This is a genomic window from Microcoleus sp. N9_A2 (assembly GCF_036701775.1).
In the GTDB taxonomy this organism is placed as follows: Bacteria; Cyanobacteriota; Cyanobacteriia; order Cyanobacteriales; family Microcoleaceae; genus Microcoleus.
Genome location: NZ_JAUBRH010000044.1, coordinates 1 through 57,016, shown reverse-complemented (window position 1 = coordinate 57,016; position 57,016 = coordinate 1). Strand labels below are relative to the sequence as shown.

General features: G+C 44.3%; 46 protein-coding genes and 1 pseudogene. 31 read left to right on the top strand and 16 right to left on the bottom strand.

The genetic code is table 11. The annotated features are described in order from the left end of the window. The 3 genes and pseudogenes from QUA44_RS21765 to QUA44_RS21755 form a co-directional block, all read left to right on the top strand. Positions 1-238 (top strand): annotated as a pseudogene (locus tag QUA44_RS21765) (hypothetical protein); the annotation flags it as partial. Positions 239-763: 525 nt separating this feature from the next. Beyond that, positions 764-3,016: a carotenoid oxygenase family protein gene (locus tag QUA44_RS21760; protein ID WP_333254257.1), complete on the top strand. Its 2,253-nt coding sequence runs from the start codon at positions 764-766 to the stop codon at positions 3,014-3,016. Between the two features lie 122 nt (positions 3,017-3,138). After that, positions 3,139-8,451 carry an AAA family ATPase gene (locus QUA44_RS21755; protein ID WP_333254259.1) on the top strand — a complete coding sequence of 1,771 codons (5,313 nt, stop codon included), beginning with the start codon at positions 3,139-3,141 and terminating at the stop codon, positions 8,449-8,451. Positions 8,452-8,556: 105 nt separating this feature from the next. On the opposite strand, the gene surE is transcribed toward QUA44_RS21755, so the two are convergent. After that, a complete protein-coding gene (surE, locus tag QUA44_RS21750; RefSeq protein WP_333254261.1) occupies positions 8,557-9,234 on the bottom strand; it encodes a 5'/3'-nucleotidase SurE in 678 nt (225 codons plus the stop codon). A 715-nt stretch (positions 9,235-9,949) separates the two neighbouring features. On the opposite strand from surE, the gene QUA44_RS21745 reads away from it, so the two are divergent. From QUA44_RS21745 to mscL, 3 genes are all read left to right on the top strand, one after another. After that, positions 9,950-10,684: a PEP-CTERM sorting domain-containing protein gene (locus tag QUA44_RS21745; protein ID WP_333254263.1), complete on the top strand. Its 735-nt coding sequence runs from the start codon at positions 9,950-9,952 to the stop codon at positions 10,682-10,684. 305 nt (positions 10,685-10,989) lie between these two features. Continuing rightward, positions 10,990-12,417, top strand: a complete 1,428-nt coding sequence (locus QUA44_RS21740) for a DUF3370 domain-containing protein (protein ID WP_333254265.1) — start codon at positions 10,990-10,992, stop codon at positions 12,415-12,417. Positions 12,418-13,208: 791 nt separating this feature from the next. After that, the gene (mscL, locus tag QUA44_RS21735; protein ID WP_333254268.1) at positions 13,209-13,646 is read left to right on the top strand and encodes a large conductance mechanosensitive channel protein MscL; all 438 of its coding nucleotides are present in this window, start codon (positions 13,209-13,211) and stop codon (positions 13,644-13,646) included. Positions 13,647-14,253: 607 nt separating this feature from the next. On the opposite strand, the gene QUA44_RS21730 is transcribed toward mscL, so the two are convergent. From QUA44_RS21730 to QUA44_RS21720, 3 genes are all read right to left on the bottom strand, one after another. Then, positions 14,254-15,558, bottom strand: a complete 1,305-nt coding sequence (locus tag QUA44_RS21730; RefSeq protein WP_333254343.1) for a dihydrolipoamide acetyltransferase family protein — start codon at positions 15,556-15,558, stop codon at positions 14,254-14,256. Between the two features lie 173 nt (positions 15,559-15,731). Beyond that, the gene (locus QUA44_RS21725) at positions 15,732-16,172 is read right to left on the bottom strand and encodes a YlqD family protein (RefSeq protein ID WP_006631983.1); all 441 of its coding nucleotides are present in this window, start codon (positions 16,170-16,172) and stop codon (positions 15,732-15,734) included. Between the two features lie 144 nt (positions 16,173-16,316). Next, complete coding sequence (locus QUA44_RS21720; RefSeq protein WP_333254271.1) at positions 16,317-18,266, bottom strand: long-chain fatty acid--CoA ligase; 1,950 nt, start codon at positions 18,264-18,266, stop codon at positions 16,317-16,319. Positions 18,267-18,401: 135 nt separating this feature from the next. On the opposite strand from QUA44_RS21720, the gene QUA44_RS21715 reads away from it, so the two are divergent. After that, on the top strand, positions 18,402-19,538 hold the full coding sequence (locus QUA44_RS21715; protein ID WP_333309915.1) for a leucine-rich repeat domain-containing protein: 1,137 nt from the start codon (positions 18,402-18,404) through the stop codon (positions 19,536-19,538). A 273-nt stretch (positions 19,539-19,811) separates the two neighbouring features. Here QUA44_RS21715 and QUA44_RS21710 read toward each other — a convergent pair whose 3' ends face one another. Together QUA44_RS21710 and QUA44_RS30775 are read right to left on the bottom strand one after the other, a co-directional pair. Next, positions 19,812-20,927 carry a hypothetical protein gene (locus QUA44_RS21710; protein ID WP_333309911.1) on the bottom strand — a complete coding sequence of 372 codons (1,116 nt, stop codon included), beginning with the start codon at positions 20,925-20,927 and terminating at the stop codon, positions 19,812-19,814. Between the two features lie 56 nt (positions 20,928-20,983). After that, positions 20,984-21,082: an RQC domain-containing protein gene (locus QUA44_RS30775; RefSeq protein WP_445243688.1), complete on the bottom strand. Its 99-nt coding sequence runs from the start codon at positions 21,080-21,082 to the stop codon at positions 20,984-20,986. Positions 21,083-21,919: 837 nt separating this feature from the next. On the opposite strand from QUA44_RS30775, the gene QUA44_RS21700 reads away from it, so the two are divergent. The 6 genes from QUA44_RS21700 (at position 21,920) to QUA44_RS21675 (ending at position 25,931) form a co-directional block, all read left to right on the top strand. After that, positions 21,920-22,012 (top strand): HNH endonuclease, encoded by a 93-nt coding sequence (locus tag QUA44_RS21700; RefSeq protein WP_333168740.1) that lies wholly within the window; start codon positions 21,920-21,922, stop codon positions 22,010-22,012. Between the two features lie 782 nt (positions 22,013-22,794). Continuing rightward, the gene (locus tag QUA44_RS21695; protein WP_333254280.1) at positions 22,795-23,001 is read left to right on the top strand and encodes a hypothetical protein; all 207 of its coding nucleotides are present in this window, start codon (positions 22,795-22,797) and stop codon (positions 22,999-23,001) included. 383 nt (positions 23,002-23,384) lie between these two features. Beyond that, a complete protein-coding gene (locus tag QUA44_RS21690; RefSeq protein WP_333254282.1) occupies positions 23,385-23,567 on the top strand; it encodes a CsbD family protein in 183 nt (60 codons plus the stop codon). 77 nt (positions 23,568-23,644) lie between these two features. Further along, entirely contained in the window at positions 23,645-24,088 is a 444-nt protein-coding gene (locus QUA44_RS21685) for a hypothetical protein (RefSeq protein ID WP_333254284.1), read from the top strand. 116 nt (positions 24,089-24,204) lie between these two features. Further along, a complete protein-coding gene (locus QUA44_RS21680; RefSeq protein ID WP_333254286.1) occupies positions 24,205-24,717 on the top strand; it encodes a hypothetical protein in 513 nt (170 codons plus the stop codon). 431 nt (positions 24,718-25,148) lie between these two features. Continuing rightward, positions 25,149-25,931 (top strand): DsbA family protein, encoded by a 783-nt coding sequence (locus QUA44_RS21675; RefSeq protein ID WP_333254287.1) that lies wholly within the window; start codon positions 25,149-25,151, stop codon positions 25,929-25,931. Between the two features lie 96 nt (positions 25,932-26,027). Here the strand turns inward: QUA44_RS21675 and rpe are convergent, their stop codons facing one another. Beyond that, a complete protein-coding gene (gene rpe / locus QUA44_RS21670) occupies positions 26,028-26,729 on the bottom strand; it encodes a ribulose-phosphate 3-epimerase (RefSeq protein ID WP_333254289.1) in 702 nt (233 codons plus the stop codon). Between the two features lie 240 nt (positions 26,730-26,969). Here rpe and QUA44_RS21665 point away from each other — a divergent pair, with 240 nt between their 5' ends. The 3 genes from QUA44_RS21665 to QUA44_RS21655 all read left to right on the top strand — a co-directional run bounded on the left by QUA44_RS21665 (position 26,970) and on the right by QUA44_RS21655 (position 29,513). Further along, positions 26,970-27,344, top strand: coding sequence for a hypothetical protein (locus QUA44_RS21665; protein ID WP_172192965.1), 375 nt, complete (start codon positions 26,970-26,972; stop codon positions 27,342-27,344). A 104-nt stretch (positions 27,345-27,448) separates the two neighbouring features. Then, a complete protein-coding gene (locus tag QUA44_RS21660) occupies positions 27,449-28,864 on the top strand; it encodes an LCP family protein (RefSeq protein WP_333254291.1) in 1,416 nt (471 codons plus the stop codon). Positions 28,865-29,084: 220 nt separating this feature from the next. Beyond that, complete coding sequence (locus QUA44_RS21655) at positions 29,085-29,513, top strand: DUF202 domain-containing protein (protein ID WP_333254293.1); 429 nt, start codon at positions 29,085-29,087, stop codon at positions 29,511-29,513. Positions 29,514-29,666: 153 nt separating this feature from the next. Here the strand turns inward: QUA44_RS21655 and QUA44_RS21650 are convergent, their stop codons facing one another. From QUA44_RS21650 to QUA44_RS21625, 6 genes are all read right to left on the bottom strand, one after another. Continuing rightward, positions 29,667-30,116 (bottom strand): DUF2809 domain-containing protein, encoded by a 450-nt coding sequence (locus QUA44_RS21650; protein ID WP_333254295.1) that lies wholly within the window; start codon positions 30,114-30,116, stop codon positions 29,667-29,669. A 94-nt stretch (positions 30,117-30,210) separates the two neighbouring features. Continuing rightward, positions 30,211-30,804: a hypothetical protein gene (locus QUA44_RS21645; RefSeq protein WP_333276700.1), complete on the bottom strand. Its 594-nt coding sequence runs from the start codon at positions 30,802-30,804 to the stop codon at positions 30,211-30,213. A gap of 59 nt (positions 30,805-30,863) precedes the next feature. Continuing rightward, positions 30,864-31,118, bottom strand: coding sequence for a hypothetical protein (locus tag QUA44_RS21640; RefSeq protein WP_333254299.1), 255 nt, complete (start codon positions 31,116-31,118; stop codon positions 30,864-30,866). 1 nt (position 31,119) lies between these two features. Continuing rightward, positions 31,120-32,397 carry a DUF3696 domain-containing protein gene (locus QUA44_RS21635; protein WP_333254301.1) on the bottom strand — a complete coding sequence of 426 codons (1,278 nt, stop codon included), beginning with the start codon at positions 32,395-32,397 and terminating at the stop codon, positions 31,120-31,122. Continuing rightward, positions 32,387-33,514, bottom strand: a complete 1,128-nt coding sequence (locus QUA44_RS21630) for a DUF262 domain-containing protein (RefSeq protein WP_333254303.1) — start codon at positions 33,512-33,514, stop codon at positions 32,387-32,389. The genes QUA44_RS21635 and QUA44_RS21630 overlap by 11 nt, the downstream gene beginning before the upstream one ends. 215 nt (positions 33,515-33,729) lie before the next feature. After that, positions 33,730-34,635, bottom strand: a complete 906-nt coding sequence (locus QUA44_RS21625; protein ID WP_333254305.1) for an alpha/beta fold hydrolase — start codon at positions 34,633-34,635, stop codon at positions 33,730-33,732. Between the two features lie 238 nt (positions 34,636-34,873). On the opposite strand from QUA44_RS21625, the gene speB reads away from it, so the two are divergent. The 9 genes from speB to QUA44_RS21580 all read left to right on the top strand — a co-directional run bounded on the left by speB (position 34,874) and on the right by QUA44_RS21580 (position 46,090). Next, positions 34,874-35,803 carry an agmatinase gene (gene speB / locus QUA44_RS21620; RefSeq protein ID WP_333254308.1) on the top strand — a complete coding sequence of 310 codons (930 nt, stop codon included), beginning with the start codon at positions 34,874-34,876 and terminating at the stop codon, positions 35,801-35,803. A gap of 133 nt (positions 35,804-35,936) precedes the next feature. Beyond that, positions 35,937-36,494 carry a thioredoxin family protein gene (locus QUA44_RS21615; protein ID WP_333254311.1) on the top strand — a complete coding sequence of 186 codons (558 nt, stop codon included), beginning with the start codon at positions 35,937-35,939 and terminating at the stop codon, positions 36,492-36,494. 183 nt (positions 36,495-36,677) lie between these two features. After that, positions 36,678-37,484: a molybdate ABC transporter substrate-binding protein gene (gene modA / locus QUA44_RS21610; protein ID WP_333254314.1), complete on the top strand. Its 807-nt coding sequence runs from the start codon at positions 36,678-36,680 to the stop codon at positions 37,482-37,484. Between the two features lie 70 nt (positions 37,485-37,554). Then, on the top strand, positions 37,555-39,375 hold the full coding sequence (modB, locus tag QUA44_RS21605) for a molybdate ABC transporter permease subunit (RefSeq protein ID WP_333254316.1): 1,821 nt from the start codon (positions 37,555-37,557) through the stop codon (positions 39,373-39,375). Between the two features lie 90 nt (positions 39,376-39,465). Continuing rightward, on the top strand, positions 39,466-39,864 hold the full coding sequence (gene msrB / locus QUA44_RS21600; RefSeq protein WP_333254318.1) for a peptide-methionine (R)-S-oxide reductase MsrB: 399 nt from the start codon (positions 39,466-39,468) through the stop codon (positions 39,862-39,864). 275 nt (positions 39,865-40,139) lie between these two features. Further along, the gene (gene pyrH / locus QUA44_RS21595; protein WP_333254320.1) at positions 40,140-40,868 is read left to right on the top strand and encodes a UMP kinase; all 729 of its coding nucleotides are present in this window, start codon (positions 40,140-40,142) and stop codon (positions 40,866-40,868) included. Further along, a complete protein-coding gene (frr, locus tag QUA44_RS21590) occupies positions 40,855-41,403 on the top strand; it encodes a ribosome recycling factor (protein WP_333254322.1) in 549 nt (182 codons plus the stop codon). The genes pyrH and frr overlap by 14 nt, the downstream gene beginning before the upstream one ends. Positions 41,404-42,258: 855 nt before the next feature. Then, entirely contained in the window at positions 42,259-42,714 is a 456-nt protein-coding gene (locus tag QUA44_RS21585) for an NADAR domain-containing protein (protein WP_333254324.1), read from the top strand. Between the two features lie 370 nt (positions 42,715-43,084). Continuing rightward, positions 43,085-46,090 (top strand): GAF domain-containing protein, encoded by a 3,006-nt coding sequence (locus tag QUA44_RS21580; protein WP_333254326.1) that lies wholly within the window; start codon positions 43,085-43,087, stop codon positions 46,088-46,090. Positions 46,091-46,238: 148 nt separating this feature from the next. Here QUA44_RS21580 and QUA44_RS21575 read toward each other — a convergent pair whose 3' ends face one another. Both QUA44_RS21575 and QUA44_RS21570 read right to left on the bottom strand, forming a co-directional pair. After that, positions 46,239-47,015 carry a pentapeptide repeat-containing protein gene (locus tag QUA44_RS21575; protein WP_333254328.1) on the bottom strand — a complete coding sequence of 259 codons (777 nt, stop codon included), beginning with the start codon at positions 47,013-47,015 and terminating at the stop codon, positions 46,239-46,241. Positions 47,016-47,275: 260 nt separating this feature from the next. Next, entirely contained in the window at positions 47,276-47,920 is a 645-nt protein-coding gene (locus tag QUA44_RS21570) for a pentapeptide repeat-containing protein (protein ID WP_333254329.1), read from the bottom strand. Between the two features lie 1,089 nt (positions 47,921-49,009). On the opposite strand from QUA44_RS21570, the gene QUA44_RS21565 reads away from it, so the two are divergent. After that, the gene (locus QUA44_RS21565; protein WP_333254331.1) at positions 49,010-49,447 is read left to right on the top strand and encodes a helix-turn-helix domain-containing protein; all 438 of its coding nucleotides are present in this window, start codon (positions 49,010-49,012) and stop codon (positions 49,445-49,447) included. Between the two features lie 302 nt (positions 49,448-49,749). Here the strand turns inward: QUA44_RS21565 and QUA44_RS21560 are convergent, their stop codons facing one another. Further along, a complete protein-coding gene (locus tag QUA44_RS21560) occupies positions 49,750-50,103 on the bottom strand; it encodes a metal-sensing transcriptional repressor (RefSeq protein WP_006632109.1) in 354 nt (117 codons plus the stop codon). Between the two features lie 177 nt (positions 50,104-50,280). On the opposite strand from QUA44_RS21560, the gene QUA44_RS21555 reads away from it, so the two are divergent. The 5 genes from QUA44_RS21555 to QUA44_RS21535 all read left to right on the top strand — a co-directional run bounded on the left by QUA44_RS21555 (position 50,281) and on the right by QUA44_RS21535 (position 56,960). Beyond that, positions 50,281-51,570 (top strand): HhoA/HhoB/HtrA family serine endopeptidase, encoded by a 1,290-nt coding sequence (locus QUA44_RS21555; protein ID WP_333254333.1) that lies wholly within the window; start codon positions 50,281-50,283, stop codon positions 51,568-51,570. 105 nt (positions 51,571-51,675) lie between these two features. After that, positions 51,676-52,326, top strand: coding sequence for an RNA ligase family protein (locus QUA44_RS21550; protein ID WP_333254336.1), 651 nt, complete (start codon positions 51,676-51,678; stop codon positions 52,324-52,326). Positions 52,327-52,479: 153 nt separating this feature from the next. Then, positions 52,480-54,888 carry an EF-hand domain-containing protein gene (locus tag QUA44_RS21545; protein ID WP_333254338.1) on the top strand — a complete coding sequence of 803 codons (2,409 nt, stop codon included), beginning with the start codon at positions 52,480-52,482 and terminating at the stop codon, positions 54,886-54,888. A gap of 90 nt (positions 54,889-54,978) precedes the next feature. Further along, positions 54,979-55,287 carry a hypothetical protein gene (locus QUA44_RS21540; RefSeq protein ID WP_333254340.1) on the top strand — a complete coding sequence of 103 codons (309 nt, stop codon included), beginning with the start codon at positions 54,979-54,981 and terminating at the stop codon, positions 55,285-55,287. Positions 55,288-55,850: 563 nt separating this feature from the next. Then, on the top strand, positions 55,851-56,960 hold the full coding sequence (locus QUA44_RS21535; protein ID WP_333254341.1) for a hypothetical protein: 1,110 nt from the start codon (positions 55,851-55,853) through the stop codon (positions 56,958-56,960). The last annotated feature ends 56 nt before the right edge of the window (positions 56,961-57,016 follow it).

Sequence of the window (57,016 nt, the reverse complement as noted above, 5' to 3'; positions counted from 1 at the left end):
GTTCCGTTTTGGAGAGCAGTGGAGGAGGCGACTCCTTCACTGACTTTAATCATTCTCAGAAAAGCAATCCCAAATGCCTTGTGCGATGGGATAGGGAGCTGCGTAGTTCAGCCGAGGCGGGTTAATCCGCTCAAAGTAGAACAGAAAGGGGAGGGCTAACGCCTCCCATGTCGTTGCAATAAATGACTATAGTTTTACCAGCTATGAGCATTGCCACACATTTATATCATGGCATTAATTGAACAGTTGCCCCAGAAATGTGGCGCGCCACATTTTAGCCCAGTCGCACCTTGATATGACAGCTAAAGCGACTTGTGACGCTTGCCCCAGTGCAGCATTCATGACATCAGTGTCGATGCAAACATCTAATCACATAATTTTTTCCTCAGCTCTCTCCGATGCTTGGTGTTAAAAGTAGCAGATGATACTAACTATCTGAGGCTGAACGTTGAAACTTTCGATCGTGCTAAATTATTAGCTTACGTTATCACCATAAGTACGAGAGAGCCACACGGGAGAAGAAAATATATGATATAATTATGATTCACTATTTAAGTCGAGTTGATTTTCGCTGAATCGCTTACGGTGACTAATAACGCAAGTTTCTAGTTATAAACTGCGGTGTTGCTAATTGCCAGCTTGCTAATCAAGTTTTTTACTCGAATTAGCAGCCATTAGCAGCCTGTTTGAGATAACTAGCAACTTAAGTTAAGAGCAATTAGTGCAGGTGTCATTCATCTCAAATTTAACCCCTATAAAAACTATGAACCAATCTGTAGAAAATGACGATAAGGTTGAAAAAAATAGTAGTTTCCCGCGATCGGTATTGTCAGTTAGTCGAGTAGAATTTGGGCTAAGAGAAGATAACCCAGAGGCCAAGTATTGCCCGCTAAAACTGCTAGTTAAGGACGGAAAACAACTTCCGTCAGGATTGCAAGGCCACGTATTTATTATTTCAGCCACAGGCTCTGTTGACTCCAAATCTCGCGATGATAACAAAGATATTGTATTTCCTTCCAGTGATGGTTTCACGCCATTCTACAACGGCGACGGGATGGTTTATCGCTTTGATTTTGACAATCTTGAGGAAGGAGTATTTCTCACAACTAGAATTGCTACAACCCCCTGTTACTATGCCGACGCAGCCACAAATAAATGCCAGCCTAACCTGAGATTTAAAAATCGCGGCATCATGCGAATGTCTGACCAGTTAGGGATTCGCAATCAGCTAAACACCGGATTTCTGCCCATGAAATTTCTTCAGGAAGACAACGAAAGACTGCTGATAACTTGGGATATAGGGCGTCCCTACGAAATTGATACAAAAACGCTGGAAGCAGTCACGCCCGTGGGTTGGGATCGAGATTGGAGAGCCTTTAATCCGCTATTAGCCAACCTTCCCTTACAACCGCCTTTTCCGTTTAAATTAGTTCAGACTTCAGCCCATCCTTGTTTTGACGAGAACACAGGGGAAATGTTTACTGTCAACAGCGGGCGATCGCTCTCCACTTTTATTGCTCAATTGCGTCCAGTCCTCTATTGGGCATTCGGTTTGATTGACAGCATCAGAAATCCCTCCCAGCGAGGATTTCAGAAAGCTCCCGACCAAAAAAACTTTTTCCAAAAATTAGCAGCAGCCTTTAAACAAACAATTCATTTATTATGGAGTCTGCTGCAAAGTTTTAATATATTTGCCAACTTTGTCTATGTGATTTCCTGGGATGGCAAAGAAAAGATTAATAAATGGCAGGTAACGCACCCCAATGGTTGCCCGATCGCAATTAAACAGAGTATGCACCAGATAGGATTGACTGAAGACTACGTGGTGCTGATGGACACTGCCTTTAAATTCTTACTAGAAGAAATACTTCCGGCGCCAAACGAGCCAAAATATGAAGAAATAGAAAAATGGCTGAGAAACTTAATCGATCGCCCGCAATTACCCGACAGTACGATCTACATTGTCCGCCGCACTGACCTGAAATCAGATGTCAAGAAAGTGGTAGCGCGACAGGTTGTCATTCCCCGCGAAACCACGCACTTTCTCACAGACTATAAAAATCCGAACGATCAAATCACGCTGCACTTAGCTCACGTATGCGCTTGGGATGTAGCTGAATGGATTCGCAAGATCGATTTCAGCAACTCATACAACAATGGAGACTTACCCCCTATGTTTGGGATGACAGTAGGGCCATTAGATATTAGTCGCATGGGATGCTACGTACTCGATGCTAAGGATGCCAAACAAATCAAAGTTGCCAGAAGCGATTTGACAGGAGTTTATGCAGACAACCAGCCTAACAAATATTGCCAGGATACTCAGACCAACGGTAAAGAATATTGCAAATACACTTGGGGACCAGCACTTTATGCTTACCGTGAAAATCCGCCTTCTGGACACTTTGAAAATATCTACTGGAGCTTTTTTGGATGCTGGGAAGATATTTTCACTGAAGAAGGACTCAAAATGTATCAAAACTATAAATATCGGGAAATACCAGCCGATGAAGTGCGCCATCTGACCAAAAAAGGCATCAAATCTAACTTGTTACGACTGCACATAGCAGATATGGATACCCTTGAAGCAAATGAAAATCGGTTGCAGATTCAAGACTCATACGAATTTGACACAGGTTATTTCGGCAACTCGCCGCAATTTGTCCCGCGCGCGGGCTCAACAGGCGGCTCAACAGACGGCTATATTGTATGTGTAGTTTATAATGGTACAGATGAGCAACCTGACAACGGCAATGAAATCTGGATTTTCGACGCTGCGGATTTGAAGAGCGGCCCCCTATGCAAACTCTGGCATCCACAACTTAATTTTGGGATTTCCGTACACACGACTTGGTTGTCCAAGATTGGCAAACGGACGGCTAGTTATAATATTCCGGTGAAACAAGATTACGAATATTTAGTCAAACAGCAACCTCAAGAAATTCAGGAGTTCTTTAATGAGTGGGTATATCCGAAGCGAGAACCAAAAGACAGCGGTGACTGTAGCGTTAGTTAGCTCCGCAAGTCAGATTGCTAACTCAAAAGCGATCGCTGTTTCAACTGACTAGCAGTTGGCGCGATCGCTATATTGTATTTTATATATGATGGCACTGATATCACTTCAAGATTAAGACACCTATGTTAGCAATTCGCGGATATAAAATTACTTCACAAATTTACCAAGGGTTTAATACTGTTATTTATCGAGGGATCAAAGAGTCAGACGGACAGCCAGCGATATTGAAAATCCTCAAAAATGAGTATCCTAATCTAGAAGAAATCACCCGTTTAAGACAGGAATATGAAATTTCCAAAAACCTTAATATAGAGGGTATAGTTAAACCTTTAGAATTACAAGAATTGGGAAACCGCCAATTTATCCTAATTTTGGAAGATTTTGGCGGAATTGCTCTCTCAGATAGCGAACAATTTAAGCAGCCACAAATACGAGATTTTCTAGCGATTGCGATTCAGGTAGCATCTACCCTCGCTCAGTTGCACGATCGTTGCATTATTCACAAAGATATCAAACCCCAAAACATCATCGTCAATTTGGCCAAAAATCAAGTAAAAATTACCGATTTTGGTATTGCAACCCGCCTGTCTAAAGAAAATCAATCCCTCAGCCACCCCAACTTATTAGAAGGAACTCTTGCCTATCTATCCCCAGAACAAACAGGTCGGATGAATCGGGCAATCGACTACCGAACGGATTTCTATTCTTTAGGAGTCACGTTTTATGAAATGCTAACAGGGAAACTGCCCTTTCCGACCACTGACGCCCTCGAATTAATTTACTCCCACATTGCCATTCAACCCGTACCACCAGCAAAAATTAACAGCCAGATTCCTCAAGCAATTTCTGAAATTGTGATGAAATTGATGGCTAAAACTGCTGAAGAACGCTATCAAAGTGCTGAAGGTTTGAAATTCGATCTAGAACAGTGTTTAACTCAATTAGAAACTACAGGGAAAATTGACAACTTTCAAATTGGTCAAGAAGATTTATCAAGTCAATTGCAAATTCCGCAGAAACTCTACGGTCGATTTGAACAAGTTCAGACACTCCTAGCCGCCTTCGACCGCATCAGTAATGGGACAGCGGAAATGATGCTAGTAGCTGGCTATTCAGGCATTGGGAAAACTGCTGTAGTTAATGAAGTTCACAAACCGATTGTCCGGCAGCATGGCTATTTCATTTCTGGTAAATTTGACCAATTTAAGCGCAACATTCCCTACGCTTCTCTGATAGAAGCTTTCTCGGATCTGATGCGCCAGCTATTAACTGATAGTCCGCAACAGATAGAGAATTGGAAACAAAAACTCTTAAACGCATTAGGCCAGCAAGGCCGAATTATTACAGAAGTTATTCCCGAAGTTGAACTGATCGTTGGCGAACAGCCGCCCGTGCCAGAAGTGGGAGCAACTGAAGCTCAAAATCGATTTAATCGGGTGTTTGCCAGCTTTATTCAAGTTTTTACTCAACCAGAACACCCGCTGGTTATTTTTCTAGATGATTTGCAGTGGGCTGATTTATCGTCGCTCAAGTTAATTCAACTGCTAGTGACTAACCCCGACAGCCAATATCTACTGATGATTGGTGCTTATCGAGATAATGAAGTTAGTCCGACGCATCCTTTGATGCAAACTTTGAAAAATAATCAAGAAAATTCAGCTAATTTAACAACAATTACTCTCGCACCTTTGAGTAGTACAGATGTCAATCAAATAGTTGCCGACACTCTTAGGGAAAGCCAAAAATCCCAAAGTCTATCCGCTCTGCTATTTAATAAAACTCAAGGCAATCCTTTCTTTTTAAATCAACTGCTAAAATATCTTTATGAAGAAAAGCTGTTAGCTTACAATTTTAATAGTCGCCAATGGGAGTGGGAAATAGATGAAATTCAAGCGATAGGAATTGCGGATTATAACGTTGTCGAGTTAATGGTAAAGCAGATTCAAAGGCTGCCGGAAGCAAGTCAAAAGATTTTGCAGTTAGCAGCTTGTATCGGCAGCAGATTTTATTTAGATGTTTTGGCGATCGTCAATGAAGAATCTCCTGTAGAAACGGCAAATCAACTGTGGTCTGCCCTAGAGGCAGGTTTGATTCTCCCCTTGAACGACGCCTACAAAATTCCGCTCTTTTTTGACCGCGAATTGGCACAGATGCACCTTGACGATATCGCCAGCCGTCAAACTGCATCTGTGCAAATTCCTTACAAGTTTTTGCACGATCGCGTACAGCAAGCAGCTTATTCTCTCATTGCCGAAGACCAAAAAAAATTAACTCACCTCAAAATTGGTCAACTGCTGCTGAAAAATACGACCCCATCTCAGCAAGAAGAAAACATTTTTGCGATCGTCAATCAACTGAATATCGGCAGCGAGTTCATCACCGAGCAGTCAGAAAAAAACCAACTCGCTGCCCTGAATCTCGCCGCAGGTCGGAAAGCTAAAGCAGCAACAGCCTCCGAAGCGGCTGCCAATTATTTTAATGCGGGCATGGAACTCCTGGCAGCTTCTAGCTGGCAAAGCAATTACGAACTCACGCTCAACCTCTATATAGAAGCTGTAGAAGCAGAATACTTGTGTACCAACTTCGAGAGAGCTGCTGCACTGGCAGAAATAGCGCTGCAACAGGCAACAACCCTGCTCGAAAAGGTGAAAGTTTACGAGCTAAAAGTTGAATTTTATATCGCTCAAAACCAGCTATCCAAAGCCCTTGAAACCGGACTGCAAGCGGTAGAGATGCTCGGAGTTTCCCTAACTCCTCTGCCCAGCGAGGGCAGCAGTTCCGTGCAGATGCCGAGATTAGAAGAGTTAGAAAACCTTCCCGAAATGACCGATCCCTATTTGCTAGCAGCTCTGCGAATCTTGATAACGGCAACGGCCGCTGCTTCGATCTCAGCGCCTTCAACCTTTGTTCAGATCGTTTTAACGAAGGTCAATCTTTGTGTGGAACGAGGTCATTCAGCTCTGGCAGCGATCGCTTACGCAAATTACGGCATAATTTTGTGCGGGCCGATGGCAGACTTGGACGCGGGATATTACTGCGGGCAGTTGGCGATTAAACTCCTAGATATTTTTCCTGACAACAAACTCAAATGTCGAGTTTATGCGCCCTTTTACGGTTTGATCTCCCATTGGAAAGAGCAGGCTAAGGAAAGTATTGCACCGTTAGAAGAGGCGATTCAAGCCGGTTTGGAAACGGGAGATTACCAATATGCAGGCTATTGCGTACTCCACTCTTGTACCAACCTATTCTTGAGCGGCGAACGCTTAGAAATTGTCGATGTAAACATTAGCGAATATATCAAACTTTTAAATAAAATCAAACAGGAATTCCCGCTCAATTTCATTAAGGTATGGCATCAACTGACCTTAAATTTGCAAGGATTATCATCAGATAAAATGCTGCTGCAAGGCAAAAGTTTTGATGAAGCAGCGATGCTGGTATATTTGCAGGAAACCAAAAATGCAACAACGCTGTTATTAGTTTACCAGGCCAAAGCCTTTCTCTGTTATTTATTTAAAGATTATTCCCAGGCTCTTGCCTGCATTTTGGCAGCTCACGAACACCTCAGAGGCGATAGCGGCATGATGACGTTTCCCGCTCACTACTTCTATTATTCGCTGATCCTGCTCGCTAATTACAACAGCGCTGCGCCGAGGGAGCAACAGCAATATCTGGAATTGGTAGAATCTCATCAGGAAAAAATGAAATGCTGGGCGCAAGACGCGCCGATGAACTATCAGCACAAGTACGACCTGATCGAGGCAGAAAAAGCGCGGATTTTGGGGCAAAATGAGCAAGCAATTAACTTGTACGAAAGAGCGATATCGGGAGCGATAGAGTACGAACGCCTGGAAGATGAAGCTATTGCTAAAGAACTGGCTGGAGAATTTCATTTTGCTTGCGATCGCGAACATATGAGTCAGTTCTATCTGAACGAATCCTACTACGCTTATATTCGCTGGGGAGCTACGGCAAAAGCCCAAGATTTAGAGTCAAGGTATCCAAAAATATTTGGGAGAATAACAGCTCAAAAAAATCTCGGTCTTGATTTTAATACCACGACATTAACAACAGGATCTAGCTTGGAAGGATTAGAGCTACTTTCTGTGCTTAAATTTTCCAAAATCATCTCTGGGGAAATTGTTTTAAGCGAACTGATTTTACAATTTATGAAAATTGCGCTCAATAATGCTGGCGCTCAAAAAGGATTTCTGATTTTGAATCAGTCAGAAGGTTTTGAGATCGCAGCCGCTGGGGAAGTTGAGGACAGCGATATTAAGGTGTTGTTATCTCCCCAGATTGAACTAGAGCAAGTTGTTCCCTTAAGCGTTATTTATTATGTGGAAAAGACTCTCAAAACTGTCGTTTTAAATAATGCTAAGGCTGAAGGAGCTTTTAGAACAGACCCTTATATCAGGACGCATCAACCCAAGTCAGTCTTATGTATTCCCATCATCAATCAAGGCAAAATGATGGGTTTACTTTACTTTGAAAATAATTTGGCAACTAGCGCTTTCACTCCGACGCGGCTGGAAGTTTTAAAACTGATATCTTCTCAAGCAGCAATCTCGCTAGAAAATGCCTTACTTTACCACACGCAGGAACAAAAAGTAGAAGAGCGCACTGCCCAACTCGCCCAAGCAAACCAGGAAATTAGCGGCCTCAACGACAAACTTAAAGCCGAAAACATCCGCCTCAGTGCTGAGTTAGAAGTCACGAAACGACTGCAACAAATGATCTTGCCCAAACAATCAGAACTTGATAAAATTAAAGGATTAGAAATAGCTGGATATATGCAACCTGCCGATGAAGTTGGTGGCGACTACTACGACGTGCTAACCCAAAATGATCGGGTAAAAATTAGCATCGGCGATGTTACGGGACATGGTTTAGAAAGTGGCGTATTAATGATTATGGCGCAAACCGCCGTCCGCACTCTCCAACAAATGAACGAAACCGATCCGGTGAAGTTTCTTGATGTGTTAAACCGCACCCTTTATGCCAATATCGAGCGCATTGACTCGTCTAAAAACATGACCTTGGCTTTGTTAGATTATCAAGATAGTAACCTCACCATCAGCGGTCAACATGAAGAAATAATTGTAGTCCGTACTGATGGTAACATCGAACTGATCGATACAATGGAACTCGGCTTTCCTCTGGGATTAGAGGAAGATATTTCTGGTTTTGTTTCCCAAGTTCAAGTGCATCTTAATCCCGGGGATATAGTAGTGCTTTACACAGATGGAATTACCGAAGCTATAAATATAAATCGAGTGTATTACGGCATAGAAAGATTGTGCCAAGTGGCGCAAAAAAATCGCCACAAAACGGTTGAAGAAATTCGACAAGCAGTAATTGATGATGTGCGGCAACATATTGACAAACATAAAGTTTTTGACGACATTACGTTGGTAGTCCTAAAACAGAAATAACGCAAGTTGGTAATTGGTAATTGGTAATTAATCATATCAAGTCCGGTTGCACCGGACTTGTATAGTGGGGGTGTAGTCGATCGAGAGTGCTATCGCCCAAATCTATCACAGCGATATCTCAGTCACCGCAATATTACCCCCAAAACACACGTCAACATCAGTCCCCGCCGCCCGATCGCGCGCTCCGTATTCTCCAACATAATAAAAATATTCTCCCTCCATTTTGTACTCAACCGGCAGCGGCTCAGTCGAAGGCTTGCAAAACACAATTTCCGGTTCCGCACTTCCCGGCGCTAAATGCGGAAAATTCACATTCCAGAAACACCCCGACTTTGGTTCCCGCTTCAGCAAATCCGCCAACACCCGCGATGTCCAACGAGTCGCGACATCCCAGTCTATTTCGAGCGGCCTTTTAATCCGGTGGGAAATTGCGATTCCCGGAATACCGTGCATGGCTGCTTCGCGCACAGCCGCCACCGTACCCGAAATATACACGTCAACCCCCAAATTGCCACCTGCGTTAATACCCGAAAGCACCAAATCCGGCTTCGCACAAACGTGATGAAGAGCGATTCGCACGCAATCAGCCGGTGTTCCTCCTACAGCATACTCAAATTCCGATCGGCGATCGACATGAATCGGACTGTGAGCCGTCACTTGATGCCCGCAGCCCGACAATTGCCCCTGCGGAGCCACCATAATTGTCTTGCCTTCTACAGCTTGCTTCATTGCCTGAATTCCGGGAGCGTCTATGCCATCGTCGTTGGTTAAAATTATCGTCATTGAAAATTTGTCTGTTAGTAACGTTATTGTGTCACTGGCGGGCGAGTCGAGGCAATCTCAAATTGTAGGGTGGCGCGGGGATTGTATCGGTGTCAGTCGATTTTAGATTTTAGATTTTAGATTTACTCCACAGATGAATCTCGGAGATTGAACAACAGCCTAAAATTTTTGAGCCCTCCACGCCGTACTTTAGTGGCTCAAACCCGTTATCTGCGCCCAGGAAGAGTTACTAATTCTATATTTACTTACTGTGCAACTATAGCGGTTCTCAAAAAAGTGAGGATAGCCCTATGCCATAGCCCTATGCCATAGCCCTATGCCATATCCCGGAAGCGTACCTGATATGAGAGATCGAAAGGCTATATATTTTACTTTCGCGTACATCAGGCGATCGACAAACCGATTTCTCAATTATTGTATAAATACACACTTATTTGTAAGTAATATTACGCAATTAGCCATTGTGACAGCCGATGATACCGAAAGTTGCAATAACGGATAGTTAGCCGTGGAATACCTCAGCAACAGTCATCCTAGCCTTTGCGGCACAACCAAGTTTACTAAAACTTTAAGAATAAACCTCGCACAATATTGTTTTGGTAAAGGTAGCAAAAATGTATATACAAATACCTTTACATGATAGATGATGTAAATAGACACCAGAAGAAATCAATAAAGTCAATCCCCCCAACGATATAAACGAGGTATTACTCTTATGAAAACCAACTTCGCCCAACCACTAACCGCCTGTATAGCTACCGCTGGTTTAGTTGTTGCTTCTTCATTACTAACTGCAACGCAAGCCCAAGCATTCAGTTTATCTGTGGCTCCTCAGTACGGTACGACCAACGGCATTGGCACCGGCGCTACTGCAACATTAGACTTCAACGTTGTCCAAAGTGGAGCCGATTTGCTCCTGAATTTGGGGATCACCAATACGACTGGCACTCAGGCTACAGCCGGTGGCGCAACCAACTCTTCTCTCGTTGCGGTGGCATTTGACGTATTGAGCGGCGTTAGTGCATCGGTTAAATCTACCGCAGGCAGCACTTTTACAAAGTTTTGGCAAAACGTTGATATTAGTGGCTTGCACAATGGTTTCGACTATGGCATTAGCACTCCGCGCAATAGCTTTAATGGTGGCAACGCTAATGGAGGCTTATATAAAAATCAGTCTACTTTGGTTAGCTTTTTGCTAACTGGCAGCAGTCTGAGTGCGTCTCAGGCAGAAAATGCTTTCTTGACGGGATTTCAGAATGGTACGCTCAAGGCAGGAGTTCGCTTCCAACAGGTAGATGGGTCTAATGTTGGTACCAGTGACAAAGTTATGGCCGGAGTTTCGGCTGATGCTGAGCCAGTACCCGAACCAACTACTATCGCAGGTATGGTAATGGGGTTGGGAAGTTTAGTCGCAGCCCGCCGCAAGCAGGCAAAAAAAGCTCTTGCTTAAATTTTCTCAGGGGTGCAGGCCATCCATCTGCAGAAAAGAAAAGCTCGTCCCATTTCTAGTGAATTCAGGTTAACTTCTAGTATCAACTCATAAGAGCCAGCGCAGCTATAGTGCTTCTGGCTCTTATTTTTGCTCTACATTTTGTCATTAAGTAGAACAAAAAATTTGCGATGCCAGAATTTCCACAAAAATTGACCTAACATCCCAAATTCCCCAAAAAATATCAACCAACTTGTGGTAAAGTTTTGTGTCGGTTGCTATGTCCAGGCAATCTTCTGCAAGTTCAGTTAAACGCGCTCACAGCAATGTTTTTGCCAATTTTACCCTTAGCTCAAGCAATCCCGACACCTCCGACCCAACAAGTCATCATCCAGCGAGAATTTTCGATACCGGAAAACGAACTGGATTTGCCAGCACCTCCAACAACCGGCCCGCTGAACACTGTGACGGTGCCCCAACAAGTGCGCGTTTTGCCCGGACAACTCGACAATATCCCGGTTTTCAACAGCAACAGCCCCGAAGTCGTGCAAACGGAAGGTATTTTGCTCTCCACATTTCCCCCGGAAGGAAAACAAGTACCTTCTGCACACTTAAACTTCCCCTTCAAAGGTCGATTTGATATCTTCGCCCACCACATCGCCAAAGCTAAAAATCGCGCCGAAACTCGCACCTTATTTCAAGGAATAATTGTCTACAATCCGAACTCGGAACCTGTTACTTTAAATGTCTTGCAAGGAGCGACTTATTTAACTCGGCCGGATGCGTTGTTTGTCGATTTGCCGTCGTATTTAGAAAATCGATTCGGCACGGTGTTTGCGGGGCCTGGAAGCCGGATTACGAGCGATGTGCTGCGGGGGTACAGACAAGCCATTTTGCCCGCTGCGATCGAGATTCCGGCCAATGAGAGCCGAATGCTGATGAATTTGCCGATACCTGTGGGGAATATTAGGCCTTCTTCCAACGGTCGATCGACTTTAATGCGAATGTCGAGCAGCAATTCGGTTTATGTAGCATCATTAGCAATGTTTGTTCCTAAAAGTCAAGGAGGAGTCGAGCAAGATCCGACTTTAGAACAGTGGGAAAATATTTTAAATACCAAAGGTTTAGCGGGGCCGAGAGATTTAGCACCAACTCCCAGAGGCGAAAATCCGGTGCAAAAAATTTACGGCCGCGTGGCAGGAGTAGCGGAAGGTTCCCAGTGGGAAGCTAAAATTACGGACAATTCGAGAACCGATTATTTAACTGTTCCCAAGCGCGGCGAGTCATTTTCTTACGCTCTGAGCACAACGGATACGGGTACTTTTGGCACTGGTCAAGTTCAAAGCGCTAAAATGTTAGCTCGCTATCCCGATACTGCTTACTTAGCTAATGGTAATTACGGGATTCAATACAACTTAACTTTTCCGCTTTACAACAAATCTCGCGAGTCTCAATCTGTTAGCATTAAAATGCAAACACCGATCAAAGCAAATACAGAATCGGGGGGATTGATGTTTTACGATCCTCCCGAAAATCGGATATTTTTCCGAGGTACGGTGCGGGTGATGTTTAATGATGATACGGGCAAGACTTTGACGCGCTACATTCACATCGTGCAGCGCCGGGGACAGCAGGGGGAACCTTTGGTGAATGTGAATATGAAGCCGGGGGAACGCCGTTTGGTTCAAGTAGATTTCTTGTATCCGCCGGATGCGACGCCGCCGCAAGTCTTGACTGTGCGATCGAGTAATTAGTTTGTAGTCAGTAGTCAAAGGTTTGTAGTGAGGACTTTAGTCCGCATCAAGAAAAACTAAAATGTAGTCCATTTGGCTTTTTTTACCTGCTCACGCACTTGCCCATGTAGCACTCTCATCAGCTCTTCTATCACTCCCTGTGTTCGCCACTGCAAGTAAAGCCAATATACGGCCCTTGTAAGGGGCCAATCCTTGGGTAGGTCTTACCAATTGCAGCCATTTTTTAGTTGATAGAAGATTCCATCTAAGATTTCTCTTTTTGTCCAGTTACATGGTTTTAGTTAGCTTCTTCCTGGGCAATATCTCATGTAGTATGGGTTCAATTATTTCCCATTCTGAATCCGTTAGACTGCTACAATAAGGCATGGCTGCTGCTGGATAATGCTTTTGCGGTCACGTATAACAGCGTAAAAGATGTCAAACGGGTTTTATAGAGGCTCAAAACCTTTGCACCTTGGTTGTTCGTCTCTGGCTAAATTTGGGAATTCACCAATAAACCTACTATTTTTCAAGCTGTGTAGCCTCGTTTTTCCACTGCGTACACTTTTTCAGCAAGCCCTAAGTAGAAATCATTGACAAACGTCTTCAGATGAAACCCTTGCCTGAAAAGGCTTTCAGAGATAGCGTGAAAAGTAAGGACAACATCCGTTGCACCAAAAAGTCGCGCCACTCCGTTCTTAGATTGAACCCGATCGCCTTTGACCAGTTTGTTTGGTTTAAAATATAATAAAGTTTTTCCTGAATCATGAGAAAATAAATTTTACTGGCATATCTATAGGGGAACATCCATCATGGCAAGAAGTAGTAGCGGATTTTGGAGCGATTTCTGGAAGTTTTTAGTTCAGGGAAATGTCCTTGAACTGGCAGTTGCCGTCATCATTGGTGGAGCCTTTGGAAAAATCATTGATTCTTTAGTCAAAGATATTATTACTCCCATTCTTCTTAATCCTGCTTTAACGGCTGCGGGAGCTAAAGACCTGGAAAGTTGGGCACCAGGAGGTATAAAATGGGGTGTTTTCCTGGCATCTGTAATTAGTTTTGTGATTATCGCCTTTGTTATTTTTCTATTACTCCGAAGCGTAGAATCTGCAAAAAAAAGATTAATTCGTCGGCTAGCAGCAGAAGCAGAAGCAGAAGTTGCACTTGTTGATGCTGCTACTCTCAACCAGGAAAAGATGACAGAAGTTTTAGAACGCTTAGCAAAAGCATTGGAATCGCGTGGTATTTAGAGCCTACGTAAGTAACCAAACGAAATTAATTAGATAAAGACTCTTTACGTTGTAAGGCTTTCAGGGGATATTTTGTGTGATTAATTTTGTACAACTACTTAATACTTGATTTTTAGGGGATGCAGGCAAAAGTTTAGGCTGTTATCTCCTTTTTTGCACACTCACACTAAAGATATTTCAAAAGCCTTCTTTGCGATTTCGTAACCGGCATCCTGAATCCAAAGTTTGGTGGTGATAAACAGTATTTTTCATAATTTTTCTTTTACGTGTTTCCGAATTGCGTGCTTTTTTAACGCTGAGAAATTACACGTTATTAACGTTCAATTTGGAGATGCTTTCTTTATTATCGAGGGTATGGCTGTAGGCATAGTTCAGGCCTATAGAACCCATTTGACATCTATTCCAGACTTATTACCACAACTAGGTTTGGGGCGAATCAGTAGAATTCTAAATTTAGGCTAGAATAGTTGCCCTGTAAGGATTTTACAAAAGATGTCAAATGGGTTCTATAATAATAAAAATCCTTTTTGCAATACTGAGATGTTCCCGACTGAAGTCCTGACTACGAACCTCAGAGTAAGGTTTGTAGTCAGGACTTTAGTCCTAATTAAAGTGTCAAAGATTGAGGATTTGTCTCAATCAATTTAGCTAAATCTTGCAAGAAAGATGCAGCGTCAGCACCGTAAATAATCCGGTGATCGCAAGTAATATTCACTTGCATTTGGCGCTTCACTCCCATCAAACCTTCCTCGTTAGCTACGACTTGTGGCCGCGAAGAGCCGATCGCCAAAATCGAGCCTTGATTCGGCGGCAAAATCGCATCAAACTTATCTACTCCAAACATTCCCAAATTGGAGAGAGTAAAAGTGCCCGTGCTGTATTCATCAGGCTTCAACTGCTTGGTGCGGGCGCGATCGACTAAATCCTTCCAAGTGCGGGAGAGAGAATAAATATCGAGGCGATCGGCATTTTGCAACACCGGCGTAATCAAACCGCCGCCGTCCATAGCCACCGCTACCGCCACATTAATATCAGCCCGGTGTTGAATTCCCGACTCCACATAACAAGCATTCAGCAGAGGATGTTTTTGTAAAGTTACTGCTACTGCTTTTGCCAGCAAAGCCGTCATCGTGACGCCTTTCGACTTAATTTGTTTGTAGAGTTTGTCCAGATTGTCAGTAGTAATTGTATAGCCGACGCGGAAACAGGGCACGCTCAAACTTGCTTCCATATTGCGGACTACCGCATTTTGCAGCGCGTTCATCGGTACTCTGTTACCCGAAAGCGCCACTGCTGGGACTGGTGCGGGTGCAGGTTTGGCTGCTGCGGCTGCGGGTGCTGCGGCTGCGGGTGTTGCCGGGACTGTGACTGGTTGCTGAACCGGAACAGGTTGGGCTTTACCGGCTGCAGCTTCCACGTCTTCTGCGACAATCCGGCCGTTGGGGCCGCTGCCTTTGATCGAATTCAAATCTACTTTAAATTCTTTGGCTAACTTGCGAGCACGGGGAGAAACAATGCTGCGGCCGTTTTGGCGGCTGAGGTTTTGCTGCAAACCTGCTGATGCGGTAGCTGGGGCTGGGGCTGGGGCTGGGGCTGGGGCGGCTGGGGCTGGGGCTGGGGCTGGGGCGGCTGGCGCGCCGGCTCCTTGTTTCTGAGCTTCTGCGATTTCGGCTTCTGTTTCTGCGACTAGGGCGATCGCAGCTCCCACGGTCGCAACTTCGCCGGCTGGTACAATAATTATTGCTAGATAGCCTTCGTAGAAAGACTCGACATCCATGTCGGCTTTGTCGGATTCAACCACGACTACGGTTTCGCCCTTTTCTACTTTGTCTCCGGCGGATTTGACCCAGGAAACAATTTTGCCCTCTGTCATGGTAGAGCTCAGGGCTGGCATGAAAACTTCGCGAATCATCTGTAAAAAGTCCTTGTGAGTTGGTAATTGGCGATCGGTAATTGGCGATTGATAATTGGCGATCGGCCACCGGCAATACTTATTATTATGCCAGTCTCTCGCATTCTTGATGTGTGACTGTTGACTCAAAATCAATTGCCAATTACCGATCGCCAATTACCACTTACCAATTTCTAAATATCACCTCGAATTTCTTCGACTATGCCGTCGCGGAGGAGAATTTCTACTTGCATTTTTTGAATCAAGTTTTCTCCCAGGCCGACAGTGAATGTGCCGTCAATTTGACCTTGACTCACTTCTTGTTCCAGGTCTAGCACCTGCACTTGCTGAAGCTGTTGCAGGTTTTGGTTTTTCTGTTCTAGCAGTTCGCTTTTTCTTTGATTCACCTGCACTTGAATGTTTTCTATTTGCTGCATTACTTGCGGGCCTGGGGGCTGCAGGTTTTGCTTTTGGATTTCTGAAACCATCCGCTGCCCTTGCATTTCTAACTGTTGTAGCTGAGAGTCTATTTGGTTGATTTGGGCTTGGAGTTGCTGTTGAGCTTCTTCTTTCCAGCGGGGAGTAACGACGACTTTAACGTTAATCGATCGCTTCAAGAGTAATTGTGGTTCCATAAAGTTGTTGCTTGTCAATTAGGAATTAGGCATTAGTCATTAGTTGGTAAACATGAACTAATGGCTGAGGACTGAGGACTCGGACTTGGGACTCGGGTGTTGGGATAATTTTTTCTTTTCCATTCCCCAAGTCCTGCGAATATTTCAAAACATCTCGTCAATCATATCGCGGTAGTGTTCCGTCACAACCGGGCGCTTAATTTTCAGGGTCTGGGTCAACATTCCATTTTCCATCGAAAATGGCTCCTGAATCAACCGGAACGGGCCGATCCGATCGTCCGCGCGGTATCCAGGGCGATTTTTCACCTCCCGGTTCAACTCTTGGCGGAATAAGTCTTGAATTGTCTTGCTATTCCAGTCAATTTCCTGTAATGGGGGAGTCTGAGTTTCGCCCCATTTGAGTACGGCTTCTGGATTGGGGACAATTAAGGCACCGATCGATTTCTGGTCTTGGCCTACTACGATAATTTGGTCGATGTAGGGGCTGCGGACGCAGGCATCTTCTATGGGCTGCGGTTCGATGTTTTCGCCGTTGCTGAGGACGATCGTATCTTTGGCCCGCCCGGTCAAAACTAAGTCGTTTCCCGGTGTCAGCCAGCCTAAATCGCCGGTGTCAAACCAGCCTTCGGGGTCGATCGCCTTGGCAGTCGCTTGGGGATTAAGATAATAACCTGCCATAATTTGCGGCCCCCGCGCCAATACCAAGCCGCGCTGGCCTGTGGGCAGTTGCTGTCTGGTTTCTGGGTCTACTATTTTAATTTCCGTATGGGCGATCGGCTGTCCTGCGGAACCTTTAAGATTGTGCCAAGGGCGACGGACGGTTAAAACCGGGGACGTTTCGGTTAAACCATATCCCACCAACAAGCCGATATTAGCTATTTCAAAGAAATTGTCTAAATGCGTTGCCAAAGAACCGCCGCCGCTAATGGCCCATTTTAAGCGTCCCCCTGTAGCTTCCCTGACTTTTTTGTAAACCAATTTTTCGGCGAGGGCGTGTACGGGCGACCACAGAATGCTTTTGGTGCGGGCGATTAGTTTTTCCGAAGCAGAAGCAGGTTTCAAACTGAGAGTTAATCCTTGGAAAATGCGGCGGTTCTCAATGTATTGCTGGCTGGCAGATAACAGGAAATTCACCAATTTTTGTTTCTTAGGTGGTTGTTCCCGAAACTGCTTTTGTACGGCCTCGTAAATCGATTCCCAGAGGCGCGGAACGCTGACCATGTACTGGGGTTTGTAAGTTTTAAAGTCTTGTTTGAAATAGCGAATATTGGTGTAAATTTGCGTGCATCCTTGGGAAAGCAGGAAGTATTCGACGCTGCGTTCGTAGGCGTGCCAACTGGGCAGAATACTGAGGACGCCGTCGCCGGCTTCGGGCTGGAGAATTGTGCCCAAGGTGTTGAGTTGGTGCAGCAGGTTGCCATGAGTCAGCATGACGCCTTTGGGTTTGCCGGTGGTGCCGCTGGTGTAGAGGAGAGTGGCGAGGGTTTGAGGCTTGTGGTTGGAGGGTTTGAGGGGACGGTTGGCCCCTGTAGTCATCACTTGAGAAAATTTGACTGTGCTTAGGGTTTGGCTGGTTTCCGGTTCTTCCTCGGACAGGAGGACGATGAGTTGAATGGGCAAATCAGGGAGGCGGTGTTGCAGTTTTTTCAGTAATGCCAGGTTTTCGACTACCAAGGCGGTGCTGCCGCTGTCTTGGATGATGTACAGGAGTTCTTCGGGGTCGGCGGTGGCGCCTCGAACAACATTTGCGGCCCCGGCCATCATGATACCTTGGTCGGCTATCAGCCAGCGGGGGCTGTTGTCGGCGAAGAGGGCGATGCGGGGAGGGACTGCTTCTTCGGGATTTGGTTCGATGCCTAGGGCTTGTAAGCCGGCGGCGAATTGCTGGATTTGTTGGTACAGGTCGGTGTAGGTGAATTTGATTTCGGGCTGGCTGTGGGGGTCGTGGAGGGCGACGGTTTGACCGAATTTTTGTTTGACGATCGCCCAAATTTCGGGTATCGATTGGATGGAACTGTAATCAATTAGGCGGTTGAGGTTCGCACGATCGCGATCAGTCATTTCAGATGATGTGTAAGATGGTGGGCGGTTCATAAGGTATCTTCCTGAGTTTTCGGAGATAAAATTATTGGCTATAAGTTGAATATGAGAGCTATTTTAGAACTTTATGGCAGTATCGTGACAGTTTGCCAACCTGCCATTGTCTATTTAGAAAATTAGAGAGGCAAGATGATAAAATTTATAGTTGCACAGCAACACATTAATTTATCAAGGTTGATCGTAGTTGCTTTTAGTGCGATCGGCCTAGCATCATGTGGAAATAAACTGTCTGTGAAGGCCGCAGAAGTGCGATCGGCAAACAAAACATTTGCTGATTGGTGCCGCCAAAAAGCCGATTTGAGTCCTGAAACTAAACATACTGTTGATGTGCTGTTGGAGAAAGCGGGGACTACTGATTGTGTTGAGGGCGATCGGAAACTTTCAAGTTTCACGACACTGTATCTCACCAACAATAAAATCAGCGACACCAAACCGCTAGCATCCTTGACTAACCTGACAGAGCTCTACCTCGGCAATAATCAAATCAGCGACATCAAACCGCTAGTAGCATCTTTGACCAAACTGAATCGGCTCGTCCTGTACGAGAATAAAGTTAGCGACATCAAACCGCTAGCATCCTTGACTAACCTGACTGTGATCTACCTCGACAAGAATCAAATCAGCGACATCAAACCGCTAGCATCCTTGACTAACCTGACTGTGCTCTACCTCGGCAATAATCCAATCATCGACATCAAACCGCTAGTATCCTTTACTAACCTGACTCGGCTCTACCTCGACAAGAATCAAATCAGCGACATCAAACCGCTAGCATCCTTGACTAACCTGACTGTGATCAGCCTCAATAATAATCAAATCATCGACATCGAACCACTAGCATCATTGACTAAACTGACTTCGCTCAGCCTCGACAACAGTCAAATCAGTGAGATCAAACCACTACAATCCTTGACTAACCTGACTTCGCTCAGCCTCGGCAATAATCAAATCAGCGATATCAAACCGCTAGCATCCTTGACTAACCTGACTGTGCTCAACCTCCTCAACAATCAAATCAGCGATATCAAACCGCTAGCATCCCTGACTAACCTTAACTCTCTCTACCTCGACAAGAATCAAATCAGCGATATCAAACCGCTAGCATCCCTGACTAACCTTAACTCTCTCTATCTCGACAAGAATCAAATCAGCGATATCAAACCGCTAGCATCCCTGACTAACCTGAAAAAACTCCATCTCAACGGAAATCCGATCGCTCCTGAAATTTGCCCTCTCAAACCAGAGTCTATCTGTCAATGGGAATGATAAATTCAACTTCAGTCAGGGGGAGATTGTCGGGAAGGTCGATCGTAATTTGCATGATCGATAGTACCTTTTAATTTCAATTGTCTCTGAAGTGCGATCGTTACAGATTCATTAAACTTTGATTCATGCGCTGTATTCTTCAAGATTAAAACGAGTATATCTGTCAGCACTTTAACATAGCTGGGTGCTTAGGGTACACCTTAACCCAATAAAATTGAACTCTTGTGGAACAGGCATCTTGCCTGTTCATGAATCTCATGCAATATCTCAGATTTAAGCGACATGGCGCGGTGCATCAACCATCGGCGCAGTACCAAACAAATGTCTGAGATAACTGCGACTGAGCTCTCGGTTCCAGCGCCGCAAACGCACCATCACTCGTGTGAATGTAAAAGTCAATTCCAACACCAAAGAAAGCTGTTTGAGACTAAGTGAAGTATTAAACACATCGTTACCGTGCGTGCGTTCAATCTGATGGTGTTTCAGCAAAGCAATCAGGTTTTTGGTAGAGCCTTTTAGTTGATTGAAATAACTCTGGGAGAATGCCCAGCGACTGAAACCCCAAAACTTAGCCAAATGATTGAGTTCATCCTGTAAAGGCTGGGAAATTGCCTGTTGCAACGCTCCAGTTGAGTGTACCATCAACCATAAATAAACAGAAGTAGCTCCCCACTCGGTACTCAGGCGACTAATCACGTGTTTATAGGTATCTTGCCAAGCGTCACCTGTGGATTGACAGCCATTCACAGAGTTGGGTTTTACTTGCAGTTTTTCCCCTGTAAGTTGCTGGTAAATTTTCCTAAATGTCGGGCAATGTTGGCGTTCTTCTTTTTCCCAGACACCTATCTCTAGAATGTTGCCATTGTCATCAAAAATTCCTCCCATAAACCGCGCCATTTGCGGGTAAATATGCTGTAAGTAGCACCAGCTTTCTCTACCGTAGCTGCGGATGGGAGCTTCAATTTCTGCCGCACTTGCCAATATTTGCAAAAAGATTTCTGGCTTGACACCAATAATTTGGTCGCGATTGATTCTTTGCCAATCTATGGGTTCCCAAGGGCGGGGATGCGGGGTGGAAAATTGCTGGGGTAGATCGGAAAGTCGATCGCTCAAAACTTCCAATGACATATAATGGTCGATGAGCGAGTTAATCCTGGCCCGACTTTGCAAATAGCGAGGGCTTTGATACTGATTACCAGCCAAATCAATTGTATACACCTTACCAGTAGCTTTCATTGTGTCTGCCTGTTCGTGACTTTTACAGCTATTGTGCAAAAGGCATTTGGGAAGTTGCAATGAGTAACGTGCAGGCTGCTCAATTACTAGCAGTTGCCTCGACTGAGCCGAACTCAGGTGAAACGGCCTGAAGTAGGGTGAACTAAGCAACACATGATACGGCTAAGATATGCGGCAGAGTAGGCTTCCTCTAATAAATTGTCTATACTTCAGTCTTGACTAATTCCATAAGTAGAAAGTTGGTGGTGCTGGCATTGCAAAAATTTTTGATTTTTAGAACCACGTAGCACGTCTAAGCGGTTGCACATTTAAACTGTCATACAAGCATTACCCTTGTTTTTGATTGGGCGACCCCATTTAATTATTAATTTTCCTTGATTTAAGAGGTGATGCCATAAATATTCTAGCTCTGAAATTAATATAAAAAATCGATTTACAATAATATATATTTATCGAGTGCCATACTAATTTAATTAAGTTATAGTCGGGTTGTTTTCGGGAAAATTCTAAATGAAGATTAGGCATTTATGTCTCAATTCTTTTTAGGCACTATTCTTTAGATATCTCCCAAATATTCCCCTTATGTGGGAAAAGAACCAGACATTTTTTTAAACATAAACATGAGCGAGATACTGAATTATATTGAAGAGAATCATCAAGAAACACAGCGATTACTTGGTCTACCCTATGAACAGTTACAACAATTACTCCCAAATGCCGAACGATTTTAACTTTAGCATACTTTGGACTCTCGTTAAAATGGGCTTACCCTAAATGAAAAACCCGGGTTCGATTTCTTAGGATTAAACATCAGACAATTCCCTGTTGGGCAAAACACATCAGGCAAAGTTAATGGCAAAATCCTGGAACTTCACACTATTATCACCCCCAGCAATGAAAGTCACAAAAGACACTACATAAAAGTTGCACAAGTAATAAATAAGTCGCGTGGGTTGGGAGCATCTCATATTTGTAAAAACACTTATTCTAGCTCTTTCCTTCTTCCTCTTTCCTCCTGGCTCATGACTCCCCACTCCAATTTCTAGCTTGCCTGCTTTCATTGAGATGCTCCAGTTCAAGAATGGGAGTACGCCTCGAAATACCCGTAAAAGTGTCTAAACTACTCAAGGGACAAAAATGGAAATGTGATCACTGCGATAACTACTTCAAAGATAGAGGTTGATCACGTCATCCCCAAATCGCAAAGTGGAAGGGAATCGTATGATAATTGGCAATGACTCCATCGACATTGCCACGACACAAAAACTGCTAATGATGGCAATCTCGGTAACAAATCTAGCTGCAAAAGTGCTAAACCTAAGCCAACAGTGGAAGGAAGGCTTTGGGCGTGGGAAAACGATATGTTGGTAACGACTTACTGATGACAACAGCCGTTTTATTGAGGAGCGGAATGATGGGAAACTATCACGTTCAGTTTTGGCAGTGGAGGAGGCGACTACTTCACTGACTTTAATTATCCTGAAAAAGGGAATGAAGATGCTAGGGATGGAGCGGCAAAACGATACCTCTGGGCCAGAGGTATCCGCCTCGAAAGAAGGAAAGTGTGGGGAGAAGACCCCCTCTACTATTGACGATGCACCCTGAGATAGCAAGTGGACTTCGATGAACCATGAATTAGAATCTCCGTCCGCGACGGTCGGGGAGTATGTCAAGGATGTCGAAACAGCCTCATCAAAGAACCGAGAAAAGGTACTTATGCCGATCGCGCCGCAAAAAAATTCTCCTCCCTCCTCCCCTTTCCCCAACTCATTCACTGCCCGCGCCTTGCCACTCACCAAGCAATCTCACGCACTATTCCCCTTCCCCTCTCTCCTTTGGGGCTAATCGCAGTTTCCGTAATTTATCTTAACTATAAAACTCAAAACTCAAAACTATTCCCCAGCCCCTATCTCCCTTCAGACAGAGGGAAGCCTTCGTGATTTCCCTTATTATAAATATAAGGTTAACTTCTAAGTACCCTTGTTAAAAATAAATTTTGCAAACAATAGGGGAAAAACTAATGAATACTCAAGAAAACGCGATCCACACGGACAGCGAAAATCAAGTCACGCTACCAAAATCTAGGGAAATATTGCTCGGCGAGGAAACAGAAAAAGCCCTGGGTCAGCAAAAACAAGAAGATGCTCAAACTATGCGCGCTGTCGAACAGTTGAAAGAAGAACTTCAGCACAAAATAGATGAAGAATGCCATCACAAGGTAGATTAAAACTAATAGTCTTTTTTTAGCGTGTGGGTAAAATGTGGTCTGGCCCACACTCCCCTTGGGAAGGCAGAAGGCAGAATTAAATCAAAAGATCAAAAGTATTTTTTTTTATTGCTTAAAAAAAGTCTTGGGTGTATGGGTGACCATACACCATTTTTTTTACATAAATACTTCATTACAACCAGCATAAAAGGTAAAAACCACAAAAATTAAGTAGGAAAGTGGCAGTTGCTTCAAGACCGAAAATACCTATTCCCTATTCCCTATTCCCTATTCCATTTGTTATTCATTCTTTCTTCCTAGAGGTAGAGTGCAACGCAGCTCCTAGTTACCTATGATGAGTTTAAGTAAAAAATGTCAAATTAGATACACATAGGGAGAAACCGATGAGCGTTGAAGATAGAGCAAAGGCAACTGGCAAAAACATCGAAGGCGCTGCTCAAGAAGCCCTAGGCAATGTTACTGGCGATCCGAAAGATAAAGCAGAAGGCAAAGCCAAGCAAAAACAAGCTGAAGCTGGTCACGCGATCGAAGATGTAAAAGATGAGCTCAAAAAGAAACTAGACTAAGCCTCATACTAATTGAGAGGGTCAATCAACCTGACCCTTTCAATTATTCAACTTGTTTTCAGAACGGAGGAAAAAAGGTGAGTTTATTGCAGCAGAGTCGCAAAGTAATTGCGGGCTTACTCTTGGTTTTAATGCTGGCTGTTACGACTGCCTGCGCGCCCAGCATTAAAACCCAAAAACCGACTGATGTACCTGTAGCAATTGGCGGCAGTCAGGGTTATTACGCACAGCTAGAACGTGGCAATACCCCCGCAGGTCAAGATTTTGGTCAATGGGTAACAAAGACGGCTCAGGGTCTGGTTCAGGATGCTTACGTGCGTGACAATAATAAATTGGGAGTTGTAATTACCCCGCAAGTCCGCCCGACTGAAGTGAAAGATTTGGCGAAATCTTTAGCACAAGGTTTTCACCGCAATTTCCCAAATCAGGATGTAAGTGTTTTGGTTTACGCTCCTGACAAAAAACTGATTTTGACTGCTAAGTACGACCAGCAATCAAATCAGATTGAATACAAGTCTTGACCGGGTTAGCAAGCTTAAATGATAGCCGCGTGGCGGTTTAATATTCCGTAGTTTTTTGAAGGCGAAACTAACTCAATTTAAGACTGAAATGTTGTGTAGATTGGAAGAGAGTTACCATGAGTAGCAGCGATAATTACAAGCGTCAAATCATGAACGATTTAGCTCAGGGCGATCGAGAAATGATGCCGGAGACAACTGGTGAAGATTACGAAAACTTTGACGATTTTGCTCAGAGAACTTCGCCTGCTCAGCGCAAACAATTATTCGGGCGTTCCCTGAATCACGACTCCCTCCCGCCGGCTCAGTTGGAACCGGAATTGCAAAAGGCGATCGCCCAAATTAAGCCAAACGAACGCGACGATGTAGCGCGGGAATTCTTCAAGCATTTGGGCAAGAGAGGATTGGATGATCGCCAATTGGAAAAGCAGCTAGGACTTTCTACCCACCACGCCAGCCGCATGAATGCTGACGATGTTACCAAGCTGGCCTCGTTTACCTATCACAATCACCCAGATATTTTCCGAGAAGTGCTAGCAGAACAGCCGAGTTTGATGAAGTTTTTGGGAAATCCCGTTGTTGTGGGTATCTTGGGAATAGTTGCGGCTAAATGGCTCAACAATCGCAAATAGTCTCTGATTCAGACAAGCTTAAAAGCTGATAATACGTGCAGTGCAGCAAATAAGAGGACGATCGCCGGGGCGATCGTCCTTTTATATTTTATATCTAGTCCTGTAAAATAACCGCGATCGTGTTTGTCGTTAAGACTTTAGTCCTCAGAATCTGAGCAGGACTAAAGTCCTCACTACAAACCTTTTTTATTGAGTCGTTTGAGGCAAATTTATATTATATTAAATTCTCATGATTTAAATCTTAATTATTAGGTTAGTAGGTGTTCGGGTGATTAATACCCCAGGCAAATTACCGACTACGAATTACCGATTGCCAATGGCTAATTATTGCTCAAAGCTAAAAAAAGCTGGACAGCAGTCAACAGCGGCATACCTGACACTCAGCAAAATTAAATGTAGGATTAAGTGTTGCTGTGAATCAGAAAAAAAAGATGAACGTATCCACTATTTGGCGAAAACTCCGCAGCCAGCAAGCCTTGTGCTTGGCTGCACTCCTGGCAGGTTGCCTGGTATTTATCGGTTGTTCCCCCGCGCAGTCAGCGGCTGGCAATTCAGTCGATCCCAAGTTTAAAGAGCAAGTCTTGCAGGTTATCCGCGAAAATCCGCAAGCAATTTTAGAGTCGGTACAAGCGTACCAGCAACAGCAGCAGCAGTCTCTCAAAGCAGCGCAGCAGTCATTTTTGCAGGACATGAAAACTAATCCCAAATCTGCGATCGGGGATTCTCCCAGCACGGGTTCAGCTTCGCAGCAGATTGTACTTTTAGAATTCTCTGACTTTCAATGTCCGTTTTGCGCGCGCGCTCACGATACTGTCAAGCAGTTTATGGCAAAACACCAGGACAAAGTTACTTTAGCTTACAAGCATTTACCCTTGACTTCTATTCACCCTCAAGCGCTGCCAGCAGCTAAAGCAGCTTGGGCTGCTGGGCAGCAGGGCAAATTCTGGGAATATTACAGCGCTTTGTTTGAAGGACAGAAAGAGTTAGGCGAGCCATTGTACACATCGATCGCCCAAAAGCTCAATCTAAAATTAGATAAATTTAACACCGATCGCAACAGCCCCGCCGCCGAAGCCGCTATTGCCAAAGACGTGCAACTCGCTCAACAACTAGGTATTGAAGGCACTCCCTTTTTTATTATGAACGGCACAACTTTCTCCGGGGCGGTCGAGCTTTCTGAGATGGAAAGCATTCTCGCATCTGTCTCGAAATAAGTAATTCCTGACTCTTGGAAACCGAGTATAAAAATGCGTTCCCAGCCAAAGCAGGCTGGGAACGAGAAAAACCAGAAAAACTCGAAAAATCTTTGATTAAACCGCAGCCAACTCTGGAGTCGGACGCTTGCTGTGGCGGATACCCTCGATCGCGCCTGCGTAATCCTTCGCCTTAAACACAGCAGAACCAGCGACGATCGCATTTGCGCCCGCTTCCAGAACCTGCCAAGTATTGTTCCCCTTCAAACCGCCATCTACCTCAATCCAAGGATCGAGGCCCTTGTCGTCGCACATTTTACGCAACTGGCGAATTTTCGGCAAAACAGCCGGGATAAAACTTTGACCACCAAAGCCGGGATTGACGCTCATAATCAGCACCAAATCGCACAGTTCCAGCACGTACTCGATCAACTCCAGCGGCGTCGAAGGATTCAGAACCACACCAGCCATTTTGCCCAATTCCCGAATTTGGCCGAGAGTGCGGTGCAAGTGAGGCGAAGCATTATGCTCGGCGTGAACCGAAATAATGTCAGCACCAGCCTTAGCGAAGTCCTCGACGTACTTCTCCGGCTCCACAATCATCAAGTGGACATCGATCACCTTGGTAGTAACGGGGCGAATTGCCTCAACAATCAGCGGCCCGATAGTAATATTAGGAACAAAGCGACCGTCCATCACATCTACGTGAATCCAGTCAGCCCCAGCTCGATCGACAGCCTGAATCTCTTCTCCAAGACGGCTAAAATCTGCTGATAATATGGATGGAGCAATAACGATTGATTTTTGGGATTGGGTCATGGCTAAGTCTGTTCTCCTGTCTGCTGTGCTGTATCCAGTTTATCAAAATACGAGTCTCCGGGTCGAAAAGTTGTGAATAATAGGTAGGGGCAGGTTTAGCGGAAAAATTTTGCTTCTAACAAACAAGTTTTGTGCAAAACCTGCCCTGCTCTCCGAATTTTGGTTTAGGATATAAATTTTCCGTCTAACAAATAACTTTTGTGCAAAACTAGACCTGCTGCAAATTTTGAGTAGCGAATTATGAAAAATACAGATCCCTTAGAAAATCCTGAACTCGATCGTGCAAGTCTGTTTGTATTAATGATCCCTGTCATCGGCTTTTTCCCCGCCCTGTGGACTCTTTACCGCCGTCAGGGTAGTCCCGAACGCAAAGCCATCAGCCGCTTGGCAATTGCCCTTGCTTTTAGTTGGCTCTTAGGACATATTCTTTTAGAAGCTGGAGCGATTTCTGCGGAATCTCCGACACTTCCCATGTTATTAATGAGTAGCCTGCTAACCACCAGCTATTTCATCGTTGCTCTGGGACTGATGGTTCGCCTCTGGAAGCGTCAACCGCTATGGTTGCCCGGAATTAGTCGCGTAGCCGAGCAAGTAGTAGGCAAACATTTATCATAATTTAGGGTTCTTTTAAGCCCCTACCCTATTGATTGAGTGCGTCTTCAGCTTGATACTACATATTGCCATTATCTTTTTTATTTTTGTTGTGTGTGAGGAAGCCAGTGCCAGCTCAAAAAATTCCTAATCAAGACCCTATCCAACAATCAACTGCTCAACCTGCAACCAAAAAAGCTTCCCAGCCCCATCGAGGCCGCTGGCTGGGTTTTGGTTTTGGTTTGGCTGGAGTAGCAATGCTCTCAGCCACAGCCGGAGCATTGCTAGCCGTCTCCCTTTCTACAACGCCACTTCAGCAACAAAAGTTGAGCCCTGAAGAAGCAGCAGTATTTTCTCAAGGCGACATGGCAAAGCTCAACATGAAAATGCCGGAGCTGACTCGCCCAGTTAATATTTTAGTTTTAGGACTTAAAGTTCTGAGTTCAGACATCGACGGCCATGCCGATAAGGAGCTGGGATACGAGGTCTGGCAAAACTCTTTCAAGGGGTTAACCGATACCATGCTATTGGTTAGGTTTGACCCTCAAAATAAAAAGTTAAGCGTGCTTTCCATTCCGCGAGACACCCGCACCTATGTTGAAGGCAGGGGTGTTGTGAAAATCAACGAAGCCAATTACTACGGCGGCCCGGCTTCGTCAGCCAAGTCAGTCAGCGGACTCTTAGGCGGCGTGGGAATTGACCGCTATGTCACAGTCAATATTCAAGGAATCAAAAGTTTAGTCGATGCCCTGGGTGGCATTACTATTAATGTCCCTAAAGACATGAAGTATACCGATGAAAGCCAGCATTTATATATAGATTTAAAGGCTGGCAAGCAGAAACTAAACGGCGAACAAATCGTGCAATATTTGCTTTACCGGCACGACGATTTGGGCGATATCGGGCGGGTGCAGCGCCAGCAATTGTTGATGCGGGCTTTTGTGGAACAGGAAGTTAATGTAGGTTTGCTGTCTCGACTACCGAAGATTTTATCGGTGATTCAGTCTCACCTTGACACCAATTTGAGTATAGAAGAATTGGTAGCTTTGGCTGGTTTTGCTACTCAAACCGATCGCGCTGGCGTGCAGATGTTGATGGTTCCCGGTAAATTTAGCGATTCTAAGGACTACAAGGCAAGTTTTTGGTTGCCCGACCAATATGCCATCGAAACTATGGTGGCGGAACATTTTGACTTCGGCCAAAATACTTGGCAAATTGAGAATGCTGATTCGACTTTTCTGAATGTGGCGATTCAAGATAGTACCGGAGATCCATCGGCTGTTGAAGATTTGGTCAATACTCTGACTCAAGCCGGTTATCGGAATGTTCAGGTTTATAAAGCTTGGCCCGAACCGCTGGAGGTAACTACTCTAGTAGCTCAACAGGGCGATATTAAAGGTGCTCAAGCGATTCGCCAGTTTTTGGGTTTTGGAGATGTGCTGGTTGAGAGTACCGGTTCTTTGCAGTCGGATGTGACAATCAGATTGGGTCAGGATTGGTTGGAGAAAAAGGCTCAGTCCGGCGGTGCGGCTAAGTCTTTTTAAACTGGATTATAACTGGGGTATTTGTAGGGACACAGCATTGCTGTGTCCTCTTCTTTTGTGTTGGTAGAGATGGAGGCGATCGCTTTTTTGTCGATTTACTGATACTATCTTTTTTGGTGATGATGAATCACGATCGCAAGACCGATACTGCCCTCCGCAATCACAAGTGAAACAATAATCAACAAGGGAAAGCTTAAGATATTTTATAAAGGTAGGGTTGATGAACAAGGGTGCTAAAATAGACCGACAGCGCGAACATCAGGCAAATGAACGCACCTTTCTGGCATGGTTGCGAACTTCACTCGCTTTAATTGGTTTTGGGTTTGCGATTGCTCGGTTCAGTTTATTTCTCCGTCAATTTCAAGCTACAGTAACTCAGCAAGAAGTTTCCTCTCCTCCCTTCTTCAACTCCGAAACTTTAGGGCTGAGTCTGGTCGTTTTTGGGATTGCGGTGATTGCCTTAGCAGCATGGCGTTACAATCGAGTTTTCTGGCAAATTGAGCGAAGTGATTATCGCCCAAATCGTGTGCTAGTTTGGATTCTGACGGGAGTTGTGATGATTTTAGGAACGTTAAGCATTCCGTTGTTGCTATGGCGAGATCGCGGAAATATAGCTCCCACTTCAACTCCTAAAAATTCTCAATTGTAAGTTAACCAGATCGCTTAGCTAATGTGAAAATAACCCCAACCATATCATTAAGATTTTGTGGAGCTAGATTGTCTATGGTGTTAGAGAGATGGGGAGAGGATTTGACGATTTTGGCTCTGCTCGTCGAGATATACAATTTAAATGCAGTACAACTTACAAGCGGAAGCAAGTGAAATGAAGCCATCGCACCCACAACAAACCTAAAAAACTCCCCACAAAATAAGAGATAAAATCTGACCAACTAAAGTGATTTCCCAAAATCAGCCTTCCGGGTAAAGTAGCTCGCATTGCTTGTAAAAACGGATGTGTCCACAGTTGGAGAAACTCTACTCCGCAGGTAGCTAGACACACAGCTACAGCCGCCCTAATTTGCGAAAATCGCGGCAAGATCAGAACTACCAGCAAAATCCAAAATACCTCATAAGCTATGCTCCCAAAAGAGTCGTTGAACCATTCCGGTGCAGGGCCGCGAGAAAATCTCACTATGTAACCTAAAGGGATAATCCCGATTATACTGATGAGCAGGGCAATTCGATATTTTAAGAAACGGCGATCGGGAGAAATTGGGGAAGTCATTAAATTTGAGACAGGTTTTTTGTTCACTTTAACGCTTTTGCTGTAGTACGGTTTCTACTAGCACAAGGAAGAAGGAAAATGCAATAGCGGGACTCAGACAAAAGTTATCTTGAAAATAGGCTCAAACCCAGTCGTCAAGGCAAATTAATGTCTCTTCGTCTTTTTCCTTTCTGCGACTAGGAATGTCTAATAGTTTTTTGGGATCTTGTTTACACTCATCAATCTTGCCTTTTATATCAGCTTCTCCAACATGAGATTTATCTTTATTAAACACTTCTAAGTGAGCGGATTTCCCGAAATGTAAATTATCTACATACCAATATAGGTCTGTAGCTACTTCGCGGTAGATAGCTCTGCCATGATACCTGGATGAAGTTTTTTCAAATTTGTCTTTTTCTCTTAGTATAGTTTGCTCATCTCTGGGAGGGTCATTAGAAAGTTCATCATATACTGAACAGCTTAAATTAAATGTATGTTCTAGCCAATCTTCAAGCGCAGATTTATTATCAAGACCATCTAATTTTATACAATTTACTTCATCATTATTTTTAACGATAGTAATTAAGCAACAATTAGTAATATGTGGATGAACAAGGCGAAAACTGGAATTGATAAAATTAATCAATAAATAGGTTGAACTACTGTTTTGTAATTTTCTCTCAGCTATTTCTGCTAATGATGTATCATTTACAACCTTGTACTGTTCATTAATCATCAAACAATCAAACGAGTCTGTTGAAGAATGTACTTGTTCTTTACGCCATTCTTTAGGATTTAATTTATTAAAAAAACATTCTTGAAGGCTAGTTTAAGTGATTTATCTTTAATTTGATTTAAGCTTTGATTAAAATCAGAGCCTTTTACCGCTTCATAGTTGACAAATAATTTACTATCCTTATATATCTGTTTATCTTTAATTTTTTCATTAATCAAATCAAAAATAGCTTTAAAAAATATTACTGCTTCTTTGAATTCGACATCATTAAGATACTGTCCCTCAAGGGATACTTCATTAATAAAAATTTCCATTTTAGATTCCAAAAAGACGTTCAAAATCTTTATCCATTTGGTCAAAAAATCCTTTCGGCCATTCTTCAATTCCTCCATTAGGTTGAACAGGAATTTGTACCACTGGTTGCTCTGAATTTAGCTGTAAGTATAATATATTTAAATTTTCATGGTCGATAATTTTATCAAGCACAGCTATTCGCAAGGCATTTAAAATATGATCGCTATGTGATTCAATAAAAACTTGTACGCCACAACTGCTAACCTTAGCTAGAAAGCGAGTTAGTCGCGATTGCGCTTTTGGGTGTAAATGCGCTTCTGGGTTTTCTACAATTAATATTTCACCTTTTCTAGCAATTAATCCTGAAACAATAATTGGCAAAATGCAATGGTATCCAAAGCCAACATTAGCTGGTTTATAACGATCTTTTGAAGCGTTGGTATTAAATAAAGGTTCTAAAATGTTACTTATTGATTGTGATATTTCTACTTTAGCTCCCTCAAAAACATAACTTAGCCATTCTTCTGTTTGATTAGATAATGTCTTTGCATTGTCTCCTAAGCACAACATATCATTAACTAAATGATTTCTTTTTGTATAAAGCAAATTTACGGTAAATTCGCCTTTTGCACCTACATTAGGAAACTTTTTCAAAGTGGACTTGAAATAAAATTCTTGTGGGCCAATGCGATCGGCTGAAATGTAGTGCATATGACTAAAATTGAAAGATTCATCTAAGGAATTAAAATAAAATTCCTCATCTTCTATTAAACTTGAATCATTAGGTATTAAATTAATTAATGAACAGTCGCCCAATCTTTTTGGTTCATTCTCAGTAGTTGAGTATTCATTAGTATTGTCTTTTTTTAAATACTTTCTCTGTACCGTAGTGACAGAATTGTCTAAATTAAATTTATTACACAACAAGTTAATCTCGCTGATTTTTGCTACCATATCATCATCTAAATTTTCTCTTAATAAATATTCCATACATTTATGAATAACTTTATTGGGATGAACAATTTCATGGAAATAATATTTAAGTACAATGGGTTCATCTCTTGAGATACTACTATTTCTAACATCAACAAAATTACCCAGTCTTACACAACTTCCATTCAACAGAATTTGGGTTGTCACTTCACTATGCTCAATAGATTGTCGCATTAAAAGCAAAGCTTGTAAAAGAGTAGACTTACCACGCCCATTTATGCCTGTTAACAGGTTGATCTGTGTTAAAGGAAACTGTATTTCATCTTTAAAACACTTAAAGTTTTTTAACTCTATTTTAGTTAGCATTTTCTACGTCTCCTAAAATATTTTGTGCTAGTTTAAAGCGGGTAATAACTTTAGATTTGCTACTCGTGGAATACCTTATAGCGTCAAAGTATTCGGGATTTTCAAGCAATTTAATAAAGTTATCTTGAATAGACTTCTTGTGATCTTGTAAAAACTCATCGCTCATTTTAGAGAAAAAATAACATAGAGATTCAAAAATTGCGATATTTATTCTTCCCCTATTTTTACCCGACGGCAAACGAAAATTTTTAGTGCCAAAAAAATCAAAAGTTAAATTCATTACTCGCTCAAAATCCTTTTCTAATATCTCTATTTCTCCATCATCCATTAAATTAATTTTTTTCATAGCTTTCTCTACAAAATCACTCATATCACCTTCATAATCTTTTTCATAATCAAATAGTTTAAAAGCCAAGTAACGCAAAATAACTTCTCTATCCTTCATTCTTTGGGGTGAAACACCGTTGTCTATAGCCTTTCTAAAATATTCTTTTTCTGATAACTGTTTTAGCAGCTTGGTTGATTTTCCTGAAAAAATACAGTTTCTAACTTCTTGACGTTCAAGTTGAGTTCCTCCTGTGTTAATTCTATTGAAAATATCATAGACAACTTTAACGGGAACAGAGGGCTTAATAAGGTATATGTTAAGTTTTTTATCTTCAATCCTTGTTTGATAGTCACCTGGTAGTTCTTTAAGTTCTGAAAAGGTGCAGCCATTCAACCTAGTTAATGTTTCTAAACCACTTAATTTAAATTCATTCTTAACAAATTCATATAAAGCTGTAGTCCGCTGTAGACCGTCTACAATAATTAGTTTTCCCTCTTTTGTTTGATTTAAATACCAGGGAGGAAGGGGAAAATTTAGGATAACAGATTCAATAAATTTACTTTTTTGGTCTGGTTTCCAAACTCTATTGCGTTGAAACTCTGGCTCGATAATAAGCTTGCCATTGTCATATTTCCTCAATAACTCAAAAATAGTTTGAGGCTCTTCTCTAATATCAATATCTGCTTTAGTTGGATCGTAAGGATACAATGCACCACTATCACCACTATCCTCTTCAGCAGTATCCTCATCTGTTTTGATGACATCATCTTGGAGTTCACTATCAGTCATTACTTGCTCCTTCTCCTAATATGTGTAACGTTGATGATTCCTCAATTACAATAGCCTGTAATTTCTTAACGGGACTTAAACAAATGTTAATCCCAAACCAAGCCAAAACAGACTTTAATGGATTGTATCATGCTTAGCACTGATTTTTGTTTAAGTCCCGACTTGTTCAAAAAGTCGGGTATCGGGGTCTTCTATTTTTTTACAAATAAAATGAACTAATTTTCGGTAAATGCCGATCGCTCTTTAATCCAATCGAGTAAAATAGGATTGACCAATTCCGGCGCTTCATCTTGCGGACAATGGCCTACTCCCTCCAAAGGAATAAACTTTTCTACAGCCGGAAACTTTGCCAATTCTTGCCCCAGGGCGATCGGCTCCCAAGGGTCATTTGCGCCCCAAATAATCAAAGCAGGACACTTCAAACGCGGCAACAAATCCTCCGGTAGCGGCCCTTGAGAATAGCTGATAAATGCCACAAATACATCCACAGCGCCGCTGTCTCGCGCTGGTTTTAACAAGATTTCTACAAGTTCGTCGGTGACAGCTTCCGGCTGGTGATAGGCTTGCAAAAGCACTTTTTTTACTGTTTTTGGCGTGGCTAATTGTTTAAAAAATAATTGACTTATCCACTTGACATTTAAAACTTTTTGTGCAATGGGCGCTCCAAAACTGCGATACCAAGGCATTTCGGCGCGCTTGCGATCGTGCAGCAAGCGCAGGGAACAATTGAGTAAAATTACGCCAGAAGCAATGTCGGGAAAATCAACAGCCGCTTGCATAATTGCCACGCAGCCGATCGAATTTCCCACCAAAAAAGCAGGCCCGCCCGCAACTTCCCGACAAAAATCAGCAATTAGCTGTCCCCAAGTTTCAAAAGTATAGTCAATCTCAAGTTTGGGTGCGGGTTTAGCAGAACCGCCAAAACCGATAAGATCGATCGCGTAACAGCGACAACTAGCAGCCAAAACAGGCAAATTCTTGCGCCAGTGGCCCCAAGAAGCGCCAAAACCGTGGACAAACACCACCGCAGGGCCCTGGGAACCCGCAGCCTGGTAACAAATCGGAAAGCCTTTCCACATCCAAGTTTGAGGCGCAACAGCAGTTAACGTAGAAGAAGTCATAGAAGTAAAAAAGTGAAAATTCAAGAGTTAGGAAGGACTGAAGTCCTTACTACAAACCGTATCGTAATTCGAGGCAACCACTAAAACATAAATCGCAAACCTTCCTTCTTCCCTTCTCCCTCTCTGCGCCCTCTGCGCCCTCTGCGGTTAAATCCTCTTTCTTCTTCCTTTGCACTACGAGCCGATACTATGCCACCATTAAAGATGCTGAATTTTTTGCCTTATTGAAATTTCCCCTATGCCAACGATCGCCCCAACATCTGTCGTACCGTTTCTCGGTTCCGAAATTGTACCCGACTACGACACAGCCAGAGTAGTAATCTTGCCAATTCCCTACGAAGCAACCACCACCTACCGCCGAGGCTGCGAAAACGGGCCCGCGAAACTACTAGAAGCTTCTCATCAACTCGAATGCTACGACGAAGAATTGGATTCCGAAGTTTGCTACGATGTCGGAATTTATACCGCAATGCCGATCGCCGATACCCGCAACAGGCAACCAGTTTCATCCTCAGAAATGCTGCAAGTCACCCAAGCCGCAGTGCATAAGCTAGTTACCGAAAATAAATTTGTCATCTCCCTCGGAGGCGAACACAGCATCACTGCAGGCGTTGTCGAAGGTTATCGCCAAGCATACCCAAACGAACCTTTCACAGTCGTGCAAATCGATGCCCACGGCGACTTGCGGCACGAATACGAAGGTTCAATCCACAACCACGCCTGCGTGATGCGGCGTATTGTAGATATGGGCTTACCGACACTGCAAATCGGGATTCGCGCTATCTGCAAAGAAGAAGCAGACTTGATTAAAGCAAAACAGCTAAACGTGATTCGAGCTCGCGAAATTGCTACTCAACCGGATTGGGCCGATCGGGCAATTGCCAGCATAACAACTAAGCGACTATTTTTGACGATCGACTTAGACGGCATCGATCCGACTTTAATTCCAGGGGTGGGAACACCCGAACCGGGCGGGTTAAATTGGTATTCCCTCACCGGATTTTTGCGCCGCATCTTCGAGTCCTACGAAGTAATCGGGTGTGACATTATGGAATTAGCACCTCTTGTAGATTCTGTAGTCTCCGAATTTACCGCCGCCAAATTAGCATACAAACTTATTGGATACCAAGCTCTGGCTCAAGGTTGGCTAAAGCCAGACGAGGAATAAATCGCGAAGTACGAATCACAATAGGCTGTTGGCAAGGCTAGAATTAAGCTAAAGCCAAACAACAGCCAATTTTATTCGTGCTGACAGTTTCATCTTTCATGCTGGCAAATACTGCTCTTCACCTCCTGAAAACATGAGTTTACTAATCGATACAACGGGTACTCCCATTAACGGCTACGCTCCCGATTTTGAATTGCCGGGAGTTGACGAAGAAGTTCACCATTTAGCTCGATATTTAGAAAAATTTCGGGCGATAGCGGTGATATTTATGTGCAATCATTGCCCTTACGTGCAGTTGTATCTCAATCGTATGAAAGAACTTCAAGCAGATTTTCAAGATCGAGATGTTACTTTAATCGGGATTAATGCTAATGATGCAAACCAGTATCCCGACGACAGTTTTGAGAACATGAAAATTTTTGCGGCTAACAATCAACTTAACTTCCCGTACATCCGAGATGTTGCTCAAGATGTGGCGGAAAGTTTTGGGGCTTCTAAAACGCCGGAGGTTTTTTTGTTAGACCAAGACGGCAAACTGCGCTATAAAGGTTTAATTGACGACAACGCCGACGATGCGGCGGCGGTACAGGTTTCTTATCTGCGGAGTGCGATCGACCAATTGCTCAACAGCGAACCCGTGGAACCCACTATTACAGAATCAATAGGTTGTTCTCTCAAATGGCGAGAATAGATAAGACGGCGGTTGAAACCGCGACTACACAAACGATGTCCACCTCCGTGGACTGAAGAAGATAACGTATTTTAACCGCTTGCTCTTCAACCCGCGTCGGCGGGTTTCGTCTGTATAGACGCAGTTTCAACCGCCCGGTCTTCAACCGCCCGGTCTTCTATTTCCCATAAACTTCTATTTCCCATGAACCTAAAAAGCAAACGCATTCTCAACTCGATGATCGCAGCCGTCGCGACACTGGTACTGCTGATTAGTTGGAACTTATTTCAGAGTGTTTCCCCAGCCACAGCGCAACAGCGCACGTCTTTAACTGTATCCGCCGCCATCAGTCTCTCGCAAGCATTAGGAGAAATCAAGACTGTTTATGGGAGCAGCAATCCCAATGTTACTATTACTTATAATTTTGGTGCTTCCGGTGCTCTAGAGCAGCAAATTCAGCAGGGTGCACCAGTAGATGTATTTTTCAGCGCCGCTGCTAAGCAAATGGATGCTTTGCAGCAAGCTAATTTGCTGCTGAACGAGACGCGCCGCAATTTGCTGACAAATCGCCTGGTTTTGATTGTTCCTAAAAATGGCGCTGTTTTGAGCGATTTTAAACAGTTGACAGATGCGAAAATCAAGAAAATTGCGATCGGCGAACCGAAAAGCGTACCTGTGGGCCAATACGCTCAGGAAATGCTAAATAAGCTTGGATTGTGGCAGCAACTCCAGCCAAAATTAGTGCTAGGAAATAACGTCCGCCAAGTGCTGACATTTGTCGAAAGTGGTAACGTTGATGCCGGTATAGTTTACACGACTGATGCCAAAGCATCGGACAAAGTAACTGTGCGCCTAACGGCTGCTGAAAACTTGCACTCGCCCATTGTTTATCCCCTAGCAGTTATCAAAAACAGCCGCAACCAGGCTGCGGCAAAAGCGTTTGTTGAGTTTTTTGCGGGCGATCGGGCTAAAATAGTATTTCATAAATACGGATTTGGCATAGTTCGATAATTAACTAATTATGGATTTTTTACCGCTGATGGAAGCAGATAAGCGCTGACTAACGCGGATTTATTTATAAATGGAATTTGATATTTCTCCGCTCTGGATATCTCTAAAATCCTCCGCTATTGCGACATTTATCACCTTCTTTCTGGGAATAGCCGCCGCCCGGTGGATGCTTTCAACTCGCATCAGAGGTAAAGCTTTGATTGAAGGGATTTTAATTTCTCCCTTAGTTTTGCCGCCGACAGTAGTGGGATTTTTGCTGCTGCTGCTGTTTGGGAGAAATGGGGCGATCGGTCAATTCTTGCTACAATTCGACTTAACTATAATTTTCACTTGGCAAGCCGCCGTAATTACAGCAACTGTCGTATCATTTCCCCTCATGTACAAAACTGCTTTGGGAGCTTTTGAGCAAATTGATGCCAATCTTCTCAATGCAGCCCGCACTCTGGGAGCCTCGGAGTGGCAAGTCTTTTGGCGCATTATGTTGCCGCTAGCATGGCCGGGAATTTTAGCAGGAACTATTCTCGCATTTGCTCGCGCTTTGGGTGAATTCGGCGCGACGTTGATGTTAGCGGGGAATATTCCCGGACAAACTCAAACTATCCCGATGGCAATTTATTTTGCTGTGGAAGCAGGGGATATGGGGCAAGCTGCTATTTGGGTTTTGATTATTCTTAGTCTTTCTGTGACGATGCTCACTGCTGTTAATTTTTGGACTGATTTACAAAAGAGATCGCCCAAACCGAATTCGAGCTACAGATTGCAATCAAATATTCCCAAAATAACGTCTACTTTTACCACAAAATCCCAAAAACAACAACCGAAAAGCGGACTTTGTTTAAGCATTTTTAAACCTCTTTCCAGCTTTGCCTTGGATGTCGGTTTCGATATCGGCCCGGAAGTGCTGGGAATTTTGGGCGCGTCGGGTTCCGGTAAGAGCATGACTCTGCGCTGCATCGCCGGTTTGGAAACTCCAAGGAGCGGTCAAATTTCAGTCAATGGCAGGGTTTTATTTGACTCAGCACAGGGCATTAATGTAGCTTCTAAAGACCGCCGCATCGGTTTTTTGTTTCAAAACTATGCTTTATTTCCTCACCTGACCGTTGCTCAAAATATTGCGTTTGGCTTGCAGCATTTATCTGAAAGCGAGCAAAAACTTCGGGTAAAAGAACAGCTAATTTCGGTGCAAATGTCGGGACTGGAAAACCGCTACCCGCAGGAACTTTCGGGGGGCCAACAGCAGCGGGTGGCTTTGGCGAGGGCGATCGCCCCTTCTCCAGAATTGCTGCTATTAGACGAACCGTTTTCTGCTTTGGATACTCACTTACGCAGTCAACTTGAACGGGAGTTAATGCAGACTCTGGCTAATTATCGGGGCATTACTTTGTTTGTCAGCCACAATTTAGAGGAAGTTTACCGGGTGTGCAAAAATCTGTTGGTGTTGGCCGAGGGAAGGCCGATCGCCTTTGATACCAAACAGAACATTTTCGATCGCCCTCGCAACTTCACCGTCGCCCAGTTGACGGGCTGCAAGAACTTCTGTGCAGCTAAACCGATCTCCGTAACTGTCGTCGAGGCGATCGACTGGGGCTGTACTCTGACTGTAGTCGAACCAATTCCCAAATCTCTAGTTTCTGTGGGAATTCGAGCTCATCAACTGAGTTTTGTTAGCCGGTGCGATCGTGAAAATACTTTTGCTTGTTGGCTCGCCTCGACTGTGGAAACTCCGCACCGGGTGACATTATATCTCAAATTGCACTCGCCTCCCAATCATTCCCAAGATTATCACTTGCAAGCCGAAGTTTTCAAGGAAAAGTGGAGGGCTATTAAGGACAATCCTTTTCCCTGGTATGTTCATTTCGAGCCAATTAGGTTAATATTAATGGAAGCCTGAGTTAACTAGCAATATACCGTTAACCGTCAACACTCAACAGTTAACCGTCAACACTCAACAGCTAAATACATCTTAACCAAACATCAAATTATGACTGAAAAAGTTCAAAAAACCGACGCAGAATGGCAACAACAACTCACGCCCGAACAGTTCAAAGTCGCCCGAAAGAAGGGAACGGAAAGAGCTTTTAGCGGCGAATATCACGACAGCAAAAAAACCGGAACTTATAAGTGTATTTGCTGTGGCACTGAGCTATTTGAATCAGAAACAAAGTTCGATTCCGGTACGGGTTGGCCGAGTTTCTACGCTCCCGTTAGCGAAGAAAATGTCAAGTGCGAGTCGGATAACACCTTGTTCATGCGCCGAACAGAGGTACTGTGCGCTGTTTGCGACGCTCATCTCGGTCACGTATTTAACGACGGGCCCAAACCTACCGGTCAGCGTTACTGCATGAATTCTGCTGCTCTTAATTTCGTACCCAAGGATTGATTCTTTTAGGGGCTAGCTAGAAGCCCAACCCCTACTCCCCACAAAAAATCAACCCGGTTGTGGAACAGGCATCTTGCCTGTTCACCTAGCATTCACTGAGAAAAAATCAATCCCGTTGTGGAACAGGCATCTTGCCTGTTCACCTAGCAGCCCACGCAACAAACAAATTCTCTGGCAGCACAAGCGGGATGCTTGTTCTGGGTAATTGATGTTCAAAATGCACCCGTACTGCTATCTTATTGTGGAGGCAAAAAGAGTAAAAAAATAGTGGCGGCATGGGGATGGTTTATCAGCGAGTTTTGCTGAAGCTCAGCGGTGAAGCGCTGATGGGCAGCTTGGGCTACGGCATCGATCCGATAGTCGTTCAGTCGATCGCCCAGGAAGTAGCCCAAGTCGTGTCCCAAGGCATTCAAATTGCGATCGTTGTCGGCGGCGGCAACATTTTTCGCGGCGTGAAAGCTGCTTCGGCAGGGATGGATCGGGCAACGGCTGATTATGTGGGCATGATTGCTACGGTGATGAATGCTATCACTTTGCAGGATGCCCTGGAACAAGCAGGAGTGCCAACGAGGGTGCAATCGGCGATCGCCATGCAAGAAGTAGCTGAACCCTACATCCGGCGGCGGGCAATTCGCCACCTAGAAAAAAAACGAGTAGTGATTTTTGGTGCCGGTTCTGGCAACCCTTTTTTTACTACTGATACTACAGCCGCTTTGCGGGCGGCTGAAATTGATGCAGAGGTGATTTTTAAAGCTACTAAGGTAGATGGGGTGTACGATTCCGACCCCCACCTCAACCCCAACGCGCGCAGGTATCAAACCCTCACCTATGCCCACGTCTTGAATCAAGATTTGCGGGTGATGGACAGTACAGCGATCGCCCTTTGCAAAGAAAATAATATTCCTATTATGGTATTTGACCTCTCGGTGTCGGGCAACATCTACCGAGCTGTAATGGGAGAATCTATTGGAACTCTTGTCGGAGGTTTTTGTGAAGTTAGCTGAAGCAGAAGATCATATGCAAAAGGCAGTTGAGGCTACTCAACGGTCTTTTAATACTATTCGGACGGGACGGGCCAACGCCTCCCTCCTCGATCGAGTCATGGTAGATTATTACGGAGCACCAACTCCGATCAAATCCCTTGCCAACATCGGCACGCCGGATGCGACTACGATCAACATTCAACCGTTCGATCGTACAGCGCTTACCTCCATCGAAAAAGCAATTTCCCTGTCCGATGTAGGACTCGTGCCCAACAACGACGGTTCAGTTATTCGCTTGAACATTCCGCCGCTGACGAGCGACAGACGCCAAGAATTTGTCAAAATGGCCAGTAAGTTTGCTGAAGAAGGTAAAGTTGCAATTCGCAATATCCGCCGCGATGCCGTTGACTCGATTCGCAAGCAGGAAAAAAGCAGCGATCTCTCTAAAGATGAATCGCGGGACTTGCAAGATAAAATTCAAAAGCTGACGGATAAGTACATTGCCAAAATAGAAGAAGTTCTAGCAGCGAAAGAGAAAGATATCACGACTGTCTAATAGTTTGTAGTTCATTGTTATTAGTTATTGGTTATTAGTTATTAGTGAGTTGATCCTCATGACTAATAACTAATAACTCATGACAACAGAAAACAAACAACAGACAAATGACTAAAATGTTTGATTGCATTATTGTCGGTCGATCGCCACTTCAGGGGAACTGATACAGCATATTCCATGTAGATGTAGAGAGCGAGAAACCGGGTTTCTTGAACAGAATTAGTTGATAGGCGAGAACTGTAAAGAAACCCGGTTTCTGGGTGTACTTCATAAACTTGGAATACGCTGTATGGTTTGGGTCAGTGGTTTGGATCGGGCCTTCTATCAGTTTACAGGAGCTGCGAGTCAGAGCGGGCGTCAAATTGCCGATGACTACTAAGTTGATGAGCAAAATTTTGTGCGGTGAACTGCGTTATGCCAATATCGCTAACCGCGCTCTTCCAAAGCTGATGCCGTTTTAGAACGAAGGAAGAAGAAATCATCTTAAATCCCAATTTCTTATTTTCAATTCTTAATCGTTAATTAAAATCGGAACTATATGATTTCGGCTTGCATCCGAATAATATTTTTCGGAGTGTAGCGCAAGTGTCCTCGCTCGCACTAAGTCTAAGCGCATCTAAATTTTACAGTCAAGTTTGCTGAAATTATTGTGGAGCGAACTCTAGCAGCCAGCCCAAAAATACAATTTAGATGCCCAAAAGCTTACACTCCGTTCGCTGTGGATGACGCGAGCGCGCTCATAATTCCGATGTAACGCGATTTGATATTACATCCTATTTATACTACCGGTAAGGTACACAATGCACGCCTTACATACATAGGTTATGCGTAAATCCTGTACAATCTAAAATAAATATGATAATTTATTTTTATAAAGTAGAAAAGCCTTACGGCTGCTTTTCTAATTTTTCACTACACGACATTTCTCTGCACGGTCAATATTGGTTGACTGTGGAACATTACTATCAAGCCCAAAAATTTGTCGGTAGCGCTGATGAAAGATTAGTCGCGGCGATTCAAGCCGTAGCAACTCCTCAAGAAGCCGCTAAATTAGGTCGCGATCCCAACCACCGGATTCGCGCTGATTGGGAAGCAGTGAAAATTCACATCATGCGCGAAGCAGTTTTAACTAAGTTTCTCGCTCATACAGACATTCAAGCTATTCTCCTCGCCACAGGGGATCGAGTGATTGTCGAGGATTCGCCAACGGATTACTACTGGGGGTGTGGCTGCGATCGAACCGGTCAAAATCATTTGGGTAAAATTCTGATGAGCGTGCGCCAAGAAATTAGTCAGCGCCTTGCGCGCTGATAGAAACTCAAATTCTTTCGTTAATTATCATTATATGAAGTTATACAACAAATGTCAAGTTATCCTAACAATGAAGAATTCTCATAGTGAAAGTTTAAGATTGCGAGAAATTTATAAGAGCATTAAAATAATAATTATTATTGGGTTAAGTCGCTCTGCCTGTTGAAGGCAAGGATTAAACCGGCGCGATCGCAGATTTTCCTTACGCCTGTGCGCCAGAGGCGATACACCGTCGCCTCTCAACAGTGCGCGACGGATTAATTGTACAGATCGGTTGAGTCAAAAACTCAGGGTGAGGCATTTGAGTTCGATCGCGACCACAGCACCTCAAAACTTCTTATTATCATTGTATAAGTACAAAAGGAGATTTATGCAACTCAGAGAAAATACGCAAGAATTACATCATAAACTAGACAGAGAAGTTTTGATACGGCGGATAACAGAACGCATCCGCCAATCTCTAGAATTAGAAGATATTTTAACCAGTACGGTAGCAGAAGTGCGGTCTTTTTTGAAAACAGATCGCATTATGATTTACAGGTTTAGTGCTGACGGCAGTGGAGAAGTTGTTGCAGAGTCAATTAATAACAACCATCTCCCTTCCTTGAAAGGACTGCACTTTCCAGCAGACGACATTCCCGCGCGCGCCCGGGAGATGTATGTCACTTTGCGCCAGCGGACAATAATAGATGTTAACTCAGGGACGATCGTCCTGAGTCCCCTCGATGCTGCAGACACCGGTCAACCTTTAGTAAAGGAAGAGATGCACTACAGATCGCTCGATCCTTGCCACACCGCTTACCTGATGGCAATGGGAGTGCAATCTTCCTTAGTCGTGCCGATTTTGCACCGGAGGAGCGCGTCGCAAAACAGCAACACAGATATCTGCGATGCCGCGACTTGTCTGACTCGATACGAGCCAGGAAACAATCAAAAAATTCACATCGAACTGTGGGGACTTTTAGTGTCTCACCACTGTGCCCCCCTCAATATTTCACCAGCAGATTTAGAAGTAGTTCAGCTCGTATCAGATCAATTGTCTAGCGCTATAGCCCACGCACTCCTCCTGCAGCAAACCCGCTCTCAAGCCGCCCGGGAAGCCACCGTGAGCCGCATAGCAGCCCTGTTGTACGGTCACGTCAACATTCAACTGCAACAGGGTTTAGAAGCCACCGTCACCGCTTTGGGCGGCAGCGGCGGCAGACTCTATCTCAACCCGCCGAAAATCAACGGTGAAAAGTTATCTGCTCCCAAGATTGAAGGAGGATTTCCCATTGCCCCTGCCCAAAGTGATGCTACCTTTGAACTGTTCACCACAGGAGAACAACCGACACTTCCCAACTGGGAAAAAGTTAAGGAGCTCGAAGCTCATCCCCTCTGGCAGGAATGGCTCACCAAAGGATTTAAAAATACCGAAGAACTTCCCAAGTTGCCAACAATTACTAACTCTCAGTTCCCTGTTTTGATCATTACCAACTTATACAAAGAACCTCTATTTAGAGTTTTAGTTCCTGCTTTTCAATCTACTAAAATTAGGGGTTTGCTGGTAATTCCCCTCCACTACAAACAACAAGTAGTCGGCTGTTTGACCATTTTTCGCAATGCAATTGATACCGAAAAAATGTGGGCGGGGCGCTTTGACAGCAGCGCTGCACAAATCCTTCCGAGACAATCCTTTGAAGTCTGGCGAGAAATAAAAAAAGGTCAGTCGCCCGAGTGGAAGTGCGATGAAATTGAGCAAGCTTTAGCTATAGGCAGCCAATTTTGTTCGGCAATTGGGCAGTACGTTCTTTATAAAGAAGTCCAAACCCTGAATGCCAACTTGGAGCGCCAAGTTCAAGAACGCACCGCCCAATTGCAAAAATCCTTGGACTTTGCCAAAGTATTGACGCGAGTTAGAGACCAGATTCGCAGCACCTTAGATTTAAAAATCATACTGCAAACTATTGTGCGAGAAGTCAGAGTTTTGTTGGATACCGATCGCACGGTAATCTACCAATTTGCAGCAGATAAACAGGGCGAGGTAGTTGTCGAAGCTGTTTGCGGCGAGTGGCGGTCAATTTTGGGTATCACATCTCCACAAGAATGCTTTCCCGAAGGCTCAGACTGCTTTTATCGAGCCGGACGGGTGCGAGCAATTAATGATATTTATACTGAGGATTTAACACCCTGTCACCGCGATTTTTTGGAAGATTTGCAGGTGAGAGGAAGTTTAATTGTGCCGATGAGAGGCAAAGATTCCCAATTGTGGGGGTTGCTGATTGCCCATGAGTGTTCGGGGCCGAGAGTTTGGCAAACAGCAGAACAGGAATTGGTGCAACATTTAGCGACTCAAGCTGCGATCGCCATTCACCAAGCAGAACTTTATCAAGAAAGTCTCAATGCAGCAACTGCCGATCGATTAAAAGCCGAACAGCTAGCTAAAACCCTCAAAGAACTGCACAATACCCAAGCCCAACTGATTCAAACCGAAAAAATGTCCAGTCTCGGACAACTCCTGGCCGGAGTCGCCCACGAAATCAATAACCCCGTTAACTTTATCTACGGCAATCTGTCCCACGCCAGCGAATACACCAAAGATTTACTCTGCTTGGTGGAACTCTACCGCCAGCACTACCCCAATCCCAACCCAGAAATTAGCGAGTGTTCCGAAGCAATCGACATCGAATTTCTTGCCGAAGATTTGCCAAAAATTTTGGGTTCCATGACAGTCGGAGTTGAACGCATCCGCCAGTTAGTTGTATCTTTGCGTAATTTTTCCAGAACCGATCAAGCCGAGAAAAAAGCCGTTGACATTCACGAGGGCATCGACAGTACCCTGTTGATTTTGCAGCACCGGATAAAAGCCAATTCCGATCACACCACCGTAGAAATTATTAAAGAATATGGCAAGTTGCCCTTAGTAGAATGCTATGCCAGCTCGCTCAATCAGGTATTTATGAATCTGATCGGTAATTCCCTTGACGCCCTAGAAATGGGGAAAAAAGAGCGAGTTATGGATCTTCCCTTTAAAGCCGCAAGTGCAGCGGCAACGCATTTAAGCTCCCAAATACTGCCTATTGAGTCAGGAGATATACAGGCAACCACCGAGTGTTTGATTCCTGATTTCCCATCCCCTTGCATTCGGATTCGCACTGAATTAATCGATGAAAAAACGGTAGGAATTTGCATTGCAGACAATGGTCACGGCATCCCCAAAGAGTTAATTTCTCATATATTTAATCCGTTTTTTACTACTAAACCCGTAGGTCGGGGCACGGGTTTAGGACTGTCTATCAGTTACCAAATTGTAGTTGAGAAACACCAAGGCGTACTTAAGTGTGTTTCTGTACCCGGTCATGGTACAGAGTTCTGGATCGAGATTCCCCTGAATTAGGCAACCGTCAATCGATTTTAGATTTTAGATTTTAGATTTTAGAGGCGACCCCACGAATAAATGCGGGGGCTGGAGGATTTTCGATTTTCGATTTTGGATTGATTCCACGGATAAATCACGTGGCGGGTACCACCTTTGAAATTCTTGGTCAAGGCAAGATTAGCTTCACCAGCACAGAACCGATCGAACCGAGAAGACTCATAAAGTCGCCGCGGCTGGAAGTGCGGGGTTCCGTAGGCTTTTGGCGTGCAACAATGGCTTCGCCTAACTGCTTTGACAACTCCTGACCTTGGGGATTTCCTTGATCTGCAAAGAGTTTGTTTGCTATTGCAGCGTCTTGAGTCGCGCCGGCGAAGTCTCCTAAGTCAGCGCGAGACATACTGCGCGCAAAATAAACGGCGGCTAAATCCGATTTCAGATTCAGCGCTTGATTGTAATAATCAATGGCGTTTCTGTAGTTTCCGGCTTGAGCTTCCAGCACTCCCAACCGGTAGAAGTCTTCAGCGGTGCCGATATTGGTTGGCATTCCTCTAACTCCGAGCAGTTGCGCGTTAGTTAAATTAGCGCCTTGCAAATTGGCGTCGCTGAGATAGGCACTTCTCAAGTCAGCACCGCTGAGGTTCGCACCGCTGAGGTTGGCCCCCGTCAGGTTGACGCCAAACAGGCTGGTGCCGCTGAGGTTGGCACCGCTGAGGTCAGCCCCGGTAAGGTTGGCTCGACTGAGGTTAGCCAACCTTAAGTCAGCACCTTTGAGATTGGCTCCGGTTAAATTGGCTAAAACTAAGCCTGCACTGCTGAGGTCGCAGTTGGGACACTCTCGGGTGGCTAGTAATTGTTGCGTGTGTTGGATGTTCTCGGCGGCGGCAGGAGCGATCGGGGCGATCGCGCTCAGCAGCGTTACAGCAGCGAGGATTCTGAGTTTCATTTTAACCGTCCAAAATCAAAAATATTAAATCTAAAATAGCTTTTCTCGAAGCAATTGAAAATCACCATAACACAAGTTCACCCAACAAATCTTTTGACTTGCCGTATGTAGGGGTTCTGTGCGCCATCAGCACCCTACATTGAAGTTCTCGGCCTTACCTGAGTGTCAAATAAAGATTTCGCTGCCAATAAATTAGGGTAATGAAAACCTCATTACCCTTTAGCCGCTGTTCTCGGCAACCATAAAAATTAACAAATAAATTAGTCGTGAATCGTGCCGTCGGGCATCGTTGTACCCTTAAGATATACTCCGCTCAGGTTAACTTTTGTAAGGTTTGCTCCCAACAGGTTTGCTCCGCTTAAGTCTGACGCACTTAAAATCGCTTCAGTCAAGTCTGCCCTAATTAGACTCGCCCCCATTAAGTCGGCTCCGCTAAGGTCTACTTTGCTCAAGTTTGCGCCAATTAAATCGCATTCTGTCAGCACCGCCCTACGCAAGTTTACTCCGTAAAGATTTACTCCGTGCAAGTCTGCACGGCTGAGTGTGGCCCGAGATATGTTGGCTCCAATTAAAGTTGCTTGGATCAGGGAAGCTCCGCTCAAGTCTGCTTTGCTGAGGTTCGCTCCCATCAACTCAGCTCGATTCAGGTTAGCTTCAACTAAAAGTGCTTCTGTGAGGTCGGCTCCACCTAAGTCTGCTTTGCTCAAATTAATCTTGCACAAATTGGCTTTGCCAAAGTTGACTCTGTTGAGTTTGGCTTTGCTGAGATTGGCTCCAATCAGGTCGGCTTCATACAGATTGGCTCCAATCAATTCTGCTTCGTAGAGGTAGACCTCGTGCAGGTAGACCCCGCTAAAATTTCTTTCTCCTATTGCGTATAGCTTGAGCAGTTCGTCAACGTTCATTGTGGCTTCTCTACACCTTTTAAATGAAGAATACTGTCAGCAAGCTGGTTGCACCGGATGTTCTGCAATTTTCGGTTCTGAAATATTCAGACCCAGCCTGAAAATTCCCTCAATCTGCAAGGTTTGAGTAAAAATTAGATGGTTTGGTGAGGGTGAAGGACAAAGCTGCTTTCTCTTTTCCCTTTTGTGAGAAATTAATATTTAAAAATATTAACAACAAGTTCGATCGCACTTCCTAAGTAAATCCCCAAGATTCTAGGTGGAAAGTCCGATCGAACCCATAACTTTTTGTGGGTAGTTGAGCTTACTGAGTAATACTGTGACCAAGATCACAAGCCTAGGTTAGTAGGATCACATAGAAACCCCCCTTTCGATCACAGCAGGCGGGCAAAAATAGCCGATACTTATACTGTAAGGCTGAGAAATTGACAATGCCACCCTCGTCGTGTTTTACTCAATTGGCGATAAAGCCAGTAGTTTCACTGATACTTGCCCGCTTGCTGTGAAAGTCGGTTGCAACGTCACTCGGCGCTACCCGCTCTGACCGATGAGAGTGCTGATATCTAAGGATTTTTCGCACAGCGAAAGCCAAAAATGCAGTTCGGGGACTAGGGGAATGTCTGTATAAAAATGCGATCACTGGTGTACAGACATTCCCCTGTTTGCTAGCACCTAATGGCTAAAAATCGCTTATACGTTCGCAAAAAATACCAATAAATACCAGGAAAACCATGATAAATGTTTAACAATAAGAGAATAAATGGTATTCCTTAAGAGTCACCTATTGCCGGTAATGTTACAGTCGAGCGGTTCACTGCTATCACTATTAGCAATGACGCTTGTCCATCAAATACAAAAATGATCCAGAAAGCGGGTTTTTTACCCAAAAAAATCATGGCAACCTTGCTCCAGGTTAAAATAATCCGGTTTCTGAGCGTCTGACTGCCTCCAGGAAGGAAAAAGTTTAATGAGAACGATCGCTTTTGTATTGCTTCAGGGCAAACAAAAGGTCAGCATTTAGGATAGGAGCAGCTTTTGCTCCATTGTCAAACAAAGGTATTGTAGAACGCGAATCGTGAGGTAATTGATATGGCTGGAGTATGTAAACTTAGCATCACAGAGACAATTGAAGAACTAAAAAACCTGTTAACTGAACAAAAAACAGCAAGCGGCTTTCAAAAAATTCAAGCACTTTACCTGTTCAAAATTTGTCACGTTAAGACAGTTAAAGAATTGGCAATGACGATCGGGGTAAATCGAATTACAGTGCAGCGGTGGCTGAGAAAGTACCGCTCTGAGGGACTCGAAGGACTCCTCGAAACAAAGCACAGCGGCGGCCGCAAGCCGGCTATTCCTCCTGTGGCCCGCGCTAGTTTGGCAATGCGCCTCAGCGACCCCCAGGAAGGCTTTAAAAGCTATGGAGAAATTCAAGAGTGGTTGCAGCAGGAATACAGCATTGAAGCTTCCTATAAAGCAGTTTATGCAACAGTCAGATACCACCTAAAAGCCAAGCTGACCAAAGTCTAGACAGTTCATAGCACGTTGGATTAAGCACCGATTATCTAATTGTTTGCCGTCAGCTTTGGAAGATTTTGAGGAGTTGCGTAATCCCGACAAACGTGACTAATTCTTTTTTAAGAAAACTCGCTCTCATAAACTGCGGATCATATAAATTATATGTTGTGGCAATGGGGGTGAAGGGGAGAAGGTTTGACGCTTTTCCCGTGTTTGTGAAAGATGCTTTAAAAATTAGCCAGAAAGCATAACTTGGAAGTTTTGTCTAATCTAATTTGCAGGTTTTGTTATATGGATGTAAAAATTGGCAGCGGCTAAGGCAAAAATCGATCCAAAGCCGCTTTCAACTCTTCGATTTCCGTATCGATATTACCTTCTTTAGCGGCTCGGGCAATGCACTCGGTTAAGTGTTCGTCAAGAATGATTCTCGCTACGCGATCGAGCGCGCCTCGAACCGCAGCAACTTGCACCAGAACTTCGGGACAGGGACGGTTTTCTTGAACCATTGTTTTAATGCCGCGGACGTGTCCCTCAATCCGAGACAAGCGATTTACCAGCCGCCGCATCGATTCTTCATCGTGATGGTGAGGGTGGACTGATTTATCGTCGTGATGGTGGTGGGAATTTGAGGGCAAGGATTTGTCAGTAGAAGTATCAGATAGAATCATTGGGGTTACGAGGGAAATTTAAAAGTTAGAATTCAGAATATGTTGAGTTGGTGCGGGCTCGTGACTCATGTATTGTAACTGTCAAAATATATTTAGGATCTTCATAGTGGCAGATTATTGAGTCCGCACGATCGCACACCTTTACCAGACTAACCCAGACTAACAAAGATTGACGCTATGCGACTATTTAAGTTTTTTCGCCCCACACCTCGAACGGGTGTTCGTTGGTTGGCCCTAATTTTAGGAATGACGATCGCCCTGAGTGCTCTCTTCATCGATGCTGCACCCGCTTCGGCCGCTGACGGCAAAAATCCGCCCAACTTGCGGGAACAGCCCAAAACAGCCGTGCAGAGAGTACAATCCCAGAGTTCCCCAGCAACCCCCCCGAATCCGCAACTGTTAGCGCTGCGAAGCCCGGAACTCCCGGCGACGGTGGCGGCAGATACCAGCAGTTTTGTGACGGCGGCAGTCGATCGAGTCGGGCCAGCAGTTGTTCGCATTGATACCGAGCGCACAGTCAGCCGCAACCTCGACCCGTTAATGGAAGATCCCTTCTTCCGCAGATTTTTGGGAGAAGATTTACGCAGCATGACACCCAGACAAGAACGCTTACGCGGTCAAGGTTCTGGCTTCATCATTGACAAAAGCGGGATTGTTTTAACCAATGCTCACGTAGTTGATAAAGCCGATCGAGTGACTGTCACCTTAAACGACGGCAGAACATTTCCAGGAGAAGTGCAAGGTACTGACGAAGTAACAGATTTGGCAGTTGTCAAAATTAATACTAAGGAAGTTAACTTGCCCGTGGCAACCTTGGGAGATTCCGAGGCGGTGAAAGTGGGAGATTGGGCGATCGCCGTGGGCAACCCTCTGGGATTTGACAACACCGTCACCTTGGGCATTATCAGCACTCTCAAACGCTCCAGTGCAGCCGTCGGCATCCCCGACAAGCGGCTCGATTTCATTCAAACCGACGCGGCCATCAATCCCGGCAATTCCGGCGGCCCGCTGTTAAACAGCAGAGGAGAAGTGATTGGCATCAACACGGCGATTCGAGCTGATGCAATGGGTATTGGCTTTGCGATTCCGATCGACAAAGCCAAGGCTATCTACGCGCAGTTAGCCAAGGGAGAACAAGTCAGCCATCCGTTTTTAGGGATTCAGATGATTGCTTTGACTCCTGAAATGGCCAGAGAGAATAATGCTGACCCCAATGCTCCTTTGATTGTGCCGGAAGTTAAGGGGGTGTTAGTGATGCGAGTTGTGCCAAATACGCCTGCAGAGGAAGGGGGGATTCGCAAGGGAGATGTCATCGTTCAAATTGACGGCGAGGGAGTGACTCAGCCCGAACAGTTGCAAAATTTGGTGGAAAACAGCCAAATCGGTCAAATTCTCAAACTGAAGGTGCGCCGCGGTGCCCAGACGAAAGATATTGCGGTTCAAACTGCTCAACTGAGAGATTTTTAGAGGAGAAGGAGAAGGGGGAAACTGTTAGAAACCCTTTCCTTCTTCCGACGGCATTACATCCGTTACATCCGTTACATAATCCGTTGCCGAACTTCCTTCCTCTATATGACACGAATTCAGCTTGCATATCCCAAAATTCCAGATAGTAAAAATTGCCCTAACGAACAATGTATAGCTTTTGAAAAGTACGATGGCACTAATTTTCATTGGGTCTGGGAATTTGAACTCGGTTGGTATGCTTTTGGTACGCGCCGCAGTAGATTTGATTTGGATGAAATGGGAATTGCAGAATTTAATGCTGCACATCCAGGTTTAGAAACAGCACCTGAAATATTTAAGAGAGATTTTGCTAGTCCGTTAGAGTCTATATTTCGAGAGAACGAACAGTATCACTGTGCTGAAATTACTGTGTTTACAGAGTTTTTTGGTGCTAGCTCGTTTGCGGGAATGCACCAAAAGGACGATCGCAAACAATTAGTGCTTTTTGATGTGGAAACCGATCGCGGTATGGTTGTTCCCGATCGGTTTATTCAGGACTTTGGTAAATTAAATATTGCGCGAGTGATTTATCGCGGCAAATTAACTGGCAAGTTTATGGATGATATTCGCGAGGGGAAATACGGTGTGGATGAAGGTGTTGTGTGCAAGGGAGGCCGCAATGCTAATAATCTGTGGATGGTGAAGATTAAGACTGATGCGTATATGCAGAGATTGCAGGAAGCTTTTAAGGATGATTGGGAAAATTATTGGGAGTAATATCAAAGTGATAGATGAACTATCACAAGCCAAAGTGGGAGATATCGCCAACCCCCTTGGATTTGACAATACCGTTGCGTAATTCATGAGGAATTAAAGTATATTGGTCATAATCAATAGACAGCCAATAAAAAAATCAAGGAAGATTTAGTTATGACATCTGTGGAGATTGAAAAAAAAGCCATGACTGAAGAAGATGTGGCAAAGTTATGGGAAGCCTTCAAAGTATTTGACGCGGACGGGAGCGGTGCTGTCTCATCAGAAGAACTGGGTCAAGTGATGCGATCGCTAGGCCAGAGTCCTAACGAAACCGAGCTGCGCGACATGATCAAGGAAGTGGACGTAGACTTGTCGGGCAGTATCGATTTTGATGAATTCAAAATGCTGATGGTGTCCCAGCAGGGCGATCGCCAGAGTCGTCTCAAAATGGCATTTAGTGTATTTGATGAAAACGGTAGCGGTCAAATCACCAGAGACGAGCTGCACGGCGTGATGAGCCAGTTTGGGCTGACAGAGCAAGAACTCGATGAGATCATCAAAGAGGTAGACCATGACGGCGATGCCTCAATTGACTTTAAGGAATTCTGCAAACTGGTACCGGATGAGTCAGAGATCACAACCGGATATCAAGACTCACCCGTTCCGGTTGTCAGCACACAGACAACCGAGATTTCAGATAGTACAGCCGCTGCGATCGCAACTACAGCAACTGCTATCAATGAGGCAGCTTCTGCCACTATTGAACCTAATCTAGAAGAAGCACCCACCGATAGCAATCCAGAAATAGCACGCCTAAAAGAACTACTCGCCCAACACCCACAAGCTGAGAACAAGCGCGGTACCTCCCGCTTGCAGATGCAGATTGGTTTGTTTCGTCTGATCCAGGGAGCAGCCTACCGCAGCTTCCGCGAGAGTTTTTCCGCCAACCACGAGACTCACCTGCGCGTGAGAAACTTGCCATACAGAATCGTTGATTTTGTACAATTTGTCAGGAGTGCGATCGGGCTTTATAAAGGATTGGGTGTAGTAGAGTCGGCGTGCAACCCTGTACTGGATGCAGTAGTTAAATCGATCGAAGATGAATATGCCCGACTGCAAGATCGCATCAAAAACTGGAAGACTATAGAAAAAACTCCAGAAATGTTGGCAGAACAAAAAGCCATGTTGGAGGCGCGGGGTAAGTCTGCAACTGCCAAGGAAAAGTTTGCCGCGGGAGTCGAGTTTGCCATCACCATCAAGAAGAAAAGTCTCAACTTGCGTGACATCGCCGAGGGTGTGCTTGCCGTCAACGAACTCAACCGATTGAGAAAAATGGAACTGAGTGAGGAAATGGCACCGCCACCAGCCAAATCTGAGGGAGATCCAAAAGAGTACCTGAAGAAGTGGAACCGCGTCATCCTCTCGGATGCCTCAGAGGAAATCGATGGTGCGATGATGCCAGTGGCATATTGGTATGAAGACTTTATGCCGAAGCTGCTAGCTGCCTTCAGCGTCAGCACAGCAGCAGACATCCCCTTCAACACGGTGCCTGACGAAGCAGCTTTAAACCAGTGGTACGAAGCTACCAAGGCGTCAGGGGAATTTGGGCGCTATGGGGCGGATGTTGCAGAAGGCTTTCCCAAATGCGCTCCAAAACAGAAGTTGATGCTTCAACAGGCATGGCGCTTGACGCACAACTACCTGAATGGGGTACAGAAACGGCGGGAACGCTTGGAGTTTGGGCGCGAGTCTGGCGAACTCTCGCAATATGTATCGTTCATTGACGTGTATATCGATCGCAGTGAAATCAAGAATTCACAAATGCGCGTTAGCTTCCCTTACTATATTGGGCCTGCGGTGTGGCGTTTCTTCCACACTACGGCTGAAATCGTCTCTACCAAGACCACCCAACAGCAAAAAACTCTGGTGGCAATCTTCAAGGACTTTTTCAAGCTGTTTGCCACTATGTATCCCTGCCCCTACTGTCGCCACCACCTCAACGCCTACGTCGTGCAGAATAAAGAGGTGGAAATGTACCCTGTGGAGTACCTCGTGCTTGGGCGCGACCCGCGTCTGAACGACTTTGAGGTATCAATGGAGGCGAAGCTGTCCACCGTAGTAGATGGCGCTTCCCTGCGCTTATTCTTCTGGAAGCTGCACAATACTGTCTCCTCATCAATTGCGAGATCGGAGGAGTGGTATCACAAGGATGAGAAAGCATTCTACACCACTCGTTATTGGCCCAGCATTGACTCTGAGCTAGCACGAGCCAACGCGCTCAAACACATCAGCATTGCTACCGATCGGATGTACCGCCTCTACGGTATGCTCAAGCCCGCGGCACGACTGACAGGTGTGAGAGCAACATTGCAAAAGCTGTTGGATAAGAGGGACGAGGAAGGCATCAAGGAGGCTTGCTTGGTTGCCCAAGATTACATCAAGGAGTTGGAGGAGGCGATCGTCACCGGACAATTCCTACAAGAGACATATTACTTTGACCCTGACCTTGTGGATCAAGCACCCGTCTTTAGTCCTGAAGAAGAGGAGTTTGCTCGCAGCGGTGTGTTCGTAGAGGTGGCTTAGATATCAGCTAAAAAGTTAAGCTTAAAAGCTTAACTTTTTACCTCTTCAAAATTTCGAGAGAAGGAACAGTATCACTGCACTGAAATTACTATGTTTGCAGAGTTTTTTGGTGCTAAATCGTTTGCGGTAAGGGACAAAAAGGACGATCGCAAACAACTGGTGCTTTTTGATGTGGAAACTGAGGGCGGTATGGTTGTTCCCGATCGGTTTATTCAGGATTTTGGTAAATTAAATATTGCGCGAGTGATTTATCGCGGCAAACTGACGGGCAAGTTTATGGACGATCTTCGCAAGGGGAAATACGGTGTGGATGAAGGTGTTGTGTGCAAGGGAGGCCGCAATGCTAATAATCTGTGGATGGTGAAGATTAAGACTGATGCGTATATGCAGAGATTGTAGCAAGCTTTTAAGGATGATTGGGAAAATTACTGGGAGTAATATCAAATCTGAAGAGTAACTTTTTTCATGAATCTATCGAGTAGTGCGATCGGTGAAACCTCCTCTTTTGCTCCCCCTTTACCAGAAGTGTTGACAAACAACCTATCTTGTGCTGAGATGGCAGTGTTGAAGGTGCAGAGCGAAAGTATCAATTTTTGATTTGGAGAGTGGGACGGCGCGATCGGTTTATATTACCCAACAGTCGGTGTGGGGGGTTTGAAATCTAAAGTTTGAGTCTACCATCGGTTTTTTGCCCCACTCTAATTGATGGCCCAATGGAAAATTTTTCATCACCGGCAGGGAATACAGTCAGCGCCATCATACCAGAAGCAATCCAAACGGCAGGACAAGGGCTACATCCCTTAAGCATTTTTGCCTCTGCCGAATTCTGGTAGATTATGGGCTAATATTATATTTGCAGGAGCAGGGTGGCTAAAAGCTTTACTCTAATGTTAGATAGCATTAAATCTAAGGCTGGCAGGGGCTAATTTATAAAAAGTATTTAAATAAAAAAAGAAATTCTTATGACAAGAGATATCGATATTTTAAAAGATGAAAAGGTAAATTGCTACTCTTTTATGGTACAGCTAAGTGTTGAAGATTATCTCAACATGGTAAGTAGGACATTTAAAAATAGAGGAGGCTTAGAAGGACAAAGAGATACATTAAAAACAACAACAGCTATTCGGATTAGGGAGAGAATGGTTCAAGATATAGAAGCAGGCGCACTAATTCCACCCATAGTCTTAGGAGTAATCGTGCCGAAAGATACTTTTGACAAACTGGAGACATTAAAAGATAGAGATTCCTTTTTAGCCTTGATGGAAGGAATTGATAGTGATAGCATTTCTATTATCGACGGAATGCAAAGAACTACAGCTCTACATGAAGCACGAAAGAAGACAGATATTAGTAACAACAAAATTCGTATAGAATATTGGATTGCCTCTCAAGTAAATAGTCTTACCTACCGGATGTTAGTTTTAAATACCGGGCAAGTTCCTTGGAATATAAGGAGACAGATTGAAACCGTTTTTAGGTCAATTATTAAAGAATTAAATGAACAATCTACTTGCGTCAAGATTTGGGAAATGAATGACGAAAAGCGAAGTTCATCACCTGGACAATTTCAGGCTGATAACATTATAGAATTATTTTTGGTTTTTGGGGCAAGAAAAGAAAAAATTGACTTACAGGAGAGGCTAGCAGATGAATTTATGCGACAAGACTTTATAGAATCAGCAGCCAATTCAAATTTTACAAATATATTTTATGAAGTAATAAATTATTTGGGTAAATTTGATCGAGCTATAGCCACATATAAAGATAAAAATTCAAAAGAATATTTTAAAGACGGTAATTTATTCAGAAAAAGTCAACCAGCTTGTGTTGGTTTTGTAACAGCAATAGGTTTGGCTGTACTTGGTAGACCTGGCTCGGATCATAGCTCAGAAAAACAAAATCAAACATGGAATCAAATTAAAAATGATGCCGATAAAATGTTAGAACGTATATCTAGTCTAAATAGTAACGAAATAAAAGATTTTCTCGATTTTCCAACTTTAAATGAATTGATTGGTAAGAAACCAGCTAAGTCTAATGAAAGAGAATTCGTAAGCGTTCAGGGGGTATAAAGAAGACGAAAAACCACCCCCAAAATCAAAAAATAAAATTAGGCAGCAGTCAACAA

What these genes read in the sequence shown, in the direction of transcription:
- QUA44_RS21760 (WP_333254257.1), top strand. Translation starts at nt 764, where the DNA reads ATGAACCAATCTGTAGAAAATGACGATAAGGTTGAAAAAAATAGTAGT.
- QUA44_RS21755 (WP_333254259.1), top strand. Translation starts at nt 3,139, where the DNA reads ATGTTAGCAATTCGCGGATATAAAATTACTTCACAAATTTACCAAGGG.
- surE (WP_333254261.1), bottom strand. Translation starts at nt 9,234, where the DNA reads ATGACGATAATTTTAACCAACGACGATGGCATAGACGCTCCCGGAATT.
- QUA44_RS21745 (WP_333254263.1), top strand. Translation starts at nt 9,950, where the DNA reads ATGAAAACCAACTTCGCCCAACCACTAACCGCCTGTATAGCTACCGCT.
- QUA44_RS21740 (WP_333254265.1), top strand. Translation starts at nt 10,990, where the DNA reads ATGTTTTTGCCAATTTTACCCTTAGCTCAAGCAATCCCGACACCTCCG.
- mscL (WP_333254268.1), top strand. Translation starts at nt 13,209, where the DNA reads ATGGCAAGAAGTAGTAGCGGATTTTGGAGCGATTTCTGGAAGTTTTTA.
- QUA44_RS21730 (WP_333254343.1), bottom strand. Translation starts at nt 15,558, where the DNA reads ATGATTCGCGAAGTTTTCATGCCAGCCCTGAGCTCTACCATGACAGAG.
- QUA44_RS21725 (WP_006631983.1), bottom strand. Translation starts at nt 16,172, where the DNA reads ATGGAACCACAATTACTCTTGAAGCGATCGATTAACGTTAAAGTCGTC.
- QUA44_RS21720 (WP_333254271.1), bottom strand. Translation starts at nt 18,266, where the DNA reads ATGAACCGCCCACCATCTTACACATCATCTGAAATGACTGATCGCGAT.
- QUA44_RS21715 (WP_333309915.1), top strand. Translation starts at nt 18,402, where the DNA reads ATGATAAAATTTATAGTTGCACAGCAACACATTAATTTATCAAGGTTG.
- QUA44_RS30775 (WP_445243688.1), bottom strand. Translation starts at nt 21,082, where the DNA reads ATGTGCAACCGCTTAGACGTGCTACGTGGTTCTAAAAATCAAAAATTT.
- QUA44_RS21695 (WP_333254280.1), top strand. Translation starts at nt 22,795, where the DNA reads ATGAATACTCAAGAAAACGCGATCCACACGGACAGCGAAAATCAAGTC.
- QUA44_RS21690 (WP_333254282.1), top strand. Translation starts at nt 23,385, where the DNA reads ATGAGCGTTGAAGATAGAGCAAAGGCAACTGGCAAAAACATCGAAGGC.
- QUA44_RS21680 (WP_333254286.1), top strand. Translation starts at nt 24,205, where the DNA reads ATGAGTAGCAGCGATAATTACAAGCGTCAAATCATGAACGATTTAGCT.
- QUA44_RS21675 (WP_333254287.1), top strand. Translation starts at nt 25,149, where the DNA reads ATGAACGTATCCACTATTTGGCGAAAACTCCGCAGCCAGCAAGCCTTG.
- rpe (WP_333254289.1), bottom strand. Translation starts at nt 26,729, where the DNA reads ATGACCCAATCCCAAAAATCAATCGTTATTGCTCCATCCATATTATCA.
- QUA44_RS21665 (WP_172192965.1), top strand. Translation starts at nt 26,970, where the DNA reads ATGAAAAATACAGATCCCTTAGAAAATCCTGAACTCGATCGTGCAAGT.
- QUA44_RS21655 (WP_333254293.1), top strand. Translation starts at nt 29,085, where the DNA reads ATGAACAAGGGTGCTAAAATAGACCGACAGCGCGAACATCAGGCAAAT.
- QUA44_RS21645 (WP_333276700.1), bottom strand. Translation starts at nt 30,804, where the DNA reads ATGATTAATGAACAGTACAAGGTTGTAAATGATACATCATTAGCAGAA.
- QUA44_RS21640 (WP_333254299.1), bottom strand. Translation starts at nt 31,118, where the DNA reads ATGGAAATTTTTATTAATGAAGTATCCCTTGAGGGACAGTATCTTAAT.
- QUA44_RS21635 (WP_333254301.1), bottom strand. Translation starts at nt 32,397, where the DNA reads ATGCTAACTAAAATAGAGTTAAAAAACTTTAAGTGTTTTAAAGATGAA.
- QUA44_RS21630 (WP_333254303.1), bottom strand. Translation starts at nt 33,514, where the DNA reads ATGACTGATAGTGAACTCCAAGATGATGTCATCAAAACAGATGAGGAT.
- QUA44_RS21625 (WP_333254305.1), bottom strand. Translation starts at nt 34,635, where the DNA reads ATGACTTCTTCTACGTTAACTGCTGTTGCGCCTCAAACTTGGATGTGG.
- speB (WP_333254308.1), top strand. Translation starts at nt 34,874, where the DNA reads ATGCCAACGATCGCCCCAACATCTGTCGTACCGTTTCTCGGTTCCGAA.
- QUA44_RS21615 (WP_333254311.1), top strand. Translation starts at nt 35,937, where the DNA reads ATGAGTTTACTAATCGATACAACGGGTACTCCCATTAACGGCTACGCT.
- modA (WP_333254314.1), top strand. Translation starts at nt 36,678, where the DNA reads ATGAACCTAAAAAGCAAACGCATTCTCAACTCGATGATCGCAGCCGTC.
- modB (WP_333254316.1), top strand. Translation starts at nt 37,555, where the DNA reads ATGGAATTTGATATTTCTCCGCTCTGGATATCTCTAAAATCCTCCGCT.
- msrB (WP_333254318.1), top strand. Translation starts at nt 39,466, where the DNA reads ATGACTGAAAAAGTTCAAAAAACCGACGCAGAATGGCAACAACAACTC.
- pyrH (WP_333254320.1), top strand. Translation starts at nt 40,140, where the DNA reads ATGGGGATGGTTTATCAGCGAGTTTTGCTGAAGCTCAGCGGTGAAGCG.
- QUA44_RS21585 (WP_333254324.1), top strand. Translation starts at nt 42,259, where the DNA reads ATGATAATTTATTTTTATAAAGTAGAAAAGCCTTACGGCTGCTTTTCT.
- QUA44_RS21580 (WP_333254326.1), top strand. Translation starts at nt 43,085, where the DNA reads ATGCAACTCAGAGAAAATACGCAAGAATTACATCATAAACTAGACAGA.
- QUA44_RS21575 (WP_333254328.1), bottom strand. Translation starts at nt 47,015, where the DNA reads ATGAAACTCAGAATCCTCGCTGCTGTAACGCTGCTGAGCGCGATCGCC.
- QUA44_RS21570 (WP_333254329.1), bottom strand. Translation starts at nt 47,920, where the DNA reads ATGAACGTTGACGAACTGCTCAAGCTATACGCAATAGGAGAAAGAAAT.
- QUA44_RS21565 (WP_333254331.1), top strand. Translation starts at nt 49,010, where the DNA reads ATGGCTGGAGTATGTAAACTTAGCATCACAGAGACAATTGAAGAACTA.
- QUA44_RS21560 (WP_006632109.1), bottom strand. Translation starts at nt 50,103, where the DNA reads ATGATTCTATCTGATACTTCTACTGACAAATCCTTGCCCTCAAATTCC.
- QUA44_RS21555 (WP_333254333.1), top strand. Translation starts at nt 50,281, where the DNA reads ATGCGACTATTTAAGTTTTTTCGCCCCACACCTCGAACGGGTGTTCGT.
- QUA44_RS21550 (WP_333254336.1), top strand. Translation starts at nt 51,676, where the DNA reads ATGACACGAATTCAGCTTGCATATCCCAAAATTCCAGATAGTAAAAAT.
- QUA44_RS21545 (WP_333254338.1), top strand. Translation starts at nt 52,480, where the DNA reads ATGACATCTGTGGAGATTGAAAAAAAAGCCATGACTGAAGAAGATGTG.
- QUA44_RS21540 (WP_333254340.1), top strand. Translation starts at nt 54,979, where the DNA reads ATGTTTGCAGAGTTTTTTGGTGCTAAATCGTTTGCGGTAAGGGACAAA.
- QUA44_RS21535 (WP_333254341.1), top strand. Translation starts at nt 55,851, where the DNA reads ATGACAAGAGATATCGATATTTTAAAAGATGAAAAGGTAAATTGCTAC.